The sequence below is a fragment of the Bacillus sp. BD59S genome (assembly GCF_007363175.1).
Taxonomy (GTDB): Bacteria; Bacillota; Bacilli; order Bacillales; family Bacillaceae_G; genus Bacillus_A; species Bacillus_A pacificus.
Map to the genome: position 1 here is coordinate 1,921,689 of NZ_CP034686.1, position 57,671 is coordinate 1,979,359.

General features: G+C 34.2%; 47 protein-coding genes, 2 pseudogenes and 3 other annotated features (2 of these 52 cut by a window edge). Of the genes and pseudogenes, 42 read left to right on the plus strand and 7 right to left on the minus strand.

Translation table 11 applies throughout. From position 1 onward, the window contains the following. The 8 genes and pseudogenes from argS to EKQ63_RS12030 form a co-directional block, all read left to right on the plus strand. Positions 1-177, plus strand: partial view of an arginine--tRNA ligase gene (gene argS, locus EKQ63_RS11995; RefSeq protein WP_143881064.1) — the 3' portion only. It extends 1,512 nt beyond the left edge of the window; 177 of the gene's 1,689 nt are visible here — the last part of the coding sequence; its start codon lies off the left edge, out of view; its stop codon occupies positions 175-177. A 170-nt stretch (positions 178-347) separates the two neighbouring features. Further along, positions 348-677, plus strand: coding sequence for a DUF2085 domain-containing protein (locus tag EKQ63_RS12000; RefSeq protein ID WP_087952367.1), 330 nt, complete (start codon positions 348-350; stop codon positions 675-677). 29 nt (positions 678-706) lie between these two features. After that, entirely contained in the window at positions 707-925 is a 219-nt protein-coding gene (locus EKQ63_RS12005; RefSeq protein ID WP_087952368.1) for a hypothetical protein, read from the plus strand. Between the two features lie 223 nt (positions 926-1,148). Further along, positions 1,149-2,027 (plus strand): class I SAM-dependent methyltransferase, encoded by an 879-nt coding sequence (locus tag EKQ63_RS12010; protein ID WP_143881065.1) that lies wholly within the window; start codon positions 1,149-1,151, stop codon positions 2,025-2,027. Beyond that, a pseudogene (locus EKQ63_RS30570) lies at positions 2,021-2,797 on the plus strand (endonuclease/exonuclease/phosphatase family protein). Before EKQ63_RS12010 ends, EKQ63_RS30570 begins: the two are co-directional and overlap by 7 nt. Positions 2,798-3,098: 301 nt before the next feature. Further along, positions 3,099-7,301: a bacteriocin-processing peptidase family protein gene (locus tag EKQ63_RS12020; RefSeq protein WP_143881066.1), complete on the plus strand. Its 4,203-nt coding sequence runs from the start codon at positions 3,099-3,101 to the stop codon at positions 7,299-7,301. A gap of 250 nt (positions 7,302-7,551) precedes the next feature. Then, positions 7,552-7,791, plus strand: a binding site (T-box leader). A 53-nt stretch (positions 7,792-7,844) separates the two neighbouring features. Next, entirely contained in the window at positions 7,845-10,946 is a 3,102-nt protein-coding gene (gene ileS / locus EKQ63_RS12025; RefSeq protein WP_143881067.1) for an isoleucine--tRNA ligase, read from the plus strand. Between the two features lie 291 nt (positions 10,947-11,237). Next, entirely contained in the window at positions 11,238-12,749 is a 1,512-nt protein-coding gene (locus tag EKQ63_RS12030) for a M36 family metallopeptidase (protein WP_000482266.1), read from the plus strand. 107 nt (positions 12,750-12,856) lie between these two features. Here EKQ63_RS12030 and EKQ63_RS12035 read toward each other — a convergent pair whose 3' ends face one another. Next, positions 12,857-13,336 carry a hypothetical protein gene (locus EKQ63_RS12035; RefSeq protein ID WP_074601317.1) on the minus strand — a complete coding sequence of 160 codons (480 nt, stop codon included), beginning with the start codon at positions 13,334-13,336 and terminating at the stop codon, positions 12,857-12,859. 63 nt (positions 13,337-13,399) lie between these two features. On the opposite strand from EKQ63_RS12035, the gene EKQ63_RS12040 reads away from it, so the two are divergent. From EKQ63_RS12040 to EKQ63_RS12155, 21 genes and pseudogenes are all read left to right on the plus strand, one after another. Beyond that, complete coding sequence (locus EKQ63_RS12040; RefSeq protein WP_143881068.1) at positions 13,400-14,785, plus strand: UDP-N-acetylmuramoyl-tripeptide--D-alanyl-D-alanine ligase; 1,386 nt, start codon at positions 13,400-13,402, stop codon at positions 14,783-14,785. 66 nt (positions 14,786-14,851) lie between these two features. Then, positions 14,852-15,063 (plus strand) — a binding site (T-box leader). A 105-nt stretch (positions 15,064-15,168) separates the two neighbouring features. Beyond that, positions 15,169-16,455: an aspartate--tRNA(Asn) ligase gene (gene aspS, locus EKQ63_RS12045; RefSeq protein ID WP_143881069.1), complete on the plus strand. Its 1,287-nt coding sequence runs from the start codon at positions 15,169-15,171 to the stop codon at positions 16,453-16,455. Positions 16,456-16,655: 200 nt separating this feature from the next. After that, entirely contained in the window at positions 16,656-17,420 is a 765-nt protein-coding gene (locus EKQ63_RS12050) for a vWA domain-containing protein (RefSeq protein WP_044792564.1), read from the plus strand. A gap of 11 nt (positions 17,421-17,431) precedes the next feature. Continuing rightward, positions 17,432-18,205, plus strand: coding sequence for a PP2C family serine/threonine-protein phosphatase (locus tag EKQ63_RS12055; RefSeq protein ID WP_143881070.1), 774 nt, complete (start codon positions 17,432-17,434; stop codon positions 18,203-18,205). Between the two features lie 29 nt (positions 18,206-18,234). Beyond that, positions 18,235-18,597, plus strand: coding sequence for a ubiquitin family protein (locus EKQ63_RS12060; protein ID WP_143881071.1), 363 nt, complete (start codon positions 18,235-18,237; stop codon positions 18,595-18,597). Positions 18,598-18,628: 31 nt separating this feature from the next. Then, positions 18,629-22,636 (plus strand): type VII secretion protein EssC, encoded by a 4,008-nt coding sequence (gene essC, locus EKQ63_RS12065; protein WP_143881072.1) that lies wholly within the window; start codon positions 18,629-18,631, stop codon positions 22,634-22,636. A 127-nt stretch (positions 22,637-22,763) separates the two neighbouring features. Beyond that, positions 22,764-23,036, plus strand: coding sequence for a WXG100 family type VII secretion target (locus tag EKQ63_RS12070; protein ID WP_000807831.1), 273 nt, complete (start codon positions 22,764-22,766; stop codon positions 23,034-23,036). 82 nt (positions 23,037-23,118) lie between these two features. Then, on the plus strand, positions 23,119-25,794 hold the full coding sequence (locus EKQ63_RS12075; RefSeq protein WP_143881073.1) for a tetratricopeptide repeat protein: 2,676 nt from the start codon (positions 23,119-23,121) through the stop codon (positions 25,792-25,794). Between the two features lie 23 nt (positions 25,795-25,817). Next, positions 25,818-28,502, plus strand: coding sequence for a hypothetical protein (locus EKQ63_RS12080; RefSeq protein WP_143881074.1), 2,685 nt, complete (start codon positions 25,818-25,820; stop codon positions 28,500-28,502). Positions 28,503-28,572: 70 nt separating this feature from the next. Then, on the plus strand, positions 28,573-29,010 hold the full coding sequence (locus tag EKQ63_RS12085) for an SseB family protein (RefSeq protein WP_061402737.1): 438 nt from the start codon (positions 28,573-28,575) through the stop codon (positions 29,008-29,010). 56 nt (positions 29,011-29,066) lie between these two features. Continuing rightward, positions 29,067-30,453 (plus strand): annotated as a pseudogene (locus EKQ63_RS12090) (WXG100 family type VII secretion target). A 4-nt stretch (positions 30,454-30,457) separates the two neighbouring features. Further along, entirely contained in the window at positions 30,458-31,270 is an 813-nt protein-coding gene (gene imm47, locus EKQ63_RS12095; RefSeq protein ID WP_087952378.1) for an Imm47 family immunity protein, read from the plus strand. A gap of 184 nt (positions 31,271-31,454) precedes the next feature. Continuing rightward, positions 31,455-31,667, plus strand: coding sequence for a hypothetical protein (locus tag EKQ63_RS30190; RefSeq protein WP_087952379.1), 213 nt, complete (start codon positions 31,455-31,457; stop codon positions 31,665-31,667). 201 nt (positions 31,668-31,868) lie between these two features. After that, positions 31,869-32,654, plus strand: coding sequence for a recombinase family protein (locus EKQ63_RS12110; RefSeq protein WP_087952381.1), 786 nt, complete (start codon positions 31,869-31,871; stop codon positions 32,652-32,654). A 155-nt stretch (positions 32,655-32,809) separates the two neighbouring features. After that, positions 32,810-34,045 carry an IS110 family RNA-guided transposase gene (locus tag EKQ63_RS12115; protein ID WP_143881075.1) on the plus strand — a complete coding sequence of 412 codons (1,236 nt, stop codon included), beginning with the start codon at positions 32,810-32,812 and terminating at the stop codon, positions 34,043-34,045. A 96-nt stretch (positions 34,046-34,141) separates the two neighbouring features. After that, the gene (locus tag EKQ63_RS12120) at positions 34,142-34,606 is read left to right on the plus strand and encodes a DNA/RNA non-specific endonuclease (RefSeq protein ID WP_143881076.1); all 465 of its coding nucleotides are present in this window, start codon (positions 34,142-34,144) and stop codon (positions 34,604-34,606) included. Positions 34,607-34,627: 21 nt separating this feature from the next. Further along, positions 34,628-35,083, plus strand: coding sequence for an immunity protein YezG family protein (locus tag EKQ63_RS12125; RefSeq protein WP_088063235.1), 456 nt, complete (start codon positions 34,628-34,630; stop codon positions 35,081-35,083). A gap of 609 nt (positions 35,084-35,692) precedes the next feature. Further along, the gene (locus EKQ63_RS12135; protein ID WP_263053825.1) at positions 35,693-36,373 is read left to right on the plus strand and encodes a DNA/RNA non-specific endonuclease; all 681 of its coding nucleotides are present in this window, start codon (positions 35,693-35,695) and stop codon (positions 36,371-36,373) included. Beyond that, on the plus strand, positions 36,366-36,848 hold the full coding sequence (locus tag EKQ63_RS12140) for an antitoxin YezG family protein (RefSeq protein ID WP_143881078.1): 483 nt from the start codon (positions 36,366-36,368) through the stop codon (positions 36,846-36,848). The genes EKQ63_RS12135 and EKQ63_RS12140 overlap by 8 nt, the downstream gene beginning before the upstream one ends. Positions 36,849-37,630: 782 nt before the next feature. Next, positions 37,631-37,879: a binding site (T-box leader), on the plus strand. A 117-nt stretch (positions 37,880-37,996) separates the two neighbouring features. Then, complete coding sequence (locus EKQ63_RS12150; protein WP_143881080.1) at positions 37,997-39,337, plus strand: sodium-dependent transporter; 1,341 nt, start codon at positions 37,997-37,999, stop codon at positions 39,335-39,337. A gap of 37 nt (positions 39,338-39,374) precedes the next feature. Next, the gene (locus tag EKQ63_RS12155; RefSeq protein WP_143881764.1) at positions 39,375-40,289 is read left to right on the plus strand and encodes an alpha/beta fold hydrolase; all 915 of its coding nucleotides are present in this window, start codon (positions 39,375-39,377) and stop codon (positions 40,287-40,289) included. Positions 40,290-40,330: 41 nt separating this feature from the next. Here the strand turns inward: EKQ63_RS12155 and EKQ63_RS12160 are convergent, their stop codons facing one another. Together EKQ63_RS12160 and EKQ63_RS12165 are read right to left on the minus strand one after the other, a co-directional pair. Next, on the minus strand, positions 40,331-40,900 hold the full coding sequence (locus EKQ63_RS12160; RefSeq protein WP_088327136.1) for a nucleotidyltransferase family protein: 570 nt from the start codon (positions 40,898-40,900) through the stop codon (positions 40,331-40,333). Positions 40,901-40,932: 32 nt separating this feature from the next. After that, complete coding sequence (locus EKQ63_RS12165) at positions 40,933-41,730, minus strand: lipid II flippase Amj family protein (RefSeq protein ID WP_087994850.1); 798 nt, start codon at positions 41,728-41,730, stop codon at positions 40,933-40,935. Positions 41,731-41,925: 195 nt separating this feature from the next. Here EKQ63_RS12165 and EKQ63_RS12170 point away from each other — a divergent pair, with 195 nt between their 5' ends. The 6 genes from EKQ63_RS12170 to EKQ63_RS12195 all read left to right on the plus strand — a co-directional run bounded on the left by EKQ63_RS12170 (position 41,926) and on the right by EKQ63_RS12195 (position 47,336). Then, entirely contained in the window at positions 41,926-42,591 is a 666-nt protein-coding gene (locus EKQ63_RS12170) for an HAD family hydrolase (RefSeq protein ID WP_087952388.1), read from the plus strand. A gap of 205 nt (positions 42,592-42,796) precedes the next feature. Next, positions 42,797-44,236, plus strand: a complete 1,440-nt coding sequence (locus EKQ63_RS12175; protein WP_070805909.1) for a GntP family permease — start codon at positions 42,797-42,799, stop codon at positions 44,234-44,236. 52 nt (positions 44,237-44,288) lie between these two features. Next, positions 44,289-45,491, plus strand: a complete 1,203-nt coding sequence (gene eutG / locus EKQ63_RS12180; RefSeq protein ID WP_016717364.1) for an alcohol dehydrogenase EutG — start codon at positions 44,289-44,291, stop codon at positions 45,489-45,491. 148 nt (positions 45,492-45,639) lie between these two features. Continuing rightward, positions 45,640-46,338, plus strand: a complete 699-nt coding sequence (locus tag EKQ63_RS12185) for an aspartate/glutamate racemase family protein (protein WP_088327117.1) — start codon at positions 45,640-45,642, stop codon at positions 46,336-46,338. A gap of 87 nt (positions 46,339-46,425) precedes the next feature. Then, positions 46,426-46,899, plus strand: coding sequence for an SAM-dependent methyltransferase (locus EKQ63_RS12190; protein ID WP_143881081.1), 474 nt, complete (start codon positions 46,426-46,428; stop codon positions 46,897-46,899). Continuing rightward, positions 46,896-47,336, plus strand: a complete 441-nt coding sequence (locus EKQ63_RS12195) for a GNAT family N-acetyltransferase (RefSeq protein ID WP_087952392.1) — start codon at positions 46,896-46,898, stop codon at positions 47,334-47,336. Before EKQ63_RS12190 ends, EKQ63_RS12195 begins: the two co-directional genes overlap by 4 nt. A gap of 56 nt (positions 47,337-47,392) precedes the next feature. Here EKQ63_RS12195 and EKQ63_RS12200 read toward each other — a convergent pair whose 3' ends face one another. Then, positions 47,393-47,920 (minus strand): HAD-IIIA family hydrolase, encoded by a 528-nt coding sequence (locus tag EKQ63_RS12200; RefSeq protein WP_143881082.1) that lies wholly within the window; start codon positions 47,918-47,920, stop codon positions 47,393-47,395. Between the two features lie 29 nt (positions 47,921-47,949). Continuing rightward, complete coding sequence (locus tag EKQ63_RS12205) at positions 47,950-48,381, minus strand: GNAT family N-acetyltransferase (protein WP_071717057.1); 432 nt, start codon at positions 48,379-48,381, stop codon at positions 47,950-47,952. Between the two features lie 153 nt (positions 48,382-48,534). Between EKQ63_RS12205 and EKQ63_RS12210 the strand changes: the two genes are divergently transcribed. The 6 genes from EKQ63_RS12210 (at position 48,535) to EKQ63_RS12235 (ending at position 53,397) form a co-directional block, all read left to right on the plus strand. Further along, positions 48,535-49,245 (plus strand): ABC transporter ATP-binding protein, encoded by a 711-nt coding sequence (locus EKQ63_RS12210; RefSeq protein WP_087952394.1) that lies wholly within the window; start codon positions 48,535-48,537, stop codon positions 49,243-49,245. Then, the gene (locus EKQ63_RS12215) at positions 49,238-50,437 is read left to right on the plus strand and encodes an ABC transporter permease (RefSeq protein ID WP_087952395.1); all 1,200 of its coding nucleotides are present in this window, start codon (positions 49,238-49,240) and stop codon (positions 50,435-50,437) included. Before EKQ63_RS12210 ends, EKQ63_RS12215 begins: the two co-directional genes overlap by 8 nt. Positions 50,438-50,722: 285 nt before the next feature. After that, a complete protein-coding gene (locus EKQ63_RS12220) occupies positions 50,723-51,310 on the plus strand; it encodes a YpjP family protein (protein WP_001134413.1) in 588 nt (195 codons plus the stop codon). A 104-nt stretch (positions 51,311-51,414) separates the two neighbouring features. Continuing rightward, a complete protein-coding gene (locus EKQ63_RS12225) occupies positions 51,415-52,050 on the plus strand; it encodes an HAD family hydrolase (protein ID WP_087952396.1) in 636 nt (211 codons plus the stop codon). Position 52,051: 1 nt separating this feature from the next. Next, positions 52,052-52,438: a VOC family protein gene (locus tag EKQ63_RS12230; RefSeq protein WP_087952397.1), complete on the plus strand. Its 387-nt coding sequence runs from the start codon at positions 52,052-52,054 to the stop codon at positions 52,436-52,438. 11 nt (positions 52,439-52,449) lie between these two features. Continuing rightward, a complete protein-coding gene (locus EKQ63_RS12235) occupies positions 52,450-53,397 on the plus strand; it encodes an aminoglycoside phosphotransferase family protein (RefSeq protein WP_143881083.1) in 948 nt (315 codons plus the stop codon). 21 nt (positions 53,398-53,418) lie between these two features. On the opposite strand, the gene EKQ63_RS12240 is transcribed toward EKQ63_RS12235, so the two are convergent. Together EKQ63_RS12240 and EKQ63_RS12245 are read right to left on the minus strand one after the other, a co-directional pair. Next, positions 53,419-54,708: a S41 family peptidase gene (locus EKQ63_RS12240; RefSeq protein WP_087952398.1), complete on the minus strand. Its 1,290-nt coding sequence runs from the start codon at positions 54,706-54,708 to the stop codon at positions 53,419-53,421. A 128-nt stretch (positions 54,709-54,836) separates the two neighbouring features. After that, a complete protein-coding gene (locus EKQ63_RS12245) occupies positions 54,837-56,294 on the minus strand; it encodes a serine hydrolase (RefSeq protein WP_087994842.1) in 1,458 nt (485 codons plus the stop codon). A 184-nt stretch (positions 56,295-56,478) separates the two neighbouring features. Here EKQ63_RS12245 and EKQ63_RS12250 point away from each other — a divergent pair, with 184 nt between their 5' ends. Continuing rightward, positions 56,479-57,671, plus strand: partial view of an alpha-L-rhamnosidase gene (locus EKQ63_RS12250; RefSeq protein WP_143881084.1) — the 5' portion only. It continues 1,390 nt past the right edge of the window; only the first 1,193 of its 2,583 coding nucleotides appear in the window; its start codon is at positions 56,479-56,481; the stop codon falls past the right edge of the window.

A 57,671-nucleotide genomic window follows, 5' to 3' on the forward strand; every position in this document is an offset into this window, starting at 1 on the left:
ATCATTTCAAAATATGTCTTAGATGTAGCACAATCGTTCAATAAATATTATGGAAATGTGCGTATATTGGAAGAGAGCGAAGAAAAAGATAACAGACTTGCATTAGTGTATGCTGTGACGGTTGTATTAAAAGAGGGATTACGTTTACTTGGGGTGGATGCTCCTCAGGAGATGTAAAATAAAGCTATAGTAAAAAAGACAAATTAGGAGATCATTAACCTAATTTGTCTTTTTTTATTTTGCCGACTAAGCCTTGAAACTATAAGAAGTTATATGTTATGAAATGTAAGAACTCTATAATTATGTTGTGAAATCAATTAAAATATTTGTAGAGAGGATGATCTGTATTGATTCGAGGTTTTATTTTGCATATTCCTTGTCATAGAATACCGGAGAGGAGTTTTCTTAAACTACAAAAAAACATACCTTTATGTGCACGATGCACAGGTATGCTGATTGGTTTCTGTATGTTTCCAATTTACTTTTTAATAACACCTTCGTTTAGTCTCTCATTATTGCTATCCTTTTTTGCTCAAATTCCATTATTAATCGATGGATTCAGCCAAAAGTGGAAATGGCGAAGCAGCACAAATTTGTTAAGAGTAACTACCGGCTTATTAAGTGGAAATGGTATGGGACTATTTATTGCATCTAGTATTATATGGATTATATCTTAAACCACATATTAACGGAGGTAAATACTTACATGTTCTGGATTTACATAATTCTAATTTTTATATCAGGTGGAAGTGGAATTGGTTTTATCATTTATGAAAAATATATAGAAGCAACAATAGCTTTTGTTATTTGCATATTATTTATGGTACTACTATATTTTTATTTAAAAAGAAGCAAAAAAAAGAGAAATTTAGATTGTGAAGTAATAGATTGTACGGATTGCTCGGATTGTGATTGTACTAACTAATCTTCTGTTTATTTCGATATTATTATAAAAGGGTTGTATATCGTTTCAGGTATGTAATCCTTTTTACTTTTTCAAGATTAATTTGTTGAATAGGCGGAGGGTAAAGAGCGTGTGCAATATAACGTTTTAATTAGAACTCAACAGCGCTAAAATTTTTAGAAACATAGGAATCCGTTTATCAAATGGAGAACTATAGTTTTGTATATAAAAGGAGGCGTAGGTTTTGGAAGAGTATGATTGGAACAGCAAACTAATATATTTAAAAAACACAAGAGATTTATATTACAACGACGATTATGTAAGTTTTTTAGTAAATACAGTTTGGAAGATTACTAAGCCAGTACATATTGTTGATTTCGGTTGCGGATATGGTTATTTAGGCTTAGTATTAATGCCGTTACTTCCAGGAGGTTCAAAGTATACAGGTATTGATAGTGGAGCAACATTACTTGCTGAAGCGAGAGAGTTGTTTCGTTTACTTCCATATGAGACACAATTTCTTGAGGGAGATGCTACAGAAATTGAATTGAACGATACATATGATATAGCAATCTGTCATGCCTTCTTATTACATATGAGTTCACCAAAAACAATGCTACAAAAAATGATGCATTCAGTTAAAAGTGGAGGAAAAATAATTTGTTTTGAGCCACATTGGATATCAAATATGTCTTCATATTATATAAATGGAGAGAAACAATCGGAAATTATTAGGCTAGGTGCTTTGCAGCAATTATTTGAAAGTGACACGCAGAGAAGCGGAAAAGATGGAAATATTGGTATGAAAATACCGACGTTTTTAAGTGAACTAGGCGTGAAAAATATTGAATGTAGAGTAAGTGATAAAGTGAACTTTTTAGATTCTAATATGCATCATAATGATAAAGAAAAGTTGTATCACTCATTAAAAGAAGAAGGGATTGCAGGAGATCCAGGTGATAAACAGCGATTTATAGAACGTTTAATGGCTAGAGGATTAACATATGATGATGCGCTAGCTCAATATGAAGCTGAACTCCGATTTTTTAAAGCATTTCAAATGCATTCCTCTTTAGTATATGCTCCGAATATGAAAATTACATTTGGTGACGTAGAATGTTGAAAGATAGCGATTTATTAAGGATTGCTACCTTCAATATATGGAACCATGATAGTCTTTGGGTGGAGAGATTAGAAGCTATTTGTGAGGAGATTCGAACTATTTCTCCACATATTCTTGCTCTACAGGAGGTTAGAAGTTGTGTTAATTTGAATTCAAAGAAAAATGTTGCACAGTATATAGCAAATCAAGTAGGGTATCCGTTTTGTATATTTAAGGAGTACCCTGATTCTCCAGATGAAGGCCTAGCCTTTTTAAGCAAAATACCTATTATAGCTGAAGAAGCAATTTGGGAAACCGACATAGAGGAATTGAATTATTGTGCCATTCAAAGCATCTTTACATATAAAGATTGTAAGTTTGGAGTAATGAATGTTCATTTAAATTGAAAATCTAATAGGATAAGACAAGAACAAATGAATGCCGTGAATAATTGGATTGCAAATAGAGTAAGTGATTACGAATTATTATGTGGTGATTTTTATGATGATGAACATTCAAGGGTTCATGAAGATTTAATTAGAAATCACTGGATAGATGTAGCGCAGCTTAAAGAAGTTCAACCAACTTTAGATTATAGAAAGAATCCGAATTTAAGAGGAGAGGTAAAGAAAGATAAAAGGTATGACTGGATTATGATGCAAGAAAATGACCTATTGAGACTTCCTATAATTGAAAACGTATCTATATTTGGGGATTCGGCACTAACTTCATCTGGCGTATTTCCTAGCGACCATTACGGTGTTTTTGTAGATTTGAAATTTAATAAATGAGAAAAATGTCATTTTTTGTCGGCAAGTCGATATTCACTGTATAATCGCTGACATATTTTGAAGATCGCCGATATAATTTTCTATACAGTGTTCATCTTTTGAAAGATAAGAGCTCATGTTACGTTATTCCATATAATCAAACAAAATACAGAGAACAACAATCGTTTTTACTATATTTTGTTATAAATTCGAATAATATTAAATAATATTATCCATTATAAGAGATTATAGTTGAATACCTATAATATGATGTGTAAAATCTAAGCAAGTAGCAGTGCAAATAAATATTCGAGGTGAATACATGCTAGATTTTAAGCAGTTAGATGCTTGTTTGAAAGACAAGAGATTTATAGATGGATTACAGGAAATAAATAATGAAATTTCATATATAAAAGAAAAGAATACTTTATCTTATTTGAAGAATTGGCTTGCTAATGTTCCTTCACATAAGGAGTTTGACATATTAATACGTCTTACCGATGAAGGGCTTATGCACCAATACAGTTCATTCCTCATTCGCTACGCCTATAAAAAATTCCCAAATATGAGAACGCTCTCTTTATATTGTGATGAGTTAATTGATGAGCGGAAAATACTTGAAGTAGAACAGTTGTTAAAAGACTCATTAGAAGAGGTAAATAAGGAAGAAATAGAAGTTGATCTTTTAGCAAAAACATATTTTACGTTAGTACGATGTTTGTTGGAAATGAAACGAAATGAAGAAGCCTTAATCTATATGCAAAAGGCAGAGGAGTACAGTGCACGTGCCGTTTTTGATAAATGGGGCTACGTCTATATGCATACAGGTGAATGGGAGAAAGCAGAAGAACAATTTGTAGCTGGCATGCAGCATAAAGATTGTGAAGAGCTATCTACCTATTTATTATCACAGTTATATGCGAATCAAGGAGAACAAAAACGTGCATTACAGCTAATTGATGATGCGATTGTAAAGTTCCCGCAAGTACCATATTTTCATTTTGAAAAGGTGAAATATTTATTAGATTTAAGGAAGTATGAAGAGATGTTAGCGGTAATAGATAACATAAATAATCAGCTTCCTTATCATGCGTATAAAACTTACTTTGTACATTTACGTGCAGAAGCGCTTTACAAAATGAATAAACTTGCAGAATTACAACAGGTATTAAAAGAAGAAAAAAGTTTAAAAGAGTCTTTATATCATAATTTAGAAAAAAATCCAGATGGCCAAAAGGTTCACTTACCGATCGTTCCGATTGTACAAAAGGATAATTATTGTGTTCCGACAAGTTTAGAAATGATGTTGCAGTTATGGGGAGAAAAACGTACACAAGATGAAATAGCAGAGTTTATTTTTGATATGACAGGCTCGAAGTTTTCAGACACTGTTTCTTATTTAGAAGAATTAGGTTATGAATATCGTTATTTTAAAGGGAATGTAGAAAATTATAAGAGACTGTTAGATCAGGGGATTCCCGTTTTATTAAGTATAGATATTGAGCATGCGTCACATGTACAAGTACTAGCTGGATATGATGATACATTGCAAGCTTTTTATGTTCAAGATCCGAACTTTATCGAACCAGTTATTGTGGAATATAGTAAGTTACAAGAAAAATATCGTTATACAGGTTGTTTAGCGATTACATTTGTTCCGAAAGAAAAGAAGGAACAACTATCATTTTTAAATGAAGAAGAAAATACTTATTTCAAATCCATTTTTTCTTTAACGGATCATTTAGATGAACACGATAAAGAAGGGATTCATAAGTTAGTACAGTTTTTAAAAGAAACAAGTGATAATCCGAATACGTGGTTATATACAGTTAAGCATTTAGATGTTGAAGTAGATAAAGAATTTATTTTATATTGTATCGATAAGTTAATGGAGAAGTTTCCAAACTCGGACTTTGTTAAATTACATGGTGCGCAGTGCTTTATTCGCCTGGAAGAATTAGAAAAAGCTGCACAAATGCTTGCGAGTGTTGAGAAGAAAAATAATCGTGCTTTATATCATTTAATAAAAGGAAGATATGCTTTTGAACAGGAAAGTTATATAGAAGCGATTTCAAGTTTTCGTTCCTCATTACAATTAGACGCAGATCAGCCGATTGCTTGGAGTTTCCTTGCGTTATCATATATGTATATCGATCAATCTGATAAGGCATTTCAGTTTTCTCAAGTTGCTTTAGAACGTAGTCCAGAAAGATTTACTTTAACGAATCACGGGTTAATATTGATAGATTTAGAAAGATATGAAGAAGCGTATGAAATCTTTAACGATCTGTTAAGAGAGTATAAAAATGAAGCACATGTATGGTATGAGCGAGCGAGATGTGCACATCATTTAGGGAAATTATATTTAGCAATAAAAGGGCTTAAAGTAGCGATTCATTTGGATAGTAATGCACCTTACATTTATACGAAACTTTCGGAAATATACGAGTCTGATTTGAAGGATGAGGAAAGTACGAAAGAAATTTTATTAAAAGGTATTGAGAATTGTGATGAGAAGGCACCTCTATATGTAAAACTGGGTGACTATCATTTTCAAAATGATAGCCTGGAAGAAGCAGAATTGCTGTATACTCGTGCTTTAGAAGAAAATCATGATGATGTTTATTCTCACTTTGGACTTACGCAAGTTTATATGGCAAGAGAACAATATAAGGAAGCAAAAGAGTATATTGTCGGCATTGAAAAACAAATTGAAAAGAGCCAAGATTTTCTTATGAATGCAGGAATGGTTTTATGGGATGCTGAAGTTGAACTTGGTGGAAGTGAAGAAGGGTTTAAAGTAGCATTGTCTAAGTTAGAGAGTGGTATAAAACAGAGCGAATATAATGTAGCAAGCGCGTTAGATGAATATGTGAATCGAATTAAAGGAACGGTATTTGTGCAGCGAGGTATAGCATTCTTAAGAACATTAGACAAAGAAAGAAATGAAGTAAGTGAATACGGTTGTTATACAGGTATTTTATATGAATCTATTGGACAGTATGGCCAAGCGATGAAAAGATATAAAAGGGCGATAGAACAAAAGGAAACGGCATTACCGTATTACCGAATTGGTGAAACACTTATGGCATTAGGGCAGTTGTCAGAAGCAAAACAAGCGTATGAAACATGTTTAGAACTTGATGGGAATTTCGTCGGTGTACATTTACAGCTTGCGGAAATATATGAAAAAGAAGAAAATCGTTCTAAAGAACAAAGTCATATGGTTCAGGCGATGAAAGAAGAGCCGTTGCATATTAATATGGAATATTTGGCACAGCTTTCAGTAGAAATGAATCTCCAGGAAGAATTGCTGGCTGAACTAGAACAATTAGCGGACGAAGTACCTGAAATATGGCGATTAGATGCGATTGCATATGTGTATGGAGCAATGAATGCACTAGATAAAGAACAAGTACAGATTGAAGAGGCACTACGATTAGATGGCGAGCATACAGAAGTTTTATATCATTATGCAAAAGTATTAGTGAAAAATAGAAATGCAAAAGCAATTGAAATTGCGATGAAAGTGATACAAAAAGATGTGAATAATGAACGTATATTTGATGTATATGTAAAAGCGATAGAACAACATAAGAAATGGTCTAACATACGAGATTTTCTTCATATATTAAAAGTAAAAAAGGCAGACAGAAGTATGGCGTTTATGTATGCTGCATCTGCGGTTACAGAAAGATGGATTGAACGTCAACAAAATGAACAGCCGAAGAAATCTATAATTACAAGAGCTTTTTATCGCATGAAAAACCGTGCGAAAGAAATTTCTATTATTACTACGATCATTGATTTATATGAAATTTCGTTACAGTTAAATCCGAAAAATAGTATGGCAGCGCAGCGATTTGCGCTATTTTACGAGAATGTGACGATGAATAAAGAGGCAATAGGTGTATTGCAAACATCGTTAGAAAATAAATGGGATTATGATGTAGCGAAGCAACTTGTAAATCTTTTCATAGAGTACGAGGAAGAGGATATGATAAGGGATGCTTCGGAAGTAACGAAGCAAATGGTTCGAGAGTTACCAGATGATTATGATACTCTTCTTCTGCAAGCACAAGTATTGTTTAAAGCGGGGGAAGAAAGAAGGGCAGAAAAGATTACCTTACAATTAACGGAGCAAACACCATTTGTAAGTAGAGCATTTCTTGCTTTAGGAGAAATATATCAAAGTCAAGAGAGGTTTGAAGAGGCAATTCATGTATTAGAAAATGCCGCTATACATCATCCGAATGAAACAGCAATTCTTCTTTCTTTAGCATCTTCATATCATGGTGCTGGCCAAACGATAAAGGCAGAAAAAATAACAAATGAAGTATTAACAATGGATGCGAGTGATTTGTTAGCGAGATACGATCGTGCTTGTTATTTAGCGCAGTTAAACAGAAATGAAGAGGCGAAGGAAGAGCTTGAAATTGTACTTCGTGAGGATGAGTCAGGATTTTTTGCTGAACTTATCGAGGATAATGAAAATTTAGCAGTATTGCGAGAATTTGAAAAGTAATTGTATAAGAAGAATGAAAAAGGATATAAATAAAGTGAAACTTTAATCAGTGGGGGTTTTCTTCATCCCCCACTGATTATCAGCCCTCACCAATCGGACTTTAATGGGCAGCCCGCCCCCCACCTAACTTCTTTGCTTTCGCTGAATTTTGAGGTGGGGGTCTTACTGCCCATTAAAGCGGGATAAAATATATTTTGAATTAGTTGACAATTCATCGCCTGATGGCATAAAATAACTTTTAACAAAGTATACAAATCTGAAGACGAGAAAGAGTAAAATAGTGTACTGTTCCCCAGAGAGCCGGTATGTTGCTGAAAGCCGGTGTGCAGACGTTATTTGAAAATCATCTCCGAGGAGCCGAGGCTGAAAGTAAGTAAGCCCGGACGGATGTCTACCGTTACAAAGAACACGTATGATAGTACGTTGCTAAGTGCTATTAGCGAAGAGCTAATAGAATTAGGGTGGTAACGCGGTTAAACCCGTCCCTACTTCATAGGGACGGGTTTTTTGTGTGCTTTAAAACATAAAAAGGAGTGATTGTAGATGAAGAAAGTAGATGTAAAAGAGTCAGCTGTAGGGAGAGAAACACGTATTCGTAAGCAGTGGAACGAGCAAAGTATTTTCGAGCAATCAATTCAGAATCGAGAAGGCGCACAATCGTTTGTTTTTTATGAAGGACCACCAACGGCGAATGGATTACCGCATGTAGGTCATGCGCTTGGACGAACAATTAAAGATGTAGTAGCAAGATATAAAACGATGGCTGGTTATAAAGTATTAAGAAAAGCGGGATGGGATACACACGGTTTACCTGTAGAATTAGGTGTTGAGAAGCAACTCGGTATTTCTGGTAAACATGAAATCGAAGAGTATGGAATTGAACCATTTATTAAGAAGTGTAAAGAGAGTGTATTCACATATGAGAAGCAGTGGCGTGAATTCACTGAAAGTATCGGTTATTGGGTAGACATGGATGATCCATACGTTACGTTAGAGAATCCATATATCGAAAGTGTATGGCATATTTTAGGGACGATTCATGAAAAAGGTTTATTGTATAAAGGGCATAGAGTTTCACCATATTGCCCAAGTTGTCAAACTTCACTAAGTTCACATGAGGTTGCCCAAGGGTATCAAACAGTAAAAGATTTAAGTGCAACAGTTAAGTTTAAAGTGAAAGATAGTGACAATGAATACTTCCTAGGTTGGACGACAACACCTTGGACACTTCCAGCAAATGTTGCACTCGCTGTACATCCAAATATGGAATACGTGAAAGCGAAACAAGAAGGTCATGTATACATTGTTGCGAAAGAACGTGTACAAAATGTATTAAAAGAAAACTATGAAGTATTATCTGTTCATAAAGGAGAAGAATTATTAAATACTTCTTACACAGCACCGTTTCCAATGAAAGAAGTTACAAATGGTTACCGCGTTATCGGAGCAGATTTTGTAACGGCAGATAGTGGTACAGGACTTGTTCATATTGCTCCAGCATACGGAGAGGATGATTATAGAGTCGTTCAAAGTGAAGGATTGTCATTCTTACATGTTGTAGATGAGAAAGGTGAGTATACAGAGGCAGTACCATTTTTGAAAGGGAAATTTGTTAAAGATTGTGACGTAGATATCGTTCGTTATTTAGCGAAGGAAGATTTACTTTACCATAAAGAAAAGTATGAACATAGTTACCCACATTGTTGGCGCTGTGATTCACCACTTCTTTATTATGCAGGAGAGAGCTGGTTAATCCGCACGACTGCAATTAAAGATACATTTTTACAAAATAACGATACTGTTACTTGGTATCCAGATCATATGAAAAATGGACGATTTGGTAAGTTTTTAGAAAACATGGTGGACTGGAATATTAGCCGAAATAGATATTGGGGAACACCATTAAACGTATGGGAATGTGAAAGTTGCGATCATCAATTCTCTCCGAAAAGTATTGCTGATTTAAGAAAGCATAGTACGAAAGAAACACCTAAAGATTTAGAATTGCATAAGCCGTATGTAGATGAAGTGCAAGTTTGCTGCGAAAAATGCGGAAGTACAATGAAGCGTACACCAGAAGTAATTGATGTTTGGTTTGATAGTGGTTCGATGCCATTTGCGCAATATCATTATCCGTTTGAAAATAAAGAGTTATTTGAAGAACAGTTTCCAGCAGATGTAATTGCAGAAGGAATTGATCAAACACGCGGCTGGTTTTATAGTTTATTAGCTGTATCAGCACTATATACGGGAAAAGTACCGTATAAACGAGTGTTATCATTAGGGCATGTATTAGACGAAGAAGGACGGAAAATGTCTAAAAGTAAAGGGAATGCACTAGATCCAGTTGATTTAGTAGAGAAGTTTGGTGCAGATGCTTTAAGATGGGCTTTACTCGTTGACAGTGCTCCGTGGAATGCGAAGCGTTTTTCTGAAAGAACAGTATTAGAAGCAAAATCTAAATTTGTAGATACATTAGTCAATGTGTATAGCTTCTACGTTTTATATGCAAATTTAGATGAGTATAATCCGAACGAAACGTATGACGTAAAGCGGACGAAATTGGATGAATGGGCATTATCAAGATTGCATAGCACAACGAAAAAAGTGAGAACTGCACTTGATGATTATCAATTTACGAATGCAGCTCGTGAAATCGCGACGCTTGTAGATGAAGTAAGTAACTGGTACGTAAGACGATCACGTAATCGTTTCTGGGAGTCTGGTATGAATGCTGAAAAAGCAGCTGCGTATGAGACACTTCATGAAGTGCTTGTGACAATTAGTAAATTAATTGCACCATTTACACCGTTTGTCGCTGAAGATATTCATTTGAATTTAACTGGAAGTAGCGTTCATTTAGAGGATTATCCAGTTGTAAATGAATCACTACTTCAGCCGAAATTAGAAGCGGAAATGGATGCAGTTTTACAAGTTGTTGAACTTGGAAGAAGTAATCGTAATCAGCATTCTTTAAAAGTAAAACAGCCGTTAGCGGAACTTGTATTACTTGAGCATAATGAAAATGATATGGATTGGGAATCTTATCGTGATATCGTCATGGATGAGTTAAATGTGAAGGCGTTCCATGTTGAACTTGATGAAACGAAATACACGTCCTATCAATTAAAGCTGAATTTTAAAACGGCTGGGCCGAAGTTCGGTAAAAATGTGAATGCAGTAAATGGCTGGCTAAAACAATTATCACAAGACGAGGTACAAAACTTTGTCTCTACAGAAAGAGCAGTTTACGAAGGTGCATTAGGAGAAGAAGTAGTGGTAACAGCTGAAGATGTAGTAGTAGAGAAAGTTGCGAAATCAGGATTTTCTAATACAACTAACGGACAATATACAGTAATGTTAGATACGAATGTAACGGAAGAATTGCTACAAGAAGGGGTAGCACGTGAATTCATTCGCGCCGTTCAAGAATATCGTAAGCAGCTGAATTTACCTGTTAATTTACGAGTAGATGTAATTCTTGATACAGAGGAAGAACTGCAGCAAACGTTAACGAATCATAAAGAGTTGTTGGAAGAAAACTTACTCGTTAAACAATTTACATTTGGTCACTTAACGAATGAAGATGATGAACTATCTTTAGGTGAGACGAAAGTTCGTATTAAATTAAGCGCGACTAAGTAAAGAAAAGGAAGTTGGAATCATTCCAACTTCCTTTTTTGTATGATAGATATTTATCCGGCTAATTTTTTCATAATCGATTCGATAGGACCTCAAGAAAATTTCTTTCTAAAGTATTGTTTTCACTTTACACATAAATATTGAGAAAATTTCACTCACCCTAAATGGAAAGGTAATAGAAATGTTCATAGAGAATTACTCGTAGATTCAATTTTTATCCCCCCATTTTGTGGGGAATGATTGCCTAGTGGTAATGGGATAAGGTTGAGCTACTTTATTAGGGGGAGTGGTTCTATGTTTAATAAAAAAATGGTGGCAATGGCAATGACTGTGCCGTTAGTAATGGGGACAATTTCTACAGTTTCGGCATTGGAAAAACAACAGCAAGTAAAGCTAGAAGCTTATTCGCCGCAGAAAAAAGCAACAGAATATTTAAAAGAAAATGCTGCGCAGTATGGATTAAAAGCAGACCTTTCAGACTTACAATATATTTCTACAACAGAAACGTCAGTAGCTTCATATGTTAGATTCCAACAAGTTGTGAATGGTGCGCCTGTATTTTCGAAACAAATTACAGTTACTCTTAACGGAGAGGGAAAGGGAGTACTTGCTGTTTCTGATTATCAATCTGTTAAAGGTGTGAAGGAAGCTACTACAAAAATTAGTGAAAAAGATGCAATACAAAAATCAATGGCGTATGTTGGAGAAGTAAGTGAACAAAACTTATGGGCTCCTACAGAGAAAGAATTTGGATATATTGTTGAAGAGGGAATTGCTCGTCCAGTATACAAAGTTGTAGTCCATTCTAATAATCCGTTTGGTGCATGGGAAACATTTATTGATGCAGAAAATGGAAAGTTAATTAAAAAAGTTGATATAAACCGTAAAGCAGAAGGATCAGGAAAAGTATTTTTACCTAATCCAGTCGTATCTAGCGGTAGTAAAGTAGGTTTAAAAGATAACAATGATGCAGATTCAACAGCATTAACGAACCAATTAAAGACTGTTACGTTAAAAGGTTTAGATGGGACAGGATTTTTAATTGGAGAGTATGTAACGATTTCCTCAAAAGCAAAAACGAAATCTACAAACTTACAATTTAACTATACACGTGCAAATGATAGCTTTGAAGATGTGATGTCGTATTATCATATTGATACTTTACAACGTTACATTCAAAGTCTAGGTTTTAAAAATATTAATAATCGCTCTATTAAAGTGAATGTGAATGGAACAACGGCGGACAACTCATTTTATTCTCCGACAACGAAAGCTTTAACCTTTGGTACTGGCGGAGTAGATGATGCAGAAGATGCAGGTATTATCGCACATGAATATGGGCATTCAATTCAAGATAACCAAGTTCCTGGCTTCGGTAGTTCTGCAGAAGGCGGAGCGATGGGAGAAGGATTTGGTGATTTCTTAGGTGCTACGTATGAAGATGCAGTATCGACAACAGGCTACGGAAAAGCATGTGTTGGAGAATGGGATGCGACTGCTTATTCTAGTTCAGATCCAACGTGCTTACGCCGATTAGATAATAATAAAGTGTATCCGAAAGATATTACGAATGAAGTACATGATGATGGAGAAATTTGGGCTCAAGGACAATATGAGATGGCGCAAGCATTTGGTCGTGATGTTGCAACGAAAATTATTTTACAATCGCACTGGTCGTTAACACCAAACTCTAAATTCAGTGATGGAGCAAAAGCAATTAAGCAAGCGGATGCTCTTTTATATGGCGGACAACATGCCGCTGATATCGATCGTATTTGGGCAGCGAGAGGAATTAGTACGAATTAATATAAAAAGTCGTGGCATGTATAAGCCACGACTTTTTAATTTGCCTTAGAACTGGTACTAGTAAAGTAAGCTATATGAATGATAATGTGAATTTATTCGCATTTCATTTATTTTTTTTCGTCTTTAAAAACAAAATGCTCTTTAAATTTTCTAGACTCCACTTTTTGACCATTTCGCATGGAGCGGAAAGGGTGTTCTTGCCAAGTAATAATTACATCAACTTCATCCGCTTTTGTAGCAACTGGAAAATTAGCATGTTCAAATCCAGTTTTTCCACTTGCTAAACGGCTTTCCTTTAGGGAAAAGAGTTCATATTTCGTTTTTGTTTTTGGCTCGTTGCGGAACACTTCGACATGTACGTTATATACTTCACTGTTTCCAACATTTTTCACTGAAAATTGATACGTTTGAAATTCATCTTTTTTAGCTTGAAGCATATTCTTGTTTGTTTTTTTCGGTTTATCAATATTCACTTGCCATTGATCAGTGTTTTGAGAGATTGGTAAAGATTTTGGTGAATAGGCGTACGTTTCGTTTACTACAATTAGGCAAAACAATAGGAGAAAGAAACTAATCGCTTTTTGCATATACACACCTCGCTATAAAATTTTTATTAATATTTGTAAATAAAACAGTAAATATGTAATTCAATGGAAAAAGGTGATACTTTGATTCAAATGAATTTGAAAAAACTTGAAGAAGTAGTAAATGGAGAAGGATTACAAAAATCGTTTCATCTTATAGAGATGCATGGTGTCTGCATAGATTCCAAAAATATGAAAGAAGGAAATGTATTCGTTCCAATCATTAGGGTGAAAGATGGGCATGAGTATGTGAAAGAGGCAATGGATAATGGAGCTGTCGCTTCCTTATGGAAAAAGTCTTACGGTACTCCGCCAAAAGGGATTCCAATTATATTTGTAGATGACACTTTGTTTGCTTTGCAACAATTGGCACAATTTTATCGAAGAGGGATAAATGTAAAAGTAATCGGAATTACAGGTAGTAATGGCAAGACTACGGTAAAAGATATAATAGGAAGCATTTTAAGTTCAACTTATAAAGTGCATAAAACAAAAGGTAATTTTAATAGTCAAATCGGTTTACCGTTAACAATTTTAGAGATGAAACGAGATACAGAGTTTTTAATACTTGAGATGGGAATGAGTGAAAAAGGACAAATTCGAAATTTATCACGAATAGCACAGCCAGATGTAGCGATCATTACAATGATTGGACAGTCACACTTAGAAACGCTTGGGTCACGGGAAGAGATTGCGAAGGCTAAATTTGAAATTGTAGATGGATTAAATGACGATGGACTGTTTCTGTATAATGGTGATGAGCCATTACTTTCTCGAAATAATAATATGTTAGGTATAGAATGTAAATCGTTTGGTGAAAAAGACACAAATGATTTGTATCCCAATAGTGTACAATTAGATGAATATGGTGTTCACTTTAAATTAAATGATTCAACAAAAGTGAAGTATGATGTTCCTTTACATGGAAAGCATAATATTTTAAATGCGATCGTTGGAATTGCTGTAGGGGAATTTTACAATGTCCCTATAGAAAAGATACAAGAAGCATTGCAGCAAATAAATATTACACAAATGCGCTTTCAGTTTTTAACCGCTAAAACAGGTTTTACAATTATTAACGATGCATGGAATGCAAGTCCCTCCTCAATGAAGGCTGCAATTGAAACGTTACAGAAATTAAATGCCTATGAGAAAAAAATGATAGTGATTGGGGATATGTTGGAGTTAGGAAAGAATGCTAAAACATATCATAGAGAAATTGGTAAAATGTTAAATGAAGAGAGCATTCAATATGTATTTACTTATGGAGAGTTAGCTGAAATTGTAGCGGAAGAAGCAAGTAAGAAATATGCTATAGGAAAAGTACGGTCATTTAATAACAAAGCCAAGATAGCAGAGGAAGTATTAAAAATTATAACGCAAAATGATGTTGTATTATTAAAAGGCTCACGTGGAATGGCTTTAGAGGAGATTGTACAAAAGTGGATTTGAAAAATCAAAATATATTTAAAAAGACTTGCGTTTTATAAAACAAAGAGATAGAATACTCTGTAAATATAAAAAGTGATGATCAGGAAAAGTACATGATGCAAAGGTCTACAGAGAGCAATCGGTTGCTGAGAAGATTGCGATACCGCATGATGGAAAGACACCTGTGAGTGTTGCTTTGAACGTGATAATTAGTAAAAGCAAACGGTACCTACCGTTATCAGGGCTAAGATGGTCATTATGACAATTTGGGTGGTACCGCGGAAAAATCCGTCCCTATTTATAGGGGCGGATTTTTGTATTCTTTGAAGGGAGGTGAGTGACCGTGGATGATGACGATGATAACAATAACGTAAATAAATATAAATTTACTGGAGGGAAATGTAATGAAGCGTTCACTCACAAAAGAATGTACAAAGCAAAGCGGAAAAGTTGTATTACTTCAAGGATGGGTAAAAAAGATTCGTCATCTAGGTAATGTTAGTTTTTTATTAATAAGGGATCGATCAGGGGTTATGCAATGCGTATTAGAAAACGAGCTAGCTGGATTTAAAGTAGATGTGGAGAGTGTTGTTCAAGTCGTAGGCCAAATAGTAGAGACTTCGAAAACAGAATTAGGGATTGAAGTGCTTGCTCACGAAGTGAAAATATTAAATGGTGCAGAACCACTTCCATTTGAAATAAATAAAAAGAAGTTACAAGTTGGCTTAGATCAACTACTGAATGAACGGGTATTATCATTAAGACATGAGCGAACCGCGGCTATATTTAAAGTGAAATCTACGCTCGTCCAGAGCTTTAGTGAATTCCTTATAGAGAACGATTTCACACGTATATTTACTCCAAAAATTGTTTCGCAAGGAGCAGAAGGAGGAGCAAATGTTTTTAAGTTGCCATACTTCCAAAAAGAAGCGTATTTAGCTCAATCACCACAGTTTTATAAGCAAATGATGGTAGCGGGAGGATTAGAACGTGTGTTTGAAATTGCGCCTGTATATAGAGCGGAACATCACAATTCTTCCCGTCATTTAAATGAATATATATCGTTAGACGTAGAGATTGGCTTTATAAATGATTTTCATGAAGTGATGCAATTAGAAACGGATGTATTACGATATATGTTTCAACAAGTAGCAAAAAACTGTGAGAAAGAACTACAACTATTACAAATAGAAGTACCTGTTATTACAGAAATACCGAAAATTACATTGTTACAAGCACAAGAAATTTTGAAAATTAAGTATCGGAAAGAATCGCCAATTGGGGATTTAGATACAGAAGGTGAGAAGTTACTAGGGAAATATGTGAAGGAAACATATAAGAGTGAATTTGTTTTCATTACACATTATCCGAAAGAAGCGAGACCGATGTATACGATGCCGAATAACGAGAATCCATCTATTACTGATTCGTTCGACTTACTATATAAAGGATTAGAAATAACATCAGGGGCACAGCGAATTCATAATTATGAAATGTTACTAACTTCCTTTAAAGAAAAAGGATTACATCCAGATAAATTTCAATCTTATTTAAATACATTCCGATACGGTTGTCCCCCGCACGGTGGTTTTGGAATTGGATTAGAGAGAGTTGTATATAAATTTTTAGAATTATCGAATGTGAGAGAAGCGAGTGCTTTTCCAAGAGATTGTACGCGTCTTATACCATAACATGAGTACCCTTCTATAGTATAGAAGGGTACTTTGCATTTTAATAAAAGTGGAAGAGAATAATAATATTTTTTGTGTGAAAATATGTAAATTATATTAAGAACATTTTATAATGAATTGAGAAAAAGAAAATTCATAAGTTATAATGAAATATGAATATAAAAAAAGTTCATATAATAATGTATGGAAGGGTATGAAACATGTTATATCAAACTCAAGCAACACAACAAACACCAGCTTATATAATTTATCTTCTTGATGTAAGCGCATCAATGAACCAAATGATGGATGCAGGAGGAGAAGAAAAAAGAAGAATTGATATTGTAACGGATGCTCTTTCTTTAGCGATTCGCCAAATGGTATTTCGTTCAACAAAAGGTAGTCGCCTGCTTCCAAGGTATAAGTTATCTATTTTAGCCTATAGCGATCATGTTTTTGATTTATTGGGTGGTGTGAAAACAATAGATGAGGTAGCAAGACTGCGCCCATTAGAAAAAATTCAAACGCATCGTTTAACTGATACAGCAAAAGCTTTCTCTGTAGTGGAGAAGTTATTGCAAAAGGAATTACCAAATTTACAAGATGGACCAGCCCCTGTTGTTTGTCATATGACAGATGGTGCTTCAACTGGTGAAGATCCAGAATTAATTGTACGAAGAATTATGAATATGTCTGTACCTGATGGAAACGTACTAATTGAAAATATTTTTATTTCAGATGAAATTATGCAAGAGCAAATTTCTAATATAAAGAAGTGGGAAGGGATTATGCCAAATACAGAGATTACAGATGAATATGGTGCAAAGTTGCAAAGACTTTCATCACCTATCCCTCAAAGCTATCGTGAGATGATGACGGAACATGGGTTTCATATTGCAGATGGTGCTGTGATGATGTTTCCTGGGACAAATGCTGACTTAGTATCACTTGGATTTCAAATGTCTGCCGCAACGCCGGTTCGATAGGAGGGGGGAGTATGGTGAAATATATCCTCTCGCAAAAGAAAGAAACGGTATTGCAAGAAAAGAAAATGAAACATTTTACATATCGATATAGCTATGTAAGAGCAAAGGAAACGCAGGATTTAAATGAGGGTGGACAAGACTTCCTAGCATTTCAAGATAATGGAACTAGTTTCATATTTGCGTTATGTGATGGTGTAGGGCTGTCTTTTCATGGTGAAATTGCTGCAGAATTTCTTGGTATGAAGTTAGTAAACTTGTTTGATACATGTCAAGGAAGTGGACTGGATATTGCTACATTATTAAATGAACAGTTAAATAATTGGATAGAAGAAGCTTCAGAGGAAGTGAATGCATTTCGATTGCCAGAACAAACACCGTGGTTACTTCGCGATGTCTTGGAGGAAAAGCGAAAACAAGGTAGTGAAGCTATGTTTATTGGTGGGAAAATAGAACTTATTCCAAATCAAGATAAAGTACAAATAACGATAGTTACACATGGCGATTCCTTTGTACAATTGTTTCAAGATAAAGAGAATTGTTCGAATGTAATGAAGTTTGAGAGAAATATAGAGAAAAGATGGTCTACACGGCGAGGCATTATTGGTGGGGAATTGGCGGTTTTTTCAAAGACATTATCTAGACAAGAAGCGAATCGGATAGTTATTCACTCAGACGGACTTACGCTGCTTAAGCAGTATAACGTTGAGGAAGTGTTAAAAGAAATTGAGAGGGCACAGAACTCTCCGACAAGCGATGATATTTCATTTTTAGATGTTTCTTGGTAATAAACACGATGGAAAAAAGGTGAATAAACGTGGAAGAGATTATTGTGACATACATAAAACAGACAAATGAAGAAATTGATATTGCAATTCCAAATGACGTAAAAGCGGTACAAATTATTGAAGCAATTTTACATCATGAAAAAATAGATGAAACATTGAGCGGTATGTATGAAATTAGAGTGACAAAAGATAAAGAAGAATGGCATTCTATTCGAAATGATGAAACGTTGCGCGATAATGATGTGTGGGATGGACAATATGTAATGCTACATAAAAAAGGAGCAATTATCCCTTCTTTTGAAATGATGCCAGCAGAAGAAGTTTATAATGAACCTGTTAAACAAGATATGTCTTCTAGTGAAGAAGATTATGTATGGAAAATCATTGAGTAATAGTTTTTGGATGGGGAAGGAGAAATGTTTTGTGCAAAAATCACCGTATTTTCAACGCTCTCCGCGTGTGAAAGTAGATATACCAACAGGGGATGTTATTATTCATGATCCACCGAATATACCGGAGGAGCCGAAGTTTTCAATTGAAACAATGTTAATGCCTGCAATGATGACGGTTTTAACATTAGTATTATATTTTGTAATGATGAAATTTATGAAGATGAATGCAAGTTATATGCCATTAATGATGGTTTCAAGTATTCCGATGTTGGGATCATATATAATTACAACGATGGGGCATTTCCGTAAAAAGAAAGAACATCGTCAAATGGTTGAACAATTACAAACAAGATATTTAGAGCAAATTCAAAAGCATCGAGTGGAATTAGATACGTTAAAGGTTGAACAAGCAAAATATTTAATTACACAAAATCCAAGTCCATTAAAAAGTGTACAAAGAATTGAAAATCGGGAAAGTAATTTATGGGAGAGAACACCTGAAAGTCCGGACTTTTTAGATATTCGTATTGGAACTGGAGAAAGACCATTCCTTGTAGAATTGAAGGTGCCTGAGCAGAAAGGTTATGAAGAAGACCCATTAGTTACAGAAGCACAAAATGTGAAAAGGGATTTCAATACGATACCGAATGGACATATTTCAATTTCTTTGAAAAAAAATGATGTAATTGGTGTAGTCGGAAATAAAGAAGATAGACTAAACTTTATTCGAATTGTAACGACGCAAATTATGACGCATCATGCACCAAATGAAGTGAAAATAGCAGCATTTTATCATGAGAAGGAGAAAAAGCAGTGGGATTGGATGAGGTGGCTTCCTCACGTATGGGATGAACAGAGAAGTATGCGCTTTTTATCTGAAAATCAACAGGATGCACAGAAACTAGCTGAAGTACTATTTACCCCACTTAATATGCGTAGAATCTATAATTCCTCTGCGCAAGCAGATGCAAAAGTTCCTTTAATTCCGATGTATGTATTTTTCTTATCAGCGAGAGAGTTTTTAGAAGATGATCCTTTAACTCCAATGTTACTTAGAGAAGGTGAAAGTGTAGGAGCTTCTACATTTATTTTTGCGGAACAAAAGGAACGCTTACCGATGGAATGTGATCTTGTAATAAGCTTAAATGGAGAAAATGGTGAGTTAGTAGAAACGTTTTCAAGTTCAGCTGAAAATAGTGGAACAACGCGTGCTAGTTTTAAAGTAGATCGACTTTCATTCGAGCGATGTGAACTAGGAGCGCGAAGCATTGCTCCAATTCGAATGAAAAGTTCTACAGCAGCCAACATTCCGAAAGTATTAACATTTTTAGACTTGTTTCAAGCTAAAAATATGGAAGAGCTACAAGTGCTAGAGAGATGGAAAGAAAATCGATATCCGACTTCATTACCGGTTCCAATTGGTGTAAGAGAAGGAAGTAAACCTGTTTTTCTAAATATCCACGATAAAATAGAGAAAAAAGGGCATGGTCCACACGGTCTAATGGCTGGTACAACAGGATCAGGAAAAAGTGAAGTAATTCAGTCTATAATAGCAGCGTTAGCAGCAACCTATCACCCTCATGAGATGGCATTTATGCTTATCGATTATAAAGGTGGTGGGATGTCAAACACATTTGCGGGATTACCGCATATTATTGCATCTATTACGAACTTAGAGAACCCGAACTTAATTGAGCGTGCCAGAATTTCATTAAAGGCAGAACTAGAACGGAGACAAAAATTATTCATTCAAGCTGGAAATGTTCAGCATCTAGATGAATATTATGAAACAAGCTGGCGTGAAAAAGAACCTTTACCACATTTATTTATTGTTATTGATGAGTTTGCTCAAATGAAAAAGGAACAACCAGAATTTATGGACGAGCTAATTAGTGTCGCTGCAATAGGAAGGACATTAGGAGTTCACTTATTATTAGCAACTCAAAAACCTTCAGGGGTTGTAAATGACAAGATTTGGAGTAACTCACGTTTTCGAATTTGTTTACGTGTACAAGATGACGCGGATAGTCGTGAAATGTTAAAGATTCCAGATGCATCTAAAATCAATGTACCAGGGCGAGGATATCTTCAAGTTGGTAGCAATGAAGTATTGGAATTATTCCAATCTGCATGGAGTGGAGCACCTTATAATCCAGATGAAGAGAAAGTTCTTGATATTGTTGACTTTACAGAAGTGAAGCTTTCCGGTGAAAGAATAAAAGTGAAAAAGCGTCCAAAACCAATGACAAATAGTCCAAAGCAATTACAAGCTTTTATTCAATATGTACAGAGCGTATCAGAAAAAGAAAATATTAAAGCATTACCAGGACCTTGGCTGGATCCATTACCGGAAAAATTATTGTTAAAAGAATTTTATGCTATGGAAAATTGGACAATTGCTGAGTGGAATAAACCGAAAGAATATTTACAAGTAACAGTAGGATTAATTGATGATGTTGCAAATCAAGCACAATTTCCTCTGAAGTTAGATTTACAAGAAGGGCATTTAAATATTTATGGTATGCCAGGTACAGGGAAAACGACGATGTTGCAAACAATTATTATGTCCTTAGCTGTATCGCACACACCAGAAGAAGTGAATTTCTATGTTATTGATTTTGGTCGAATGTTCTTAGATTTTAGAGACTTACCTCATATAGGCGGGATTATACAAGAAGGCGAAAATGAGAAAATGAAACGTCTATTTGGATTTTTAAAGAAGGAAATCACGCATAGAAAAGAGAGTTTTTCTAATATCGGTGCAAAGTCATTCTCTATGTATAACCGAATGGTAGAAAAGAAAATACCAGCTATAGTAGTAATGGTAGATGGTTATATAAGATTCAAAAATGAATTCGAGAAAGAAAATGAAGTATTAGAATTATTATTGCGTGAATCAAGTACATACGGAGTTTATTTCTATTTCTCTCTGAATCAAACAATTGATATGTTCGATCGTGTTCGTAATAATATACCGATGGCACTTACATTTGAATTGCAAGATGGAACAGAATACCATAACTTAGTAGGCAGACCTAAATTCCCATTAATTGAAGTTCCTGTTGGCCGTGGATTAATGAAAGGGCAACCGCCGGAATTATTCCAAGCAGCATTGCCGTTTATTGGTGAAAGTGAACTTGAGTACTCTCAACAATTAAAAACAATTATTCAAAAAATGAATAGAGAATGGAGCGGTGAAAAAGCAAAAGAGATTCCAATGGTACCTAAAGAAATATTTGTAGAACATATGATTGAAAAATTAGAAAGGGCTCATATTTCAGCAGGTATAGAAACAGAGGATATTCGTTTGCAAAGTTTTTCTTTAGATGAAATGAGTCATATATTTATTGGAGGAAGAATAGAAGGTGGAAAAACATCGTTATTACAAACACTTCTATTCACTACTACATACCAATACTCTCCTGAAAAGGTTGAGCTATACTTAGTAGACCTTGGTGAAAGACCTACAGGCTTATTAGCCCTTGGAGATTTACCTCATGTGAAGAAGAAAGTTACAGATGGTATGCAATTAAAAGAAATGTTAGATGAATTGTTAGAGCTAATAAATAATAGAGAACCAATAATGCCTTCTATAGATCCAAACGCAACAGTGGAGATTCCATATAAGAGAATAATCATTGCGATTGATGATATCGATCAAATGTTAACTATATTATCTACTGATTATGAGGCGAAAAATAAAATGGAACTAATAGTCCAAAATTGTAAAAATAAAGGGATTCACTTTATGACAGCTGCTACAACGTCTAGTTTAAATAGCTATTCTCATGAAAAATGGTTTGCGGAAATTAGAAAGAGAAGTATTGGTTATTTATTGGGAACGACACAAAATAACGATGTGTATTTCTTTAATATGAAACTGCCACATACTGAAATGGATCAAGAATTATTAAGTGGGGATGGATATTGCATACGTAGAAAGCCAATAAAAATAAAATGTGCATATACACCGTTACATTTACTTCGTAGGATGACAGATAAAATTAGTTTGAAATGGTCTGAATTAAAAGTGAAATAATATTAAAATAGGGTTAAATTACTATAAAATAGAATATTTTTGTAATTTAACCCTTTAAAAATTGTATGAATATAGTTTATAATCTAATTGTTGTATCATTTATGATTTGAAAGGGGAAATTATTAAGATGGCAGAAATTAAAATCACACCAGAAGAACTGGAAAGAATCGCAGGAAACTTTAAAAACGCAGCAGGAGAAGCACAAAGTCAAATTAATAGACTTGAAGGCGATATTAATAGTTTAGAAGGACAATGGGCTGGGGCAACACAAGCGAAGTTCCGTGGAGAATTTATCCAATCTAAACAAGCAATGCAACAATACATTCCAATTTTAGAAGGTATTTCAACAGATTTAAAACGTATCGCTGATAAATTCCGTAACACAGATAACGCATACTAAGAATAGAACAATTGCAAAAGACCAGGAGCTATTGTTCCTGGTCTTTTTTTGAAAAATTGTTATACGAGAGTAAGGGGATAAAATGGGATTCCGACCAGAAGTAGGAGAAAAAATTAGTCTTAATAAAGATGTTTATCGTTTTGAGAAACACCCAGCTGTAATTGGTATTGAAATGCCCTATGGCCAAGAGGGAAGGCAAGGAACCGTTTATCAATTACAACAGGAAAATGGTGTAGAACGAATTGCATTAAAAGTTTTTAAGGAACGCTATCGTGAGGAAAAACATCAACTAGCATTTTTGAAGCCACTTTCTTCCTTAGTGGGTCTGAAAGTATGTTCACGCTATATCGTTACTAAAGAAGAACATACATCTGCTATCGAAAAATCAGAAGATCTTGCTAATAGTATTGTAATGCCTTGGATTGAAGGTCCAACTTGGGCTGATATTTTACAAGAACAACGAATGTTATCAAAAGAACAATGCTTCTTTATTGCAGAAGCATTTCTTACAACACTTAAAATGATGGAGGAAAATGAAGTTGCTCATAATGATTTATCGTCTAGCAACATACTCATACCTTTCTTAAGTGAAAATCCAATTGAAGGCCAACACTATATCGAACTCGTTGACGTTGAGCAAATGTATGGCCCAAAAACGAAAAGACCTTCATTATTGCCAGCAGGTTCAGCGGGTTACGCACCAAAGTATTTGACAAGTGGAGTATGGCAAAAAGAAGCCGATCGATTTGCTGGTGCTATTTTATTAGGAGAAATATTAAGTTGGTGTAGTGAAGAGGTTCGAAATAAAAAATGGACGGATGCAAGTTACTTTAAAACGGAAGAAATGCAGACAGAATGTGAAAGATATACGTTACTTCAACAAGTATTACATAATCAATGGAACGAGGAAATTGCAAAATTATTTAAGCAGGCATGGAGTAGTAATTCTTTCGCAGAATGCCCAAGCTTTGCACAGTGGTACGATGTATTTAATAGCGTGAGAGAAAGAATAAAAATTGATGCGGAAAGGCAGTCAGCAGAAGAACACTCTCTTTTTGTATCAAAATGTTTGGAAATTGCAAGATTATTAGAAGAGAGAGGATTTAAACAAGCGGCATTATATGAATATAAAATAATTTTCAATTCACTCAATCCATCAACAGCTCTGCAAAAAGAACTCGCATATATCATTCAAACTATGGAGAGTCAAGAGCCTGAAATAAATAATAAAATGGTCCTACAACATTATTTGGAATTAGCTACTGAATTGGAACGAGAAAACAATGCAGCATTTGCTTGTTTCGTCTATTCACGAATCGTACAATTTCCAAACATTGATCAGGCGTTAAAACAGGAAATTGCAAGCATTATTAAAGAGATAGAAGAAGAGCAAGGAACAGAGTCGCAGCAAGAAGTGGCAGCTACAATTACAGTTCCAAACAGTATTCTACAGAGCCGGAAACAAACGAAAAAACAAGTGGAATATGATATAGATGATGAGATTTTAAATGCAAAAGCATCAAATCAACCACTTACAATAGCGCATGAACAAAGTGAACCATCGGCTTTTTCTACATGGTGGAAAAAGAATAAGAAGCGAATTTTGATTATTGGCTCAACTGCAGTTGTTGTAATAGGTGGTTCGACGTTGTTTTATTTCTATACAACAAACGCGAAATATCAAAAGTTTATGGAACAAGCACGACAAGCTTATGCTGATAAAAAATATACAAAAGCAGAAGAAGCTGTTGGACAGGCAATTGTTGTGAAGGGTAAAGACGAGGCTTATCTCCAATTAGCAACGATTTACGTTGCTGAAGGAAAAAATAAAATTGCAATCGATTATATTACAAAGCTAATAAAAGATAGAGAAATAGATAAAGAAAATAATGAAGCTGCTTATCTATTAGCCTCAGCGAATTTCCGAATTGGGAAATATCAAGAAGCAGTGCAAAATTTTGAACAAGCGCTAGCGAATAATGCAAAGGGAATTGAACCATACAAAAAAGATGCAATGCGAGATTTAGCTGTAAGTCATATGAAAATGAAAGAATTTGAAAAAGCGGAAGATGTTATTGTCAAAATGAGTACGAAAACAAATGAGGATAAGGCAATTGTTTCGTATTTAAAAGGTCAACTATCAACCGCAACAGTACAGTTAGACAAAGCAGAATCTTTCTTTAAAGAAGCGATTATGCAAGATTCAAAGAATCCGATATATACAATTGAACTTTCAAATTTATATGTGCTTTGGAATAAAACAAATTTAATTGATAGTGCGAAGAAAGAAATGAATTATCAACAAGCATCTCACATTTTACAAGTAGCGATTCAAAAAGATGTGAAAAATATTGAGTTGTTAAATCAACTTGGAATTGTGTATTACGAAGCGGGTCAATTTTATGAAACGCGAGATGGTGCAAAGAGTACTGCTGCATATCAGCAAGCGTTAGAAGCTTACAATAGAGTTGTCAGCAGTGGAACACGCGACATAAATACGCTTGTAAATATAGGGATTTTATACGATAAAGTGGGACAAGGAAATGAAGCAGAGAAGCTTTTCACAGAAGCATACGCACAAAACGATGAAAATCCGCATGTAAATTTTGCATTCGGGATGTTTAAAATTAAACAGAAAAAATACGAGGAAGCAAGTCGTTTCTTAAGAAAAACAGTGCAAGCAAATGAAAATGAATCTGAAGTAAAAGCCGCGCAAGAAAAGCTAACAGAAATGAAAACAAACGGTTGGATTCAATAAAGATAGGAAAAGGGGAAAAGGACATGGAGGAAAACAATAATAACTTAGGGAAAAAAGTCGCTATATCAGTAATGTCGGTAGCATTACTAGGAACATCAGGATATCTTGTGTATGACAAAGGCTTTAAGACAGCAGGAAAAGAACAAGTAAAACTAGCAAGTAATACAGAAGAGAAAAAAGATGATCGTATTACGGGGGGCGATTTACAGTCTATGTTCCCAAATTTAGTCGCTGATCCTGCAAAAAAAGATGAAAAACCCGGCGAAAAACCAACTATTAATTTAGCAGACTTAATTGGGAATAATAAATCACCAATTACACCAGTGACGTATAAACCAGATGAAGTATCGGTGGAAAAGAAAGATCCACAAATCAAATTATCAGATGCACCGACTCCACAAAAGTTAGATTTGCCATCTAATATGGGGGGACCTGTGGCGGAACCGGGAAAGTCGAATGATAATAAACAGCAACCAAATGTACAAGAAGGTGATGGGCAAAAGCTAGAGACTGGTATAAAATCAGATGCAAAACCGGATATAAAACCAGACACAACGCCGGATCCAAAGCCGGATCCAAAGCCAGATCCAAAGCCAGATCCAAAACCAGATCCAAAACCAGATCCAAAACCAGATCCAAAACCAGATCCAAAACCAGATCCAAAACCAGATCCAGATCCAGAACCAACACACCCAACAATTACAGTATCACCAAAAACGGGTGACATTTTAGTTGAGTGGTACGCTGGAAATGGAAAATATTACTCATCTGTTTTCTTTAATGATTTTTATACGAGTCAAAAAGAACTAGATGAAAATGCATTAAATAATTTAACGAACTACTATAGTAAAAAAGAAGACTGGACGCTCGTTAGCCAATTGAATACACCATCAAAATCAAAATCGATAGCAGAACATAAGTTAGCATTAGATAATGTAGAACAAATTCTTACAAGTGGTGAATATTCAAATGAGAGAGCGCTATTCTATTTACGTAATCAAATGAACGTACTGAATGAATCGGTTACCACTCCAGAAGAGCTACAAAGATATTTAGGTGAAAATAAGAAGGATTATATTAAATCTGTAGCAGAAAAAGTTTATCAAACAGCAACAAAAGAAAAAAGAGAGTGGTCAAATACAGGGGATGTAGCATCTTTAGAACAAGCATTAAGTAAATTTTATTTAGTTACATCAGTATTTGAAAGTGTAGATCCTGCATTAGTAGAAAAAGCGAATCAAGATGTAGAAGAGATTTTCAACAAGCTATTACAAGAAGAATTACAGAAACTTAATATCCAAACCTCAGTAGTGCAGTCTACAACTAAAACAAAAGAAAATGCAAGACCGGTAAAAGAAAATACTAGTAGTAATGAAGAAAAAGTAGTTACAGAAGAAAATGAGGTAACAAGTACAGCAATTGAGAAAAACCAAAAAGATGCAAAGACTGAAGGTGACAAAAATAACGAGAAAACAAGTAATATCGATTCAAGTACTCAAAAAGCACAAGTGAAATCTGAACCATTTAGTCAAGAAATCGAGCAAATAGAAACCTATTTAAATCCAGCGAATCCACAATATGAAAATGCTTTACTATTAGCAAATAAGTATATTGACGGTGCAACAGGAGAACAAAAAGAAAAATTAGAACAGCAATTTAGTGCGGCTGTAGAGGGACTTCGTGGACAAATTAAAGATTCTAATTCTAAAGTCGAAGATGCTATAAATAAAGCGAATTTATTAGCAAATACGGCAAGAGTAGAAAAATCTGTTCAAGATGAATCTCATAAATTATTAATGCCGCTAATGTTTGAAAGAAAAGCAAACGATGCTGCAAATAATGGAGAATATTATACAGCGGTATTAAACATTGCAAATGCAATTCGTACAAAGCACCCATTGGAACGTTCAAGAGAAGAAATGGTTAATTATGCGAATAAATTATGGATAGATACAGAAAATGAATGGAATAAAATAAATGGAACGACAGGATGGCAAAGTGAAGTAGGTAAAACATTATTACCATCATACACATTACTTGCACAGTTAAAAGATATTGATAAAACGATTGGTCAAATTAGTGGTATGAATATGATTGATAATGCATCCAAAAAAATGGAGGGAATTCAGCTTGTGCAATTAGCAGGTGATGAAGCAAATAAAGAAGGACAAACGAGCCTTTATAATGCTTTACATTATTATGGTCAAGCAGCTTCACGCGGTGTTGTTGACAAAACAGGATTTTCTAATGTTGCTGGTCTTGTAATTAAAGAAGCAAAACAGTTAGAAAAAACGCAATATAAATCAGCGTTAAACAACTATCAAATTTTATATAAAACACCAGGTATCGAAGAATTAGGAATTAAAGACGGGGTAAAAGCGGCAATTGAGTATTTGAGTACATTTGAAGCTGCAAAGGTAAGCGGTAATAAAGATACGATTGAAGATTTAGCTTCAGCAATTGAATTAACTTATCGTTCTATGGAATTAGGATATCCAGAAGCAGATGCAAAAGAATGGATGAATACGGTAGCTCTAAAAATGTTGAATAAAGGTGCAGGATATATGTCCGCAACTGACATGAATAATGCATATAAATGTTTTGAATTTTTAAGTCGTGATAAATATGCAAATGCTATTAATGGAGAAATAACGAAACAAGCAAAAGAGAATGTAGAAACAATTAAATCTATGAACGTTAAAAAATAATTAGATTTAATATTCGCCATCTTATTTTGAGTAAGATGGCGAAATTATTTCGCATAAGGAGTGAAATTCAATGAGTTTACTAGAAATTTGTCCATTAGATGAGGCGTTAGTGGAGGCTTTACAGAATGAAGAAAAAAGAGTTCGTTTTTATGAGATATTACAGAAATCAAATTTGTACGTTGTTGCTTCGGTAGAGGGCGATACAACTGTAGATGAAGAAGGAAATTTGATTTCAACTGAAAATACACAATTGCAAATTCATTATTTTGAAATGGAAGAAGGATTAATGTTACCACTGTATTCTGATTTGAAACATTTAGAAATGGTTATTCCAGAAGAATGTCCGTATGTCTCTATGAATGCAGTTGAATTATTAAAGACGATAGATTTAGAGGCAAATGTAATATTAAACCCAGGAACAAAATTTCAAAAACTATTTGTAAAGGAAGAAATTGAAGCGATTTGTGATAACAGTATCTTTGATATTTTTTCTAAAGGGAATAAGTAAAAATTGATGCAGTTCTATTTCTTTTTGGTATAAAATAGAGGAAGGTGGGAGAAGGTTTGGAAATTAAGGTCAAACCTGAACAACTCGAACAAATTGCCAAAAACATATCAGAGATGCAAACACACAGCCAGACCATACAACAAAATCTCAATCAATCTATGTTTAGTATTCAAATGCAATGGCAAGGAGCAACGAGTCAACATTTTTATGGGGAATATATGAGATCAATGAGACTCATGGAATCTTACATACGTAACTTACAAGTTACAGAAAAAGAATTACGGCGTATCGCTCAAAAGTTTCGTCAAGCTGATGAAGAATATCAAAAGAAACAAAATGAAAAATTGAAAGAAGCCCATAAAAAAGAAAAGAAAAATGAAAAATCATGGTGGGAAAAGGGAATAGAAGGAGCAGCTGAATTCATCGGAGTAAATGATGCAATTCGTGCAGTTACCGGTAAAGACCCTATTACAGGAAAAGAATTATCAACAAAAGAAAGACTCATTGCCGCAGGATGGACGCTCCTAAACTTTGTTCCTGTTGGAAAAGTGGCAAGTCTTGCTGGAAAAGGAATAAAGTATGTCGCTTCTAGTTTTGGGAAGACGATTGTAAAAGCGGGAAAAAAATTAGGCGAAGGCGTAACAATGGTAGCCGGAAAAGCTGGAAAAGCAGCTGTCGATGGCATAAAAACAGCCAGCCACAAAGTAAAAGAGGGTGTAAACTTTGTAGCCTCCACAGCAAAAGGATTTGCCGACAAAATCGGAAGTCTATGGAACAAAGGTGCCACAACCGTAAAAACAACCTTCTTGCAGGGGAATGAAAAGATCCAGCACGCAGTAACACGCAGTAAAAACATTACTGGAATACAAATGGATCCCAGGCGAGGGAAAAGGCTTCGCCATGGCTGGAGTAGGAAATGTCTCAGGAGGAGGACAGTATTCTCTGAAAGAGGCTTATCAGTATATGGCGAGTAAGGTTGTTAAGGGTACGGGTAATAATTCTTCGAGTAAGGATGTTTATGGACCTTATTATGATGAGGCAAAAAAATTACACGAAACTAACCCTGATTGGTATCCTAATCCTGATGAATCTACAATAGTAAAGGGGAAAGAACTAAAGGAAGCAAGAGCAGACTATCAAGCGTTGGTTAGAAGAGGGGAACTTGAAAAAGGTCACCATGTACAAGGTTTATCTTTTGGGGGAGAGAATGTAAGTTCAAATATAAAGAATACAGGAGAATCGACTATTCGTCGAGAGCAAATTGATGATTTGAATTTGGATTTTTATCATGAAATGGGTTATGGTAAAGAAAATGCTAAGGTACTAAAAATACATGAGAATGAAAATGGGATTATTGTATTTGGTAATAATCCACAACATACTGAGGTTACTGTTTTTCAAAATAAAGTTCTGAAATGGCAACGAGAAAATGGAAAGAGATAATTTAATGAAAGTAGGTGCATTTATGGGAGAAACGAGAAATCTTATGAATAGTATATGGTTTGGAGAAAAAACAATTTTAGCTAAATCGGAAATAAAAGAAAAAATTTTAAAATCTTTAACAGAAACGGAAGTTTTATTTAACTTAATAGAATTATTTAAAACGGGGGATTTTACTCAAAAACCACTATTAGTTCAATTAATGAATCAGACTAAAGATGAAGCGGTTCTGAATTTATGTATTAGAGTATTTTTATCTGTCGCAACACATGAAGACTTAAGGGATTCAAATAATCTCCGTTTTCTTAGTGAGGTAACTGAAGAAACAGTAGACACTTTTGCATCAGCAGCCACAACCTCACTTTCTCTTGAGGTAATTCCATATTTATTGGCTTTACTTGAAGAGTGGGAGGAATTCAGTGATACAGCTACTATTATAAGAGACTCTATTGATTCCTTTATTAATTTTGAAGATCAAATTGGTGAAGATGCAACTATAGATGAAATTGGAAATTTTTATTTTAAGTATTGTCAGGAGAAGGATACAAATAGTTATTATTTTCAACAGAATTTAGCTTTTCCTGGAGACTTAGCTAAAAAATTGATTCAGCGGGTTATGATTGCTGCTAATAATGAGGAGCAATTAAAAATGGAATTAATACCATCTTTATTATCAATTTGGACTGGTAAAAGAGTACCTGCGGATTACAACACTATTATTAGTGCAAGTAATTATAAAGATTTTATTGACTATATAAACGAACTTTCAAGTGAAAACTGGGAAAAGGGACAAAAATATTTTTACGGATATAAGCTTTAACTATAATCTATGGAAAACAAAATATATGTGAAGTGGATAGGAAAAAATAATAGTGTGTTTGAAAATACATACTTCATGATGGTTGTACCATCATAGAGTACTATGTGCAATGATAGAATAAGAAAACGAGGTACGATCTTAGGCGAGATGACATTTTACTGGGGGATGAATATAAACACACGGAATGTATACGAAACTAACGAACTCGTACAAACTCGTAAGTTTTAACGTAGTAGTTGTCATGACATGTAAAAGGTGTCATACTGTTACTACAAAACTTACAAATTTATGCTACTTAAAAACATATGAACTTAAAGCACTTGATTGTCGACTAAAGGCAATGAGTGCTTTTTTGCGTTTAAGGATAGAAATTAGTAGGCGCATTATAATTTTATAAGTGCATTAATTGTTAATTTTTATAGATTGTAATGGCTGTGAACAGTGTATGACGATAGTAGAGGGGAAAATAAAAGCTTGTGTTATTTTTTGAAATCATCGTAAAGTACGTTTTAACGGATGGACGTTATGCACATGTTATCCGCAAAAAATGGGTAGACGTTACAGGGACTTTAATTGCTGTAACGGGAGGGAGTTTGATATGGGGGAGAAAGTTGTTGGTTATGTACGAGTTTCAACAGAAGGACAAGTGCGTGAAGGGTATAGCCTAACGTATCAAGTAGAAGAAATTGAACGGTACTGCACTGAAAATAAACTACAATTGCTCCACATATACGAAGATAAAGGGTTAAGCGGAGCGACAGTAGATGAAGATGGATTAACAATTGAACGTGAAGGCTTACAAGAATTATTGTCAGATTTGGCGTATCAACAAGTGAGCCACGTGATTGTACTAAATACATCTCGGTTATGGCGCTCTGATATGGCAAAAGTGTTAATACAACGAGAACTAAAGAAACATGAGGTTGATGTGAAAGCAATTGATCAATCCAATTACAGTATATATACACAGGACCCAAATGATTTTTTAGTAAATGGCATGTTAGAACTACTAGACCAATATCAACGTCTCGAAATTGCATTGAAGCTGAGTAGAGGCAGAAAGAAGAAGGCGGAACAAGGTGGATATGCGGGTGGCGGTGTGATGTTTGGTTACACAGTCAAGAAAGGACAAAAAGTGTTAGAAGTAGATGCAGAAAAAGCAGTGGTTGTACGTAGACTATTTGAGTTACGACACTTTTTTAGGCAGTGGTCGCTGACTCAATTGGCAGGACGACTGAATGCAGAAGGCTATCGTACAGAGAAAGGGAAACGGTTTACGAAAGTACAAGTGAAACGCATGTTAGACCGGGAGAGCTTTTATCGAGGGATATACACATATGGTCAAATACAGACAAATGGGAAACATCCAGCAATTATTTTATAAACTCACTTAAAAAATTAGCTCATTTTACTATACATACTACTAGAGTGATGAAAATGGATAGGCTTGCGTACCTATGCGCATCGGAAGATGAACGCTCGAACTAAGGTTGCCGACATTTTTATATATGACTAAATCATTGAATAGAGGGATGAGTTATGCATAATAGACAAAACTACTTGTATGTAGGAGTAGATTTACATAAGGAGCAGCATACGGCTGTTATTATTAATTGTTGGCAAGAGAAATTAGGAGAAATACAATTTGATAATAAACCATCTGCATTTTCAAAGTTTTTATTAGAAGTAGAGACATATGTGAGTGATGGTATATCAGTTGTATTTGGTTTAGAAGATGTTGGTGGTTACGGAAGAGCGTTAGCGAAATATTTAGTAGATCATGAACAAGTAGTGAAAGAAGTAAATCCAGCTTTATCATTTTTAGAACGAAAGAGCCAAGTGATGATACAAAAAAATGATAGTTGGGATGCGGAATGTGTGACACGCATATTGGTAAACAAATTTAATCAATTGCCAGATGCAAAGCCAAACGATTTATTTTGGTCGATACAACAATTGGTTTCAAGAAGGAATGCATTAGTAAAAGCACAAAGTGCATTAAAGAACCAATTACATATTCAATTAAACCACCATTATCCAAGTTATAAAAAGTTTTTCTCAGAGTTAGATGGAAAAACAGCATTAGCGTTTTGGCAGCAATATCCGTCACCCTCTTGTTTAGAGGGGGCAAATATAAAGCAATTAACAGCTTTTTTATTGGATGTTAGCAACAATACATGTTCAGTAAAGAAAGCAAGCGACATATTAAAACTTGTAAAAGAAGATGGACAAACAATGAAAGAGTATCAAGAGACACGAGACTTTTTAGTAAGAAGTATTGCGAGGGACATTGCATTTAAAAAGCAGGAAATGAAATACATCGAAAGAGAATTAAAACAGCTAGTAAATCTACTAGATTATCAATTAGAGACGATGCCGGGAATAGAACTTGTGACGGCATCAGCATTAATAGCAGAAATTGGAGATGTAAGGCGATTTCCGAATGCCAACAAATTAGCACGATTTGCGGGGATTGCGCCTGTTTACTTTGGTTCTGGTGGGAAAGGTAAAGTACATAAGAGCAAACAAGGAAACAGGGCGTTACACGCTTTATTTTATAATTTGGCAGTACAGCAAGTACAAGTAGCAAAAGGAAGTAAGACGCCACGGAATCCGGTGTTTCATGCATACTATCAAAAGAAACTAAAAGAAGGCAAAACAAAAGGACAAGCATTGGTATGTATTATGAGAAGGCTTGTAAACATTGTTTATGGAATGATGAAACATAAAACAGCATATGAATTGCCGGTAGTACAAGAGAAGGAAGTAGTTTAATAAGGTTTTATATGGTTTGTTTTTTTATTGTGAGAGTTTAAGATTACAACATAGGGTACGGGTAAAGGTAGTACTGTAAGTGAAGTTAAAACATTTGTGGACAAAGGGAAACAGTTTACAAATGGAAGAAAAAATAGGTTAAAGCCTGATATTAGGTATAAAACGGGAGAGTATGATTACTTTTACGAAACAGATAATCTTGGGAGAATTGAAAAATTTGAAACAGATAAGTTACAATTAACTGAAAGAGAGAAGAGATTATCACATAGCAAAAATACACTAGGAAAAGTAAAAGGGCAAGATCACGCAGGACATTTGGCTGGTGATAGATTTGGAGGATCACCTAAAATTGACAATTTAGTTTCGCAATTATCTGATGTTAATATGAAGCAGTATAAGAAAATTGAAAATGAATGGGCTGCAGCTTTGAAAGAAAAACCGCCTAAAGAAGTAACAGTTGATGTTGAAATAATTTATCATGGCAATGATATGCGTCCAAAGGAATTTATAGTTAATTACTCGATTGATGGTAAGGCGGACTTCAGAGTTATTAAAAATTGATTTAAGGAGTGAAAAAGTAGTATGAAAGAATTTGAAGATAAATTTAGTGAATTGCAAGCAGATATGATATCTATATGTATGGAATATGTTGAAGATAGGGCGGATAAGGTGTACGTTTATGCTTCGCGTGAGGAAGGAATTATTTCGGGAAGTTTCTTTTATTGCATTAACAATAAGTATGTAGAACGTCATAAAGTAAATGATGCATTGGAAGATGAAGACGAAAGATATGATGTTTCTACTAAAAGACAGTCTATGGTATTACGCATTATATGTGAAGATATTGAGAAAATTGAAGAATTATGCAAAGAATATGAGCGTGACATGCCAACTGAGATGAAATTGATATATGATGTTCATAGTGGCAAGTTTAAAGCTCAATATAAGTATGATTTAGTATATACGAATGATGAAGTTAAAACAGCTAGCCATATTGCTGATGAGTGGTTTGAGGAAGTGAAAAATAATAAACTTTAAAAAATTTATAGTAATAGATATATTTAAACTGAATTAATAACGCATGAAAGTTTTAGCATCTATTTGTATAATAGCATTTGCATACAGGAGTGACAAAGTATTGCTGTAATTAATTTAAAACATGTTATGGAGTACTATGTGCAATGATAGAATAGAAAAAGAAGTACGAGCTTAGACGAGATGACATTTTATATGGCGATAAATATAAATACATGGAATGTATATGAAACTAATGAACTCGTACAAACTCGTAAGTTTTAACGTAGTAGTTTTTATGACATACAAAAGGTTTCATACTTTTACTGCAGGATTTACAAATTTATGCTACTTAAAAACATATGAACTTAAAGCGCTTGTTTGTAAATTAAAGGCAACAAGTGCTTTTTTCGTCTCAGTATAAAAATGATATATAATAAAGATAAAGTTAATATTAGCTTGAGATTATAAAAAGTGAAAAATAGGTACTAAAAAGCAGCTGTCGATGGCATAAAAACAGCCAACCACAAAGTAACAGAAGGTGTAAACTTTGTAGCCTCCACAGCAAAAGGATTTGCCGACAAAATCGGAAGTCTATGGAACAAAGGTGCCACAACCGTAAAAACAACCTTCTTGCAGGGGAATGAAAAGATCCAGCACGCAGTAAAAACATTACTGGAATACAAATGGATCCCAGGCGAGGGAAAAGGCTTCGCCATGGCTGGAGTAGGAAATGTCTCAGGAGGAGGACAGTATTCTCTGAAAGAGGCTTATCAGTATATGGAGAGTAAGGTTGTTAAGGGTACGGGTGAAGGACCTGCAAAAGTAAACTATGGAGAACAATATGCTAGGGAAAAACGTAAAAAGATATTAAAGCCAAATGTTGAGTATACAAGTAAAGAAGGATATACATATACAACAGATAGTCAAGGGCGTGTTGCAAGTTGCGAGGGTAGCCTTCAATTAGGTGATGGTAAGCGGAATAACTACGCTCAGAGAGTGGTAGGTGGGAATGACCGTTTGGATGATGATGACGGCGGACATTTAATTGCAACTATATTTAAAGGCTCTGGTAATATGGATAATTTAGTTCCAATGAATAGTAACTTAAACAGAGGAGAATGGAAAAAACTAGAGAATGAATGGGCTAATGCTCTTAATGATGGTGATAAAGTTAGGGTGAAAATAACGCCGAATTATAGCGGGAATTCAAAACGTCCAGACAGTTTTGTTATTAGATATAAAATTGGTGATGAAGATAGATGGAGATTAAAGAATTTTGATAATGTACCAGGAGGAAAATTAGATGAATGATGAAAAATTAAGCAAGTTATACAATGAAATAGCAGAGGTTGTAATTGATACAATTCCAGAGAAGTGGTTTAAGGTTTATCTGTATGGTGAGGTTGGGGAAGGTGCTCAAGAGTCATATTTTTATTACTACCCTGAAGAGAATAGTACTCCTATTTACAGTCATAGTATTTTTGAACTCTTTAATGTCCCAGAAGAAGAATATTTTAAGAAGTGGCATCGTTTGTTAGATTGTATTAAGAGAATGAAGAAGGAGTTTGTTGATAATGATCAAGAAGCTTGGACAAATTTCACTATGATTTTTGATAATACAGGAAAGTTTAATATTGACTTTAATTATGATGACCTTTCAGATGAAAATTCCCACGAGAGAATGATTATTTGGGAATATGAACATCTTGGTCTTATGCCTAAAAGTAATTCAGGGAAAAAATACTTAGAAAAGCATCTTAAAAATCTTGAAGATACAAAAAATTGAGTGCAATACCATATATGATAAAAGCTTGTAGTGGTTTAACGTAAACATGCATAAGCATATATGAGAAGTGGGTAGAAAAAGAAATGGCTATTTGGAAGAATAAACTCCATGATGGTTGTACAATCATGGAGTACTATGTGCAATGATAGAATAGAAAAAGAGGTACGAGCTTTGGTGAGATGACATTTTACTGGGTGCTGAATCTAAACACATGGAATATATATTAAACTAACGAACTCGTACTAACTTGTAAGTTTTAACGTAGTAGTTGTCATGATATATAAAAGGTGTCATATTGTTACTATAAAACTTATAAATTTAATGTTACTTAAAAAACATATGAGCTTAAAGCACTTGATTGTCTATGAAAGGCAACAAGTGCTTTTTTGTGTTATAACGTGAAAGTTTAAAAGAGAATAATAATTTTATAAGTGCATTAATTGTTAAATTTTTATAGATTGTAATGGCTATGTGCAGTGTATGACGATAGTAGAGGGATTGTATTATTTTTTAAAATCATCGTAAAGTACGTTTTAACGGGTGATGTAAGAATACATATAATAAGAGGTGAAGTTATGTCTACTACAACGGTAAATAACGCTATTCAACAAAGGGAGTCATCACAACAACAAGATGACGATGATCAAGAAGAAGGTACTGATGACGAAGGATAATGAAAAATAAAAAAGGATTTCTCATTAAATTTTAATATATCCCTTGACAGTTACAAATATAACAGATATACTTCATATTAATTTCAAAAGAAAATATATTCTAAATATTAAAATGTGTTGAATAGGAGTAGTAAGGTCGTATATTTGTACAGAGAGCTATGGGTTGGTGTGACATAGTCAAATGACATCCTGAACTCGCCTAGGAGCAGTAAGGTGGAACAGAATCACATTCTTAGTAAATCTTAACGGTTAACCTTCGATATTAGGTTTGTAATCAAACGATTACTACTAAGGTGGATTCATAATGGAATCAATAAGGGTGGTACCGCGTTAAGTAAATGGCTTAGCGTCTCTTTATATAAAGAGATGCTGAGCCATTTTTTATTTTATAGAAAAAGAAATGGAGGGTTTATTTGGATAGGTTCATAAAATTTGTTTATTTATATAAAAAGATTTAATTGGGAGGAAAATAAGATGAAACAAACGGAGCAATGGACTTCGAAATTAGGTTTTATAATGGCTGCAGCCGGATCGGCAATTGGACTTGGCGCAATATGGAAGTTTCCTTATATCGCCGGCAAGAGCGGGGGAGGAGCATTCTTTTTAATTTTTATATTATTTACAGTATTAATTGGACTACCACTACTTATAGCTGAATTTATGATTGGACGCAGTACACAGAAACAAGCAATTGGCGCATTTAAAAGTATTGCACCAAATACAGGGTGGCACTGGATTGGACGCCTTGGCGTCGGAACGTGTTTTATACTACTTTCGTTTTATAGTGTTGTAGGTGGATGGGTGTTAATTTATTTATTCAGAGGAGTAACGGGACAACTTATTACTCCAGGACAAAATTACGGTTCATTATTTACTGAAACAATTGGAAATCCCGTTTGGGCAATTATGGGACATTTCGCTTTTATGTTCATTACGATTTGGGTTGTATCAAAAGGTGTACAAAACGGAATTGAAAAAGCAAGTAAATATATGTTGCCAGCGTTGTTCGTTTTATTTGTCGCTCTTATTGTTCGCTCATTAACACTTGATAATGCAATGAAAGGTGTGAAGTTTTTCTTACAACCAGACTTCTCAAAGATTACTTCAGAAAGTATTTTGTTCGCAATGGGGCAATCTTTCTTTGCGATTAGTATCGGGATCTCCATTATGGTCACGTATAGTTCCTATTTAAATAAAAAAGAAAGTTTACCAAAATCAGCAATAACAATCGTTGGGTTGAATTTATTTGTTTCATTATTTGCGGGTCTTGCTATTTTTCCAGCTGTATTTTCATTAGGAATGGAACCAACAGAAGGGCCTGGATTACTATTTATCGTATTACCATCAGTATTTAGTCAAATTCCATTTGGTGGGTTTTTCTTAACAGTATTCCTTGCACTATTTACATTTGCGACATTAACATCGGCATTTTCACTATTAGAGACAGTTGTTTCAGCATTAGCAAATGGCGAACAAGAAAGAAGAACAAAGTTATCATGGATGATCGGTTTCTGCATTTTCTTAGTAGGTATACCATCAGCGTTATCATTTGGAGTATGGAGTGATATTACGATTTTCGGAAAGAATATTTTTGATGCAGTAGACTTCTTATCTAGTAATATATTAATGCCACTTGGTGCACTATTTATTAGTATTTTCGTTTCATTTAAAATGGAAAAGAAGGTATTAGAAGCAGAGTTTTTTGTAGGTGGTAATTATGGAAAGAAAGTATTTACTTGTTGGGCGTTTTTACTTCGATTTGTAGCACCGCTCGCAATCATTATCGTCTTTTTAAATGTAATAGGGATTATTTAACAGTAGATGTTATAATATTCAGTAAAAAAAGAAGGTGATGATCATAAAGGGGAATTTGATAGAAGCAGGGAAATACATGCATATTAGAGGCAAAAAGCTATACGTTGAAACACATGGAAATCCTAAAAATAAGCCAGTTCTATACTTGCATGGTGGACCAGGGGAAAGTTGCTATGATTTTTCATTTCATCAAGCAGAACGTTTAAAAAATTCTTTATATGTAATTATGATAGATCAAAGAGGGGGTTGTCGCTCAGAAGAAATTACTGAAGACGAAGCTTTTGGATTAAATGATTTGATTGAAGACTGTGAGGAATTAAGAAAATCATTACAAATTGAAAAGTGGTCTATAATTGGACACTCTTTCGGTGGATATGTAGCATTGCTATATGCGTCGATATATCCAAGTTCAATTGAGAAAATAATATTTGAAGGGCCAACTTTTGATTTTGCATTAACAAGCAGGGCTTTGTTGCAAAAGACAGGGTATTTATTAAAAAAGTATGGAAAAGAAGAAGTAGCAGAAGAGTCTTTTGCTTATTCATCTAGCAATGCGAGTTCAGAAGAGTTGTTAGAAGCTTATATAAGATTAAGTGATGAATTAGAAGAAAAAAGAATGGAACTTTACAATTATAAGGAAGATGTGACAGACGAGAGTTTATATAGTGATGAAGAGTGGGAAGAATTTTCAAATCGCTCCAAGATTCATTTTGATAAATTAAAATTAGAAGGAGCATTTCATACTTCATTATTACGAAAAATAAAAGATGTACAAAATCCAATGTTATTAATTGTAGGAAAACATGATGTAGTAACGTGTGAAAAACAAATTGAAATATTTAATAAAGATGCTCGAAACGGCAAGTATATTGTATTTGAAGAGAGCGGTCATTCACCTCATTATGAGGAAGCAGATAGATTCGCAGAAACAGTCATACATTTTTTGAAATGAAGAAAAGGGTGCTTCTATAAATGAGAAGCATCCTTTTTAATTTATGGATATGTGATTGTAATGTTGGGCCAATTACTTTGCCAGTTCTTTTTAATAACTCTGTTTTTGTACATATGTATACGCTCTTTCGATTCCAGAAAATGAGCTGTTGGTCTCACTTGTAAGGAAAGAACATCTTCAATGCCGCACGGAGCTGTTAATATAACTTTGTTTTTTTCGTCTAATGTAACTCCTAACGCCGTTGCTGTTTCAGGGAATTTAGAAATAGCATCAACAGAAGAAGAATACGGTGGCATATTATTTACTACATGCATACGAGCTTGATTCTTTACAGACCAAGGAATAGTAGCATCCATATTCATTAATTTCGTTTCTAATGATTGTTCGTATATCTCATCTTTATGTAGACTATCATAATAAATCACATCAACATCAGGCATAGTCGTTTTAGCTTCATAGTTATGTAAAGTATCCCAAATTTTAGAACGAATAAATCCGGCACAAATCCACCAATCAGGTAATTCTAGTGATTTTGCTATTTGTAATACATTCATCATCCATTCGTCGTTTTCTATTAAGCGAACTATATCTTGCTCTGTTTGTATTTTCATTTGATATCTCACCTTCTTTTTTAGAGAGTGCATTAATTCATAAGCTTTATAATCCATTTAATCCAGTAAGCACCTGGTATGAATAACAGTTGAGCTAGTAATGTACCAAAAAGTCTAGAAATCATTAGCCAAGCATACATTTTACTCATTGCTTCAGCACCTTCTTCTGATTGAAGAGCGCGCTCTGTTAAAAGAGCAATACGTGGATCTAATAGCACTGTTAATAAAATAGTAGCAAAACCATTAATAAGACCAGAAGCTGTAGTGGCTTTTGTTGCGAAAGCTGGAATTAAATAAGAAGCATATAATGCGGAAAGAACCCCCGCTGTATAAATAGCAGTAGAAAACATGTTAATAAGCATAATACGTTTTGGAATACCGCCGATACGCAGCCTATGAATCATTTCGAACTTTGGAAACCGTACATATTTTTTTGTGTACTTTAATTTTTGAATGTTATTCGTCTTCATCATTCGAATGAATGAACCATCTGTTTCAAAATTTTGAATGACGTATCCAAATAGTTTTGTCAAAGTTGGATATAGTATAATCGCAAGCAACGTACCAACAGAAGCCGATAATAGAACGAGTCGCATAATATTCTCTAAATCAATAGAAGAATCTAGTTTTGCTTCATCGACAATCCCGCCAAGTAAAAAGGCTTGTAGTAAGTTTGACGTTCTTGAAATGAGCAATACAATTCCTACGACAGATAATGCAACAGCGATCTTCTTTAAACGAACGCCTGCTAATCGAATACTATAAGAGCTTGTTTCAACTGCGTGGATTACAATTGTGAAAGCCATTATAAAAATTAACGTAATTGCCATTTGTTTCACCAGTTTCTATTAAAATAATTGTAACTTTTTTACTTTATCATATCTATTACATTTTGTAACTGAAAGTATGTGACATAGGAAAAGTAATTTTTCAGAAAAAAGATAATGATAGTATTATAATAGAAGGGAAAGAGGGGAGATCTGTTATAGGTTACTTATAAATTAAAACGAGTGGGGGATTGAAACGTGTACACAACATATTTATTTGATTTAGATGGAACATTAACGGATCCGAAAGAAGGGATTGTAAATTCAGTATTGTATGCATTAAAAAAGGTCGGCATTGAAGAATTACATATAAGCGAGTTAGATTCATTTATTGGTCCACCCATCCAGCAATCATTTGTAGAGAGATATAATATGAATGAAGGAGAAGTTGAACGAGCTGTTTTTTATTTCAGAGAATATTTAAAGCAACGTGGATTGTTGGAGAATAATGTTTACGAGGGTATTCCAAATCTTTTAAAACAATTAAAAGATACTGGAAATCGTTTATTTATAGCAACTTCAAAGCCTACTGTATTTGCGAAACAAGTGCTAGATCATTTTCAATTAACGGGATATTTCGAAGATATCATTGGAAGTAATTTAGATGGTACGAGAATAAAAAAAGAAGCAATCATTGCTCATATTTTACAAACAAATGAAAAACTTAATAAAGAAGAAATTGTTATGATTGGAGATAGAAAGCACGATATAATTGGTGCGAATCATAATGAAATTGCATCAATCGGCGTTTTATATGGCTATGGTAGTGAAACAGAATTGACCGAAGTTGGTGCGACTCATATCGCAAAGGATGTAAAAAAACTACACCATCTTTGTTTAGAAAATAGTTTGATAAAGAAGTAAATATAGAGACTAATAATCCCTTTATAACGTATGATGATGAAATCGTTTTTGTTTAAAGGGATTTTTTATATGTAATCGAATATGTATAATTAGACATTTTTAGCATGAAAAATTTGTATGAATAAGAGGAGTGATGTCAGAATCAAAGGATTAATAGAAATTTATCAATAAAAGTTTGAATTTTCAGTTTAAAGGAGGGGTATAATTGGAGCTAGTTATTATATTATTAGCACTTAGTTTACTTATGTTTGTAGCGTATAAAGGATTTTCTGTTATTTTATTTGCACCGATATTTGCATTATTTGCGGTATTTTTGACAGAGCCTAGTTTTGTATTACCTTTCTTTTCGAATATTTTTATGGAGAAAATGGTAGGTTTTATTAAACTATATTTTCCTGTATTTTTACTCGGGGCAATATTTGGGAAAGTAGTAGAAATGTCAGGGATTGCGGACTCAATTGCAAAGACAATTATAGAGTTAGTCGGTGAAAAACGTACAATATTAGCGATTGTATTAATGGGTGCTATTTTAACGTATAGTGGTGTTAGTGTGTATGTAGTAGTGTTTGCTGTATATCCGTTCGCAGCTAAGTTGTTTCGACAAGCGAATATTCCAAAACGTTTAATTCCTGGAACAATCGTTCTTGGAGCGGTCACGTTTACGATGGATGCGCTACCTGGATCACCACAAATTCAAAACGTAATACCTACGACGTTTTTTAAAACAGACATTTATGCTGCGCCGATACTTGGTATTGTAGGGGCAATTTTTGTACTTACGTTAGGTTTACTATATTTAGAGAGTAGACGTAAGAAGGCGAAAGCAGCTGGAGAAGGATATTTTGGTTTTAACGATGGGAATACGGAAATGGCAGCTTCTTTACAAGCAGAACAAAAAGATATGCAGCTGGTTAAAAATATTGAAATTACAAGAGCGCAGCAAGTAATTGCTTTTATACCACTTATTTTAGTAGGTGTAATGAATAAAGTTTTTACTATTATGATACCGAAGTGGTATCCGAATGGTTTTGATTTTTCTGCAATTGGTATGAAAGCATTTGGAAAAGTAGAATTAAGTGCAGTAGTTGGAATCTGGTCAGTAGAATTAGCACTTATCATAGGTATAGTAACAACGTTATTATTATATTGGAAACGAGTAGTAACAGGATTCCAAGCTGGATTGAATACAAGTATTGGTGGAGCGCTACTTGCGACGATGAATACAGGAGCTGAGTTTGGATTCGGTGGTGTTATCGCAGCACTTCCAGGTTTTGCGATTATGAGAGATGGCATTTCTGCCACGTTTACCAATCCGCTAGTGAACGGAGCAGTCACGACGAATATTTTAGCTGGCATTACAGGTTCTGCATCAGGAGGAATGGGAATCGTTTTAAGTGCAATGGGTGATAAGTTTATTGCAGCAGCTAATCAATTCGATATTCCGTTAGAAGTAATGCATCGTATCGTATCAATGGCATCAGGAGGAATGGATACATTACCACATAACGGAGCTATCATTACTATTCTTACAGTAACTGGGTTAACACATAAACAATCTTATAAAGATATATTTGCTATTACAGTTTTGAAAACGCTTGCTGTATTTTTAGTTATCGCGTTCTATACTTTAACAGGAATTTATTAAATAGATATTTTATAGACGAAAATATTAATTAGGGAAAGAAGAGGTGGAGTACTTGCAAGAAGTTGCTGAATTTCGTATGCCGAAGTCTGTATTATATGGAAGAAATTCGCTTGAAAAACTGGGGGAACAATCCAAGAAGTTTGGAAAAAGAGCTTTTATAGTAACTGATACAATTATGGAGAATTTAGGATATGTTGAGAGTTGTATACAACAATTAAATACAAAAGGTATTACCGTTATTACATATAATAAAGTAAATGCTGAGCCTACAAATATACACGTGTTAGAGGCGTTAACTATTTGTAAAGAGGAAAAGTGTGATTTTATTATCGGTCTTGGTGGTGGAAGTTGTATTGATGCAGCAAAAGCAGTTGCGGTGTTATATACAAATGGCGGAGAAGTAGAAGATTATGTCCAAAAGGATATGGAAATAGACAATGATCCGCTACCGCTCATTGCAATTCCAACAACTTCGGGTACTGGGTCAGAAGTAACAAGTGTAGCAGTAATTACGAATAAACGAACAGATGTAAAAATGATGATGAAACATCCGAGTTTTACCCCGCAAGTAGCGATTATTGATCCGATTTTAACACGTTCTGTACCACCTCATATTACAGCAGCAACAGGGATAGATGCATTATGTCATGCAGTCGAAGCATATATTTCTAAAGTTTCACAATCACTTACAGATGTACTCGCTCTTTCCGCTATTGAAAGTATTATGAAATATTTACGTATTGCATATGAAGATGGAGAGAATATGGAGGCAAGAGAAGCGATGATGATTGCTTCCTTACAAGCTGGAATTGCATTTTCAAACGCATCTGTTACATTAGTTCATGGAATGTCAAGACCAGTAGGAGCGTTATTTCATGTACCACATGGTATATCAAATGCAATACTATTACCTACAGTTTTAGAGTATACAAAAGTGAGTGCAGTAAAAAGACTAGCAGAAATTGGACGCTGTTTAAATAAAGATATGTATTCCTATTGTGATGAAGAAGTAGCCGATTACACGCTCGGGGAAATAAAAAAACTTTGCTTTGATCTTCGTATTCCAAATTTAAAAGAATACGGAATTGGTGAGGTTGAATTTGAAAAAGCTATTTCTAAAATGGCATCAGATGCAATTGAAAGTGGAAGTCCAGCAAATAATCCACGAGTACCATCCTATGATGAAATTAAACAGTTGTATCGAGAATGTTTTCATTATCGATATGAAGATTCTATAAAAACATTAGAGTTTTAATTTCAGAATATTCTTATAAAATTTCCTTGGAAATAGTTAAAACAAGACTTTATATTTTGAACGTAAAGTCTTGTTTTATTATGTATAATATACATAATAAAATGTTTGAATCAGGTTATAAAAATAGTGTGAGGTAGGTGTAGTAGTTATGAAAACAATAGGATTAATTGGTGGTATGAGTTGGGAATCAACTACTGAATATTATCGAATCATAAATGAAGAAATAAAAAAGAGATTAGGAGGGTTACATTCAGCAAAATGTATAATCAATAGTGTGGACTTTGAAGAGATTGAACGGTTCCAATCTAACGGAGATTGGAATGGAGCAGGAGAGGTATTAGGGAATGCAGCATATTCGTTACAGAGTGCAGGGGCAGATTTTATAATTATTTGTACAAATACAATGCATAAAGTAGTTGAGAAAATAAAGGAGAATATTCATATTCCAGTCTTACATATCGCAGATGCAACTGCGAAAGAAACTAAAAGAAAAGGTATTCAAACTGTTGGTTTACTTGGAACAAAATATACAATGGAGCAAGATTTCTATAAGTCACGTATTGAAGAAAATCATATAAAAGTAACAGTTCCATCGAAAACGGATAGGGATAAGATAAATGAAGTAATATATACGGAATTGTGTTTAGGAAAAATAGTATCACAATCTAGAGAGTATTATAAGAGAGTTATAGAAGAGTTAGTACAAGAAGGGGCACAAGGAATCATATTAGGTTGTACAGAAATAGGATTATTAGTTAAACAGGAAGACGTATCAGTTCCAATATTCGATACAACTTATATACATGCAGTTGAAGCAGTCCATTTCGCCTTACAAAATAGATTATAATTATATTATGTAATCTAGTTCGTGTATGTGGAAAACATTCAGAAAATATTTTATAATGTAAGTGGTTACATTGAAGGGGGAATGCGTGTGTTTTCAGTTCAACCAATCGCATTTGTACATAATGAAAGAAAGGAAATAAAAGATGATGAGTGGGGAGAAGTAAAATCCTATATTACTTTAACTGAAATGTATACAGAAGAAAGTATACAAGGGATTGAAGATTTTTCACATATTGAAGTTGTTTTTTATTTTCATAAAGTAACTGATGAACAAATTCAATATTTTGCTAGATATCCTAGAAATAATCATGATTATCCTAAAGTAGGTATTTTTGCACAGCGTGGAAAAAATCGTCCGAATCGTATAGGAGCAACAATTGTGAAGGTAATGAAAAGAGAAGGTAAATCAATTATTGTTCAGGGGTTAGATGCTATTGATGGCACCCCTATATTGGATATAAAGCCAATAATGAAAGAGTTTATGCCGAAAGAAGAAATTGTACAGCCTAAATGGGCAACGGATATAATGAAACAGTATTGGAAGGGGAATGGAGTAAAATGAGAATATATGAGGCAACAATTGCAGATTTAGATGGACTAGCATCAGTTTTTAATAACTATCGTATGTTTTATAGACAAGATTCCGATTTAGAAGGAGCAAAAGTATTTTTACGAAATCGAATCGAGAGAAAGGAATCCGTTATTTTCGTGGCAGTTGAAGACGGCGAATATATTGGATTTACACAATTATATCCATCATTTTCTTCTATTTCGATGAAGGAATTATGGATTTTAAATGATTTATTTGTACAAGCTACTAAGCGCGGGGCAGGAACAGGGAAAAAATTATTAGAAGCTGCGAAAGGATTCGCCTTAGAAAATGGTGCAAAAGGTGTAAAATTACAAACAGAGATTGATAATTTATCAGCACAGCGATTATACGCTGAAAATGGATATTTGAGAGATAATCGTTATTTCCATTATGAATTAACGTTTTAAATAATATTAAATTAAAAGAGGCGCTTTCATTTTGAAGGCGTCTCTTTTAATTTGCATTATAGTTGACTTAAAAGCCAATTTGTCGCATCTTCAAAGTTTTCTGCAATGTAGTTTGGTTCAATATGTGCCCACTTGTCTCGGTACGTATGTAAAGCGTCGTATCCAGCGCCTGTTCGTACTAAAATCGTTGTCGCATTCACTTTTGCTCCTGCAACGATATCAGTCCAGCGATCACCAATTACAGCACATTGTGTTAAATCAAGCCCGTGTTTTTCAGCTGCTTGTAGCAGCATACCTGTACTTGGTTTACGACATTCACAACCATCACCGTGTTTGTGAGGACATACATATATATCATCAAAGCCGAAACCTTTTAATTCTTGTGCGAAATCAGCAACAGTTGCTATCCCGTCTGCGATACCTGGCTGATTTGTGAAAGAGAAAATTTTTATATTTTGAGCTTTTAATTTTTGCAAAGCTGCGTTTGTAAACGGAAATAATGTAAAAGATCCCGGATAATGTATTGTAGTGTCACCGCCAATTGTACCATCACGATCAATAAAAATAGCTTCGATGTTTGTCATAGTTTTAGTCCTTTCTATTTATAAGTAGTTTAAAAGTGTTTCACAAATCGATATCCATTCACTTCATATCCTAATTTTTTGTAAAAAGGATGAGCTTCTACTCTTTTTGTTCCACTAACTAGCCATGTGCCAATGCAATTATGCTTCTTTGCTAATTGCTCTGCGTAATCCATTAATACTTGCCCAATGCCTTTCCGTCGTATTGTAGAATCAACGCTAATAATTGAAATTTCCCCGTACCGAGTTACGTCTTCTAAATTTTCACGTATACGAAACCCAAGTAATCCACATATAGTTTCTTCTTCCTCATAAACATATAAAAAATCAAAAGGGCTCATTTGTACGAATTGCAACCGGTTGTTCATATCTTCATAGGAAATAGAGGAACCTTTTAATTCTTTCGTCAAAGAGCAAAGCGCATCTATATCGTCTATCGTAGCTTCACGAATTTGAAAAGACATATTATCCACTCCAATTAAATGTAATCAAACATTAAGTATTCTGTTAAAAAATATTTATTCCTGCTATGAAAATAAATATTTTATAATGATATATAGATAGTTATATGTTATTCTTTTCCTAGTTTGTATTGGAAATGGAAAGAAGGGGAATGTATGTTAGAAGTAAATATCCGTTCTGCTGGATATGAAATAGGTGAAAAAACAATTCAGGATATTGCCTTTTCGATTGAGCAAGGCGAATTAGTTGCTCTTATTGGCGCAAATGGTGCCGGGAAAAGTACAACGATTAAAACGATGCTCGGGTTACTTGTAAATGTGAATGGTGAAATATCATTTGGTGAAAAGAAAAATCCGTATGCATACGTGCCCGAACATCCAACTTATTATGATTATTTGACGCTTTGGGAACATATTGAATTATTAATGGCTGCTCGAGGGAACGAAGTAGGGAGCTGGGAACGGAAAGCGGAAGAGTTATTACATATGTTTCGAATGGATAAGCATAAACATGAGTATTTATCAAAGTTTTCAAAAGGGATGAAACAAAAATCGATGCTCATTTTGGCGTTTTTAACTGAACCAGATTTTTATATCATTGATGAACCTTTTATCGGTTTAGATCCAGTAGCTACGAAAGAATTTTTAAGTTATTTATTTAAAGAAAAAGAACGCGGGGCAGGAATTTTACTTTGTACGCATGTATTAGATACTGCTGAAAAAATTTGTGAGAGATTTTTACTCATTTCGCAAGGAACATTAGTCGCAGATGGGCATTTAGAATCTATCCAAGCGTTAGCGGAAATGCCGGATAGTTCATTATTAGACTGTTTTGATGTAATTGTAAGGCGTGAACAACATGATTAAACAACAATTTTATAAAAGATTGCGTTATGAACTAGGGCGCAAATGGAAGTCCATACGTTCTATAACGGATTGGACAGTTGCGCTATACATTATTATTCCAGCATTTATATTTATGGGGATTTATTATCGTTCACTATGGATGGAAGAATTATCGATGGGAGAAACGGTTTATTTCGGATTAGGTCTACTCGCATTTTATGTGATTACATATACAAGAGGAGTTCGCTCATTTTTTGAGCAAGCGGATAGTTTATTTTTAATTTCGTATCCCGCTCACATGCAAAAATTAATCCAGTATGGCATGACATATACGTTTATTCGAATAGCAATAACGAATGTAGTAGTTGTTGTTGCGATGTTACCAGTGTTGATGAAAAGTATTGGAGTGACGAAGATACAAGTCGTATTATTTTGGCTATTCTTTACGTTATTTCGATTTCTGTTGTCGTTATTAACGAGATTTATTCATGTGCGTGTGGGGAAACGATGGTTACTATGGGTTATCAAAAATGTAATATTTTCTATAAGTCTATCATTTTTTGGAATAAGCCTATTTTTTATTTATAAAAATCCATTTTACTCTATACTATGTATCGGTTTAACAGTTTTTCTAATTATCGTATTGATAAAAGAAAAACTGAATTATAAAAATTCCTTTTTTAAAGAAGTTGAGAAAGAAAAAGAAGAAAGTATGCGCTGGACGAGCGGGATTATGCAAGTTGGTGGTCATACGGCTAAACCGAGTAGTTCGAATAAAAAGGCGTGGATATTTCCGCGTTCTAAAAAGTTTTTAGGAAAGAAAAAGGATGCTCGTATTGTTGAATCCTTTTTAAAAGAATTTTTCCGTACAAGTAGTGCACGAATATTTTATATTCAAATTGTATGTATAAGCACTGTCAGTATTATTATGAGTCCGAAATGGATTGCCGCTATCATTCTTGCCTTTGCTTTATTTGCAATTTCCCGTTATGCGCGCGACTATTGGAATGAATTTACGAAAAAAATGTTTCTTCATTTATATTGTGATGAAGGAAAATTACTATTGTTAAGATGGAAGGTAAATCGATATTTATTACTTCCGGTAATCCTTTTATATGGATTGGTTATCCTTTCGCATTTTTATTTATTACCAGCTGTAATTGCTGGGATTATTTTCATAGTATGGATTGGTTGGATAGTATTCTTACCATAGAAAAAAGAGCCGAAAATTGGCTCTTTTTTCTAATCGGTAACACATTGATAAATAAAATATACTAAAACGAGTATGCTTGCGGCGGAATACATGACATCTAAAGTCATCGAATCTCCTCCTCATTATTGTTGTATTTTTATTGTATGAAATCTTACAATTTCATATTCAAGTGAAAAATATGTGAACGTTAACAAATTTGTAAAGTGCAAAAATTACAATCATTTTGTATAATAGAGGAAACAACCGTTATATAAAATATAATGAGTGAAAGGGGAGGAAACATACATGCCAAATTGGTTTAGAAAAACCTTAGTAGCATTAATTACCGTATTTACATTTGGTTTAGTGACGCCTCCTTCCATATTGCTTGATAATGCCAAAGCTGCGGACAAGCCCACGAGCACAGCTGGGCAACAAAATTTGGAGAGTACGTCCTATACATATGAAGAAACGAATGACAGGTTAACCACCGATACTTTTATTACGTATGCAATGCAAGAAGCAGAGAAGCAGTCGATGCAAAAGTTTGGCACTAAAATTGGTCCAGTAATTGAAGATGAGTTTAAAGATGTAATATTACCGAAGATTGAAGAGGCAATTGCTGAACTAGCAAATGATGTACCGGAAGATTCGTTACAATCATTAGCGATTTCTCAAAAACCAGCTGGTGGAAATAATGAAAAGATTTTTCACGTTTACGATACGAAAACAGGAAATGACTTATTGCGTTTCCACGTAAGAAGAGATCATCCACCGCAAGATGGGTATTATTTTAATTTCCACTATCACCGTTTTGATGATGGGTACTCAGGACATCATGAGTTAGGAAATATTTATTGGAATACGAATGTGCCGCCAAAATGGCTTTCTTAAAAAGAACGAGAGAAATCTTGTTCTTTTTTTTGTTTATAGAAGGGTAAGACGACTATGTTGTTGAATAAAATAGGTTTAGAAAAAGAAGTAAAGGGAGTAGGACAATGCAAAAATATATTGTTTTTGACTTTGATGGCACATTAGTAGATTCACAAAATATATTTGTACCAATTTATAATCAACTTGCTGAAAAGCACGGATATAAAACGGTAAGGGAAGAAGAAATTGAGTATTTACGTAAATTAACGATGCCAGAAAGATGTAAACAACTTGATGTACCGCTGTATAAACTACCAATATTAGCACTGGAGTTTTATAAATTGTATCAACCTGCCATAAAAGATCTTATTTTGTTCCATGGGATGAAGGAAGTGTTAGATGAACTACATAAAAAAGGTTACGGAATTGCAGTCATATCATCGAACTCAGAAGAGCACATTCGGGCATTTTTACATAATAATGGTATAGAAAATATACAAGAAGTGTATTGTTCTAAAAATTTGTTCGGTAAAGATAAAATGATTAAAAGGTTTTTAAAATCGAAAAAGATAACGGAGAAAGATATGTTATACGTTGGTGATGAACAGAGAGATGTAGCGGCTTGTAAAAAGGCAGGGGTGGATGTAATATGGGTATCTTGGGGATATGATGTCATTGAAACAGTGAAAAAGGATGCACCAGATTATATGGTCAATACACCTATGGAAATTGTACAAGTAGTACAAGGGGCGTATTCTTAATATGAATACACTTCGAGCAGGTATTCATCATATGGAATTTTGGGTAGCGAATTTAGAGGAGTCTATTTCTTTTTACGATATGTTGTTTTCCATAATTGGATGGAGAAAGTTAAATGAAGTATCATATAGTACGGGAGAAAGTGAAATATATTTAAAGGAAGTAGACGAGGAAATCATAAGGACGCTAGGTCCTAGACATATTTGTTACCAAGCTATTCATAGAGAAGTAGTTGATGAGGTAGCAGAGTTTCTTTCTAGTACGAAAATAAAGATAATACGTGGTCCGATTGAAATGAATCATTATTCGGAAGGGTACTATACGATTGATTTTTATGATCCGAATGGGTTTATTATAGAAGTAGCTTACACACCAAATGTAGAAATGTAAGGGGAATAAACATGAAGACAATTACAGCATGGCAAAATAATATACAAATAGTAAAAGGTGCAGTGGATATTAAGGAAATTTCTAAAGGTTTTTCGCCTGATAAGAAATATATCATTACAAGTGGGAATAATGAAAAATATTTATTGCGGACGGGCGATATAAAAGAGTATGAAAGAAAGAAAATAGAGTTTCAAATTTTAAATGAAATGAAAAACCGTAGTGTGCAAGCGCAAAAACCAATTGAAATGGGGTTGTTGGCAGAAGAAGGTTTATGCTATGGCATTTTTTCGTATTTAGAAGGGGAGGATGCGAAGAAGCTATTGCCTACATATTTACCAAAAGAACAATATGAAATTGGTATAGAGGCAGGAAAAGATTTAGCAAAAATGCATACATATGAAGCTCCTAATGATATACTTCCGTGGTATGAAAGAGCAATGAAAAAACACCAAAAATATGTAGAGGCATACAAAACATGCGGAATAAAAATAAAAAATGATGATAAAATCATTAAGTTTATCGATGAAAATGAAATGTATTTACAAAACCGACCAAATCGATTTCAACACGATGATTTTCATTTAGAAAATATAATTGTACGGGATGGGAAGTATGTAGGTGTTGTTGATTTTAATGGTTATGATTGGGGCGACCCACTTCATGATTTTGTAAAAATCGCACTATTTGCACGAGACATTAGTATCCCATATGCGATTGGGCAAATTACTGGATATTATAACGGAAGAATACCTGAGGAGTTCTGGAAATTATATGCAGTGTACGTTGGCATGACAGTTTTCTCTTCAGTTGTCTGGACATTACAAGCAGCACCACATATGTTAGATGATATGCTAGAGCGTCTTACTGTAGTTTTAGAGGATCATAAAGACTTTGAGCTATTAAAGCCAATTTGGTTTCAACCAGAAAAAATTGATATAAAAAATAAAAGGCAGGTGTGAATCACATCTGCCTTTTATTTTTTACCATTCTTCGTTTTGAAGTAGTTCCAATGCTAATTTTAAATCCACATCTTCTTGTATATGTTCTGGAGTCCACGGGATATGTATATGTGGTTGTATACCAATTCCGGACATTCCTTCGCCTTTATCTATAATGGAAAGTCGTGAAGTAGGGTAGTAAAGAGCGAATGTATCAGCCCATTCCATTACTGCTAAATTAGAATAATCATTTACACCAGCAGTAGGACGACCTATTACTTTTACTTTCAATGATTTTTTTGCAACTTCCACAAAAGAATCGCCAGAACTCCCACATGTAACATCTGTTAATATGACCACTCTACTAGGTGATTTTCGTCCGTGTATTTTTAATGATTGAAGTTCTTTTGGTAACCCAGAGGTATCAAATGTAACGAATCCTTTTTTATAATTCTTTTTTAAATCTTGAATAAACATATTAGTGAATAATTTGGAAAGTTCGTCTAAAGAATCATAATCTTCCATTTCCATTTTCATGTCTTTCATACGTAAATGAAAGTTTCGTTCTGTATGATTTAATTGCATTGTATCAGAAGAATCGAAAAGAGAAATCTCTTTGTCTTCAAATAAGTAAGGAAGTAGGTTGAAAAATGTATCATCACTCCCGCCACGATTTAATCGCACATCTATGATTAAATTCGGAAAAGCATTAAGCTCATCTTTGTGTGAGTCTAATAATGTATTGATAGCTTCAGCATTTGCGAAGTCCGTCAAAGTAATTAAGAGAGTATCTTTATTATATTTTTCTAATGAATATATAGGTGTATATTTGCTCTGTTTATACTTTTGTAAAGTAATTGTGTGGGTCAATCCATTTTCATCTATAAGTGTACAATTTGAAAACTTTGATAAAACATATCCCCATTTTTCACGTTCATATGAATTCTCATTTAAATACTTCTTATATTTTATTAATAAATCAGGGATTTTCATATTGTCTAATGCAAGGATAGCTTGTCCTTTTTTTACTCTTTTTTCAGCTGAAGTAGATGTAATATATAAGCGATCTTCGTATCTTTTCACTTGGAAGCCAACATTGTTAAGAGGTTGATCGCTAGTGATAATTTTGAAAAACATATGATTGTCTTTATAGTCTAGTAAGTAATCATTTACAATTTCAGTGAATTGTACTGGTGTTAGTTCTCCTTGTCTCTCTAGTTTCTCGATTGTCTGTAAATAAGTAGTGGGATCGTCCCATCCTTTTTTATCTATACAACCTGAATAATCGTGATGAGTAATTGAAACAATTTCTTTGAAAATTCCTGTATACACGGCTTTTCCCCCTGATAATTTAATTAGTTAAATAATAGAATTCCGTATCCTTTACGTATTATCCTTTATTTGGATGGAGATTGTAATGAAAAATAGAGGGAAGTGTTATCGTCCCTCTATTAAAATATTTATTTTATTTTCTTAAATGCAAGCGGCTGAGTACTTAGCATAGCTGGTACATGTAACTGAAGGGATGGGAATTCACCGTTCACATTCATTTCATATGCAAATAATAGATTCATCTTCATTTGGAATAAGTCAACTTTTGCAGAGAAGATGTCGTAATGATGATGCGTTAATTGAATGTCCATTTCCATGAATTGCACAAATAATGAATCATCACGCTTGTATACTTGTAATGTTCCGTATGCAGGATGTTCGAAAGTACCAGTATAATCCTCTAATTTGTGAGAAGGTGTAGTCCCTTTCATCTGTTCTGGAATGGATTCAGTTGCTTCTTTCATCATTTCCTTCATTTTTTCAGTATCTTCTACAGCGCGTTTATGCCAATCAATGGATTCTAATTCAAGTAGTTCGTCATAAATTTGATTAGCGAGATAAGTAGGAAGTAATGTGCCTCCAGCATTCGTTAAAATGACAAGGCCGATGTTTTCTGTTGGTATGAAAGAAACAAGCGCTGAAAATCCATCAATATTACCACCATGATGAATCACCTTATTACCACGATAAGCGCTAATAAACCAACCAAGGCCGTAACTATTTAATGGAGATTCAGGAAGTGATAAAACTGGTTGATCTGGAATGGAATTGTGCGGTGTATACATTTGTTGTAATAATTCAGGAGAGATTAATTCATGCTCTCTAAATTTTCCTTGTTTTAAGTGAAGAAGGACCCAATTGGCCATATCTTCAATTGTAGAATTAATACACCCAGCAGCGCCAACGGTATCGATGTTACGGAATGGAACTTCTTTTATTTCACCATCATTTTCAATGTAAGGTAAAGCATAATCATCTGTAGTTTGTGAATCTATAACAGAGAAGTTTGTTTGATTCATATTTAAAGGCTCTAAAATATGTTCTGTAGCGTATTGCTCCCACGTTTGATTCGTAATGTTTTCTACAATATAACTAATTGTCGCATACATTAAGTTGTTATATAGAAATGAAGTTCGAAACGGTGCATCAAGCGGTAAATGTTTTATTTTTTCGACAAGATCTTTTCGAGATAAGGAAGAGCTGTACCAAAGAGCGTCATGACGACTTACCCCAGTACGATGAGAAGCTAAATCTCGTCCTGTAACTTGTGAGCTAGCAAGTAGTTCAGATAAAGAGAAGTTAGGTATATAGGACTGGACAGGAGCATCCCAATTAAACTTTTTTTGCTGTGCTAACAAGCTTAATGAAAGTGTGCCAAAAGCTTTCGTTGAGGAACCGATTGCAAATCGAGTACTCGGTGTAACAGCGTCTTTTGTCTCTAGATTGCGATAGCCAAATCCTTCTGAAATAATAACTTCACCGTCTTTTATAATAGCTACAGCAGCTCCCGGAACGTTTAAATCCTTCATCATTTTTTCAACCGTTGTTTGTAAAGAAGTCATAACAGGCGTTTCAATTTTAGACATACTTCTAACCTCCAAATATAATTTTTGTTCTACCGCACTATACTTTCGGTAATAGAAAATAAAAACCTTTATAAATATGGAAAGTTAATAATTTTGTAAGGATGAATAAAATTATTGTTTATTTAGAATTTTGTTTTTATTATAATTAATTTAAATTAAGATTTAGAAAAGATGGTGAAGAAGTGTGCTAATAATAAAGAAATTGCGCTGTGATAATAAAAATAATCCGATAGGTATAGATTCGAAAGTTGTTAAAATTAGTTGGCAACTCGAGTCGAATAACCGAAATGTAAAACAACTTGCGTATCAATTGCAGGTTGCGAAGGATAGAGATTTTGAGATTATAATGTTTGATTCGCAAAAAGTAGAAACAGATCAAAGTTTACATATACCAATCAATTCATTTTCATATAGTAGGGAAACACGCTATTTTTACCGAGTGAAGGCATGGGATAATCATGAAGAAGAGTCGTCTTGGTCAGAAGTAGCTTTTTGGGAGACTGGCTTACAAGGGCAAGCTAATTGGAGTGGAAACTGGATTGCTGCGAAAAAAGAACGCACGCAAGTTATGTCTTTTCATAAAAGCTTTTCTATTAAAAAATTAGTTAAAAAAGCACGTTTATATATCACTAGTTTAGGATTATACGAGGCTTCTATAAATGGAGAGCATATTGGAGATTGTTATTTTACCCCAGGATGGACAAGTTATGATAAGAGAGTGTTGTATCAAACGTATGATATAACACATGTATTAAAGATTGGGCAAAATGATATTTCTATTCTAGTAGGTAACGGCTGGTATAAAGGGCCGATTACCATGCATCATGTACGTAATTATTATGGGGAAAGACGTGCAGTAATTGCTCAAATACATATAACATATGAAGATGGAACGAAAGAAAAAATTGTAACAGATGAAACATGGAAAGTAACGCCAAGCCCTATTTTGTATTCGGAAATTTATGAAGGAGAAGTTTATGATTCTAGACTAGAAGAAAGTGAACAAGTGCTAGAAGATGTTGAAGTAATTGAGCATTCCAAACAAATAATTGTTGCACAAGAAAATGAAGCGATTCATAAAATGAAAATTATAAAACCAATCGCTATTTCAAAACTACCAAATCATGAATGGCTTATTGATATGGGGCAAAATATGGTAGGTTGGGTTCGGTTTAAAGTCCGTCATGTTTATACTGGACAAAAGATAGAATTGCAGCATGCTGAAATATTAAATAAAGACGGTAGTTTTTATAATGGAAATCTCCGCAAGGCAAAACAAAAAATAGTGTATATAGCAAAAGGAGAAGAGGAGGAAATGTTTGAACCTCATTTTACCTATCAAGGCTTTAGGTATGTGAAAATAAGTGGGGTAACCCA

Excerpts from the sequence above, each read along its gene's own strand:
- EKQ63_RS12005 (WP_087952368.1), top strand. The coding sequence starts at position 707 with ATGTTCTGGATTTACATAATTCTAATTTTTATATCAGGTGGAAGTGGA.
- EKQ63_RS12020 (WP_143881066.1), top strand. The coding sequence starts at position 3,099 with ATGCTAGATTTTAAGCAGTTAGATGCTTGTTTGAAAGACAAGAGATTT.
- ileS (WP_143881067.1), top strand. The coding sequence starts at position 7,845 with ATGAAGAAAGTAGATGTAAAAGAGTCAGCTGTAGGGAGAGAAACACGT.
- EKQ63_RS12030 (WP_000482266.1), top strand. The coding sequence starts at position 11,238 with ATGTTTAATAAAAAAATGGTGGCAATGGCAATGACTGTGCCGTTAGTA.
- EKQ63_RS12035 (WP_074601317.1), bottom strand. The coding sequence starts at position 13,336 with ATGCAAAAAGCGATTAGTTTCTTTCTCCTATTGTTTTGCCTAATTGTA.
- EKQ63_RS12040 (WP_143881068.1), top strand. The coding sequence starts at position 13,400 with ATGGAAAAAGGTGATACTTTGATTCAAATGAATTTGAAAAAACTTGAA.
- aspS (WP_143881069.1), top strand. The coding sequence starts at position 15,169 with ATGAAGCGTTCACTCACAAAAGAATGTACAAAGCAAAGCGGAAAAGTT.
- EKQ63_RS12050 (WP_044792564.1), top strand. The coding sequence starts at position 16,656 with ATGTTATATCAAACTCAAGCAACACAACAAACACCAGCTTATATAATT.
- EKQ63_RS12055 (WP_143881070.1), top strand. The coding sequence starts at position 17,432 with ATGGTGAAATATATCCTCTCGCAAAAGAAAGAAACGGTATTGCAAGAA.
- EKQ63_RS12070 (WP_000807831.1), top strand. The coding sequence starts at position 22,764 with ATGGCAGAAATTAAAATCACACCAGAAGAACTGGAAAGAATCGCAGGA.
- EKQ63_RS12075 (WP_143881073.1), top strand. The coding sequence starts at position 23,119 with ATGGGATTCCGACCAGAAGTAGGAGAAAAAATTAGTCTTAATAAAGAT.
- EKQ63_RS12080 (WP_143881074.1), top strand. The coding sequence starts at position 25,818 with ATGGAGGAAAACAATAATAACTTAGGGAAAAAAGTCGCTATATCAGTA.
- EKQ63_RS12085 (WP_061402737.1), top strand. The coding sequence starts at position 28,573 with ATGAGTTTACTAGAAATTTGTCCATTAGATGAGGCGTTAGTGGAGGCT.
- imm47 (WP_087952378.1), top strand. The coding sequence starts at position 30,458 with ATGAAAGTAGGTGCATTTATGGGAGAAACGAGAAATCTTATGAATAGT.
- EKQ63_RS30190 (WP_087952379.1), top strand. The coding sequence starts at position 31,455 with ATGTATACGAAACTAACGAACTCGTACAAACTCGTAAGTTTTAACGTA.
- EKQ63_RS12110 (WP_087952381.1), top strand. The coding sequence starts at position 31,869 with ATGGGGGAGAAAGTTGTTGGTTATGTACGAGTTTCAACAGAAGGACAA.
- EKQ63_RS12115 (WP_143881075.1), top strand. The coding sequence starts at position 32,810 with ATGCATAATAGACAAAACTACTTGTATGTAGGAGTAGATTTACATAAG.
- EKQ63_RS12125 (WP_088063235.1), top strand. The coding sequence starts at position 34,628 with ATGAAAGAATTTGAAGATAAATTTAGTGAATTGCAAGCAGATATGATA.
- EKQ63_RS12140 (WP_143881078.1), top strand. The coding sequence starts at position 36,366 with ATGAATGATGAAAAATTAAGCAAGTTATACAATGAAATAGCAGAGGTT.
- EKQ63_RS12150 (WP_143881080.1), top strand. The coding sequence starts at position 37,997 with ATGAAACAAACGGAGCAATGGACTTCGAAATTAGGTTTTATAATGGCT.
- EKQ63_RS12155 (WP_143881764.1), top strand. The coding sequence starts at position 39,375 with ATGATCATAAAGGGGAATTTGATAGAAGCAGGGAAATACATGCATATT.
- EKQ63_RS12160 (WP_088327136.1), bottom strand. The coding sequence starts at position 40,900 with ATGAAAATACAAACAGAGCAAGATATAGTTCGCTTAATAGAAAACGAC.
- EKQ63_RS12165 (WP_087994850.1), bottom strand. The coding sequence starts at position 41,730 with ATGGCAATTACGTTAATTTTTATAATGGCTTTCACAATTGTAATCCAC.
- EKQ63_RS12185 (WP_088327117.1), top strand. The coding sequence starts at position 45,640 with ATGAAAACAATAGGATTAATTGGTGGTATGAGTTGGGAATCAACTACT.
- EKQ63_RS12195 (WP_087952392.1), top strand. The coding sequence starts at position 46,896 with ATGAGAATATATGAGGCAACAATTGCAGATTTAGATGGACTAGCATCA.
- EKQ63_RS12200 (WP_143881082.1), bottom strand. The coding sequence starts at position 47,920 with ATGACAAACATCGAAGCTATTTTTATTGATCGTGATGGTACAATTGGC.
- EKQ63_RS12205 (WP_071717057.1), bottom strand. The coding sequence starts at position 48,381 with ATGTCTTTTCAAATTCGTGAAGCTACGATAGACGATATAGATGCGCTT.
- EKQ63_RS12210 (WP_087952394.1), top strand. The coding sequence starts at position 48,535 with ATGTTAGAAGTAAATATCCGTTCTGCTGGATATGAAATAGGTGAAAAA.
- EKQ63_RS12215 (WP_087952395.1), top strand. The coding sequence starts at position 49,238 with ATGATTAAACAACAATTTTATAAAAGATTGCGTTATGAACTAGGGCGC.
- EKQ63_RS12220 (WP_001134413.1), top strand. The coding sequence starts at position 50,723 with ATGCCAAATTGGTTTAGAAAAACCTTAGTAGCATTAATTACCGTATTT.
- EKQ63_RS12225 (WP_087952396.1), top strand. The coding sequence starts at position 51,415 with ATGCAAAAATATATTGTTTTTGACTTTGATGGCACATTAGTAGATTCA.
- EKQ63_RS12230 (WP_087952397.1), top strand. The coding sequence starts at position 52,052 with ATGAATACACTTCGAGCAGGTATTCATCATATGGAATTTTGGGTAGCG.
- EKQ63_RS12235 (WP_143881083.1), top strand. The coding sequence starts at position 52,450 with ATGAAGACAATTACAGCATGGCAAAATAATATACAAATAGTAAAAGGT.
- EKQ63_RS12245 (WP_087994842.1), bottom strand. The coding sequence starts at position 56,294 with ATGTCTAAAATTGAAACGCCTGTTATGACTTCTTTACAAACAACGGTT.